The organism is Leifsonia sp. EB41, assembly GCF_041262565.1.
GTDB lineage: Bacteria > Actinomycetota > Actinomycetes > Actinomycetales > Microbacteriaceae > Leifsonia.
In genome coordinates, this window is the sequence record NZ_JBGCCJ010000001.1 from 3,081,804 (window position 1) to 3,137,342 (window position 55,539).

Below are 55,539 nucleotides of genomic sequence, written 5' to 3' on the forward strand. Positions count from 1 at the left end.
ACCGCATAGACACCGAGCTCCATGCCTTCCAGCCTACGGAAGATTTCAGGTGTCTGAGAACACTCTCAGGCGCCCGGGCCGGATCGGCGGGTTCGGCGGGTCAGCGGGCGCGGAGGCCGTCGATCGCCATCGCGACGACGCGGTCGCGCTGCTCGTCGTCGTCGAACGCGACGCCGGCGATGCCGGACACCATGCGGATGACGTCGCCGATGGTGGCGTCCGGCCGCAGCTCGCCGGCCTCCTGAGCGCGGCGGACGAGCGGCTCGCCCGCAGCATAGAGGGAGGTGCGGCAGCTCAGCAGGACGGGGGAGTCCTTGTTGAGGCCCTCCAGCAGGGCCTTCTTGGTGCCGACGTAGAGCAGGAAGCGGCGCAGCCAGGCCTGCACGGCCTCCCACGGCTCGAGAGATTCGGCGTCGTCGGCGGCGCGGACGACGGCCTCCACCTCTTCGACGTAGACGGCCTCGACCAGGGCGTCGCGGGTGGGGAAGTTGCGGTACAGCGTGCCGATGCCGACGCCGGCGCGGCGGGCGATGTCCTCCAGGGAAGCCCCGGCGCCGTCCTGCGCGAACGCCTCGCGGGCGGCGGCCAGCAGGGCGTCGAAGTTGCGCCGGGCGTCCGCACGCTGCGGGCGCGCGATGAGGGGGCGAACAGTGTCGGTGTCGGCCGTATCTGTGCCGGTCACGGCATTGGTCCTTCCAGGGTTACGAAACTGAGGGTTGCGAAGCGGAGGCACCCTCCGGTATCGTTGTCGATGTAACCGGAGGCACCCTCCGAACGGAGCCTCCCTCCAATTGTAACTCCTCTTCCGCAGAGATTCACCCGGTCGATCACACGTCGGCCTCCCTTCGAGAAACGGAAAGACCGTACTTATGTCTCGATCCCGTCCCTCCGCCACCTTCGCCGTCCTGGCGCTCAGCGTGGCCTCCTTCGCGACGCTCCAGTCGCTCGTCGTCCCGGTCCTCCCGGTCATCCAGCAGGATCTCCACACCACAACAGCCGGCGTCACCTGGACCATGACCGCCTGGCTGATCGCCGCCGCCGTCGCCACACCCCTGCTCGGGCGCGTCGGCGACCTGGTCGGCAAGCGCCGCATCTTCGTGCTCGCGCTGCTCGCCGTGGCGCTCGGCAGCGTGATCGCCGCCGTCGCGCCCTCCATCGGCGTCCTCATCGCGGGCCGCGTCGTTCAGGGTCTCGGCGGGGCGATGTTCCCGCTCGCGTTCGGCATCATCCGCGACGAGTTCCCGCCGCACCGCCTCCCGTCCGCCATCGGCGCGATCGCCTCGATCATCGCGATCGGCAGCGGCCTCGGCACCGTGCTGGCGGGTCCGCTCGCCGCGGCCCTGAGCTGGCGCGGACTGTTCCTCGTGCCGGTCGCCCTCACCGTGACCGCCGCGGTGCTCGCCCTCGTGATCGTCCCCGAGTCGCCCACCCGCGCGACCGGAGGCGTCAACCCGTGGTCGGCCGGCCTGCTCTCCGGATGGCTGATCGCGCTCCTGCTCCCGCTCAGCACGGGCGCGCAGTGGGGCTGGTCGTCGCCGGTCGTGATCGGCCTGTTCGCGCTCGCCGCCGTGCTGCTCGCCGCCTGGGTGATCGTGGAGCTGCGCTCGCGGCACCCGCTGGTCGACATGCGGCTCATGCGCGAGCCGGGCGTCTGGTCGATGAACGCCGCCGCGGTCTTCATCGGAGCCGCGATGTTCGCGGTGTTCGCCTTCTTCCCGCGCTTCGTGCAGACGCCGGCCTCCACCGGCTACGGCCTGGGCGCGACGGTCGCGGAGTCCGGGCTGCTGATGCTGCCCATGCTCGTGACGATGGCCGTGACCGGCTTCCTCAGCGGACCGTTGGAGCGCTGGCTGGGCTTCCGCACCCAGATCGTGATCGCGGCGACCGTAATGGCCGCGGCGAGTCTGTCGCTGGCCTTCCTGCACGGCTCGCTGGTCGCGGTCGCCACCGCGTCCGGGGTGTTCGGCGTCGGCCTGGGACTGATCTACGCCGCGATCACGAGCGTGGTCGTGCAGAGCGTGCCGGCCACGCAGACCGGCGTGGCGAGCGGGATGAACGCCAACCTCCGCACGGTCGGCTCCGCGATCGGCGCCGCGGTGATGACCGCGCTCGTCACCGGGACCCTCGGCGCCGGCGGCCTCCCGGCCGAGACCGGCTACACCGAAGGGTTCGCGACGGCGGGCGTGCTGGCGTTCGGCGCGGCCGTGGTGACAGTGGCGGCGGCGGTCGTGATGCGGTCGCGGGCGACGCGGGGCGCGGTCGGGGAGGCGGAGGAGCTGCCCGCGGCCGAACTGGTTGCGGCCGGGCCCGCGCGGCTCGACGCGGCCCGCGCTGCGGAGCCGCTGGGCGCAGCCGCGGCCTCCGAGGCGGCAGAGATGGCGCGCCTGATCGAAAAGGTGGAGGCCGACCTCCCCGCCGAGGCCACGGTGTCGGCGGCGTAGGCCGCGTCGGTAACGGAGGAAATCCACCCACCGCGACATCGAAAACGCAGTCAACGGAGGAGACCGGTCGCGACCCGCGGCCGGTCTCCTCCGTTAGCTGCACCGGCCGGGCGCCTCTGATGCGGCCAACGGAGGAGAATCCGCGGCATCCGGCCCCGGTCTCCTCCGTTAGCTGCTTTCGGGCGGCGTGCCGCCGCCGATCTCCTCCGTTACCGGCGCTGTCGGCGGCGCGCGGTAGCGTCGCGGCGTGACCGAGTCGTGCCCGTGCGGGGCGCCCGCGCATCCCGGGGCGCCGCTCCCGCTGTGTCTCGTGCACCTCCTGGAGGCGCACGAATGGGTGGAGGGCCAGTTCGGCCAGACCGACCTGCTGCCATCGCCGTGCGCGTTCTGCGGCTCGCGGCTCGGCGTGCGGTACCCGTCGGGCTGGCTGTGCGCGGTCTGCGAGTGGCGGGTCGGCGAGATGGCGCCGGAGGGCGCGGCCGCCTCGCGAGTGGACGTCGTCTACTACCTGCGTTACCGAGACCGCATCAAGATCGGCACGACGGCGAACCCGGCGCAACGGTTCGCGAGCCTCCCGCACGACGAGGTGCTCGCCTTCGAGCGCGGCGACCGCACCCTGGAGCACCGGCGGCACATCGAATTCGCTGCGCTGCGCATCCCCGGGACCGAGTGGTTCGAGACGGATACCGGCCTCCTGAGTCACGTCGCGGCGCTGCAGGACGGAGACCCGTGGCTGCTGCTCGCGCGCTGGCGCAGCGAGGCCGCCGCTCGACGCTAACGGAGGAGATCGGAGGCGGGACGCCTCAGTGCGCGGTCCCCGCCAGCACCTCCCGCTGCCGCGCCCGGCCGGGCTGGTCGTAGTACTTCGCCCACCAGCCGTCCGTCGGGTCGAGGCCGACCGCGGCCTCCACCCCGCTCTGCGGCCCTGGCGTCGGATCGTGCGGCGCCAGGGAGAGCGTGTACCGGAACCGGTAATGGTCGAACAGCCGCATGAACTCGGTGAAGTACAGCTCGGCGACCGTTGCGTCCCCGCGGATGACGAGCATGTTCTCGTCGTTGCCCGTGGTGGAGGCCACGCTGAAGTTCGCTGACCCCGTCACCACGACCGGGTCGTCGCCGAGCGGGTCGATCAGCAGGTACTTGCTGTGCACGTACTCCACGTTGTTGGAGAACGGGTTCTCGAGCTCCGGAGCGAATCCCGCCAGCGCGCCCGCGGGCAGGAACGCGCCGGCGACGATCGTCGTGCCGGGGTCGGTGACCACCGCGCTCGCCTTCGCGGCGGCCTTCGGGTCCTCGAAGAGCAGGTAGCGGAGGGCGTCGTGGGCGCCGGGCAGTGCGTCGCCGAACCGGGAGTCGAGCGTGAACGGGAACGTCCCGCACGCGATCGTCCCCGCCCCGTCGAACAGGGCCGCATAGCGGTCGAGGGCGGTGCTGCGGGTGTGCGGGCTGAACACCACGGACACTCCGGGGGGCCACGGGTCGGGCAGGGCGTCGTTGGCGTCCACCCAGTCGTTCAAAGTGCTGTACGGCGGATCGTCCAGCAGCTGCGACCAGTAGGCGAGGTAGGCGGCGGCGATCGCCGGATCGTCGATGGAGTGCCCGACGTTGGACTGCCCGAACACGCCGTTGGTCGTGATGTTGGTCGAGCCGGTCCAGACCGCCACAGGCGCGCCGTCGTGCGACGCGACGACGAACTTGTTGTGCGGGATCTTCGCGTTGGCGCGCCAGAGCTTCACGAGGCCGTCGATGCCCGCCGCGGTGACGGCGTCGTGGTTCTTGGGGTTGCCGTCGTCGACGATCAGGTTCACGGAGGCGCCTGCGCGGTCCGCGACGCCGAACGCCTGCAGGACTGCGGGCAACTGGAACTCGTAGAAGCTTCCGTGCAGCTCCCAGCCCGCGTCCTGCGCCCGGCCGATGAACGCGAGGATGGCCTCCTGGAGCCCGCGCGACAGCCACGTCCACGCGGCGTCGCCCGGGACGTCGGCGGGGAGGCGGTTCTGGAACCGCTCCGCGTACGCCTGCGACGAGATGACCCCGCGGTTGAACCAGACCCCCTGCTGCGCGGGCTGCCCGGTGGAGACGGCCAGCGTGACGGAGTCCGCGGAGGTCAGCGGCTGCCCGGCGGTGCCCGTCATGCTGTGCACGATGTACGTGTAGTCGTGGCCCTCCTTCGCCGTGTAGTCGCCCCAGAGGAAGGTCTGCAGCGGGTTGACGTCGGTCGTCCACGTCCCGGCCGGTGCGCCGGTGAAGCGGAGCCGGTTCGGGAGCCAGCGGTGCTCGCCCTCGGTGTGGTCGAGCCGTTCGATGCCGAAGCCGTGGACGCCCGGCATCGCCGCCTGGTCGTGGTCGATCCCGATCAGGACGACGTCGTTGCCGGCGATCGCCTGGGCCGAGAGTGGGCCGCTGGTTCCGCTCGTCCTCATCGCGTCCTCCGTTCGTGAGGCGTGGATGTCAGGTGGAGCCTACGAGCCATGCCGATACCGGTGCCACCCCCTGTCGCGCCAGCTTCCGTGACGGGGTGTTTCACCCGCGAAACACAGAGTCACGCCGGCTCGACCGTGCGTGCGATTCGCCCGCATCCTGTGCTGCATCCCGTCCCGCACCCCGATGCATCCGAGGAGTCCTCATGCGTTCCCGTTCCCTCCGCACCCTCGCCGGCGCCGCCGCCGCGCTCACCGGAGTGCTGGCGCTCGCTGCGTGCGCCGGCGCCTCCGACGCCGCGACCAGCGGCCAGAAGGTCGACGGCGGCACCATCGTCTACGCCCACCAACAGGAGCCCGCCTGCGTCTTCGGCGGCTGGATCGAGCAGGCCTACCTCTCGTACCAGGTGCTCGACAACCTCACCTCGCTCGACGAGAACCACAAGGTCGTGCCGTGGCTCGCCACCGCGTGGAAGCAGTCCGACGACGGCCTCACCTGGACCTTCACCCTGAAGAAAGGGGTGAAGTTCACGGATGGCACTCCGCTCACCGCCGCGGCCGTCGCCTACAACTTCGCCTACTGGGTGAACGGCGGCAACAGCACAGCCAAGGTCTGGCTGGACGGCTACTACAAGGACGCCAAGGCCGTCGACGACCAGACGCTGCAGATCGATCTGTCGCACCCGTACCCGCGACTCGCCGACAACCTCACGCAGGGGTACTTCGGCATCCAGTCGCAGCACGCGCTCCAGACCCGCACGAAGGAGCAGAACTGCGAGGCCCCGATCGGCTCCGGCGCGTTCACGGTCGAGAAGTGGAACCGCGGCCAGGACATCATCCTGAAGAAGAACACGGCCTACACGTCCCCGCCGGCGAACGCGAAGCACACCGGGCCGGCCTACGTCGACACGATCGACTGGAAGTTCGTCGCGGACCCGACCACCCGCGTCGCCGCGCTGCAGGGCGGCCAGGTCGATGCGATCTACGACGTGCCGTCCGTGCAGTGGAGCGTGCTGAAGGCCGGCGGCTACCAGCTCGACAAGTTCGTGACGCCCGGCCGGCCGCAGCAGATCTCGTTCAACACCGCGAAGGGCCCGTTCACCGACGAGCAGGTGCGCCAGGCGTTCGCCTACAGCCTCGACCGTCCGCAGATCGTGGACACGATCGGCCGCGGCGTCATCCCGTCGGAGGGCAACGGCGGCGTCAGCCAGGCGACCCCCGGCTACAGCCGGAAGGCCGCGGACTGGTACACGCAGGACGTGAAGAAGGCGAACGCGCTTCTCGACGCCGCCGGCTGGGACCAGAAGAACTCCGACGGCGTGCGGGTGAAGAACGGTCAGCCGCTGACCGTGCGACTGCCGTACGGCGCGGGCTCGATCATCAACGCCGACGGCGCCGCCATCCTGCAGGGGGTGAAGGAGCAGGCGAGCAAGGTCGGCTTCGACGTCAAGCTCATCCCCGTGCCGCAGAGCGAGTTCTTCTCCGGCAAGTACTCCGGGCCGGACGCCTACGACCTCCAGGCCGGCTACTGGACGAGCGTCACGGCGGGCATCCTCTACATCAACTGGAGGCCGTCCACCGCCGCCGACCCGAACTACAGCAACAGCAGCTTCACGAATGACCCGGTGCTTGCGCAGTACATCCTCGACGGCAACTCGGCGGCGACCGTCGAGCAGCAGAACGCCGACTACCAGAAGGCGCAGGACTACATCGCCCAGCACGCGCTGTCGATCGGCGTCTACGACCGGCTGAGCACGCTCGCCGTCTCGCCCCGGCTCCACGGCGTCTGGCAGGAGCACGCACAGGGAGGACCGACGTTCTATGACGCGTATCTCACCAAGTGAGCCGGTGCTCGCAGAGACGGAGGTCGCGCCCGGCGGCGCGGCGGTCATCACGACCGTCCGCCCCCGGCGCGGCCGGGCCGTCGCCGTCACCCTCCTGAAGAAGACCGGCGCGGCGGTCGTGGTCCTCTGGGGCGCGGCGACCGTGGCGTTCTTCGCCCAGCTCGCCCTCCCCGGCGACCGGGCGACGACCATCCTCAACATCCGCGCCGGTCAGGTGCAGCTGCGCACCCCGGCCGAGCTGGAACAGATCCGCGCGCATTACGGCCTCACCCGCCCGGTCATCCTCCAGTACCTCGACTACCTGCGCGGGCTGGTCGCGGGTGACTTCGGGACGTCGTACCAGCAGTATCGCCAGGTCACCGCGATCATCGGCGAGCAGCTCGGCAATACGGTCACCCTCTCGCTGGCGGCGATCGCCCTGGCCTGGGTCATCATGGTCGTCTGGGTCACCCTCACCGCCGGACGGGGCCCACGGATCGGCGCGCTCGGCTCGACGGCGGACGTCGTCACCGCGGGCCTCCCGGCCTACTGGCTGGGCATCATCCTGCTCTTGGTGTTCGGCCTCGGGCTGCGCTGGTTCCCGATCATCAGCGGCTCGGCGCCGAACGGGATCGTGTTGCCGGCGCTGACGCTCGCCATCCCGCTGGCCGGGTTCATGGCGCAGAGCGTGAGGACCGAGTTCGAGCGCTCGCTCGACCAGCCCTTCGTGCTCTCAGCGCGGATGCGCGGGATGGGGGAGTGGGGGATCCGGCTGCGGCACGTCCTCCGTCACGCCGTCATCCCTGCGGTCACCCTCTCGGGCTGGGCGCTCGGCGCGACGCTCTCCGGCGCGGTGATCGTGGAGTCGATCTTCTCGCGGCCGGGCATCGGCTCGGTGCTGGTCACTGCGGTCGACTCCCAGGACCTGCCGGTCGTCACCGGCATCGTCACCCTTGTCGCCGTGGTCTACGTGGTGGCGAACCTCATCGTGGACGTCGTCTACACGGTGATCGACCCCCGATTGGAGCTGTCATGACCTCCGTCGCCTCACCCTCGAAACAACGTTTCGCGCAGTCGGCCGCGACGCGCCTCACCCGCGCCCCGTGGGGCCTCTACCTCGCGGTCTCCTTCGCCGTGCTGCTCCTCGTCGCGGTCATCGCCCCGCAGCTCCTCACCACTCACCTGCCCACCGCCGTCGACTACGCCGCCGCCCTCCAGCCGCCGAGCTGGGCTCACCCGTTCGGCACGGATGAGTCAGGGCGTGGCCTCTACACGCGGATCGTGTGGGGCGCACGCGACTCCCTCACCATCGGGGTGGGCGCCGCGGCCGTGAGCATCGGACTGGCGCTGATCCTCGGCACGCTCGCGGCGCTCGGCGTCAGGCCGGTCGCCGTCGTGATCGACCGGTTCGTGGAGATCCTGTTCGCCTTCCCCGCCCTCCTGCTCGCGCTGCTTCTCATCGCGATCGCCGGCCCGAGTGCGGCGACGCAGGTCTTCGCGGTCGGCGTCGGCACGGCACCGGGTTACGCGCGGATGATCCGCGGGCAGATCCTCGGCGCGCGGAACTCGGCGTACGTGCAGGCCGCGACAGCGCTCGGGCACTCGCGCCGGCGGATCGTGCGCGCGCACATCCTCCCGAACGCGCTGCGTCCGCTGGTCGCGGTGTTCGCGCTGTCGATCGGCCAGTCGATCGTGTGGGCGTCGAGCCTGTCGTTCCTCGGGCTGGGCGTCGCGCCGCCCGCATCCGAGTGGGGCGCGCTGCTCGACGCGGGCCGCGCCTACCTCACCACGGCCTGGTGGCTCGTCGTCATCCCGGGCCTCGTCATCGTCGCGGTCGCGCTGGCCGCGACCACCATCGGCCGGCACATCCAGGCGCGCCTGGAGAAAGGGGAGCGATCGTGAGCATCGCAGAGCAGAGCACCTCCGAGCAGAGGGCCACCGCCGCCGACCCCTCCACCGACACCGACCGCTCCTCCGACCTCGGCCGCCTCGACTGGCCCGCCGCGCGCCTCCGCGTGCGCAACCTCCGCACCGGGTTCACCGTGAACGGTGTCCACCGCCCCATCGTCGCAGGCGTCTCCTTCGACCTCCTCCCCGGCCAATGCGTCGCGATCGTCGGCGAGTCCGGGTCCGGCAAGTCCGTCACTGCGCGCAGCCTGGTCGGCCTCGCCGGGCGCAACGCCGTGGTGGAGGCCGACCAGCTCGAGCTTCACCACGAGGACACCCGCGCTTTCACCCCGCGGCAGTGGCGTCGCGTCCGCGGCCGGGACATCGGTTTCGTCCTGCAGGACGCCCTCGTCTCCCTCGACCCGCTGCGTCCGGTCGGCGCGGAGATCGCCGAGGCCCTGCGCCTGCACGGCTGGGGGAACCGCGCGGCCCGGAACGCCCGCGTGAAGGAGCTGCTGGAGCGCGTCGGCGTCCCGAATCCGGCCGTCCGGGCGCGTCAGCGTCCCGACCAGCTCTCCGGTGGCCTCCGGCAGCGCGCGCTCATCGCCTCCGCGATCGCGCTCGACCCGGACATCGTGATCGCCGACGAGCCGACCACCGCTCTGGACGTCACCGTGCAGGCGCAGGTCCTCGCGCAGCTGGAGGCCATGAAGGAGCGCGGCGCCTCCCTCATCCTGATCAGCCACGACCTGTCCGTCGTCGCCCGCCTGGCCGACCACATCCTCGTCATGCGCGGCGGCGAGGTGCTGGAGCAAGGGCCGGCCGAGCGGGTGCTCGCCGCGCCGGAGCACGCGTACACCCGTGCCCTTATCGCAGCGGTCCCCGGCGAGGCCACCCGGGGACGCGCGCTCACCCCTGGCTCACCCGCACCGTCACCCCGGCCGCCCCTCGGTGAACCGGTGCTCGAGGCGCACGAACTGGTCAAGCGCTTCCACACCTCCGACGGCACCGTCACCCGCGCGGTCGACGGCGTCTCCTTCACCCTCCGCTCCGGCGAGACGCTCGGCATCGTGGGGGAGTCCGGTTCGGGCAAGAGCACGACCGCCAAGCTCGCGCTCGGTCTCGAGCGCCTCGACGGCGGCGACGTGCGCCTCCTCGGCCAGGAGTGGTCGGCGCTGCCCGAGTCGCGCCGCCGCGCCCTCCGCCGCCGCATCTCGGTCGTCTACCAGGACCCGCTGAGCTCGTTCGACCCGCGCTGGACCGTCGAGCGCATCCTGCTCGACGCCCTCCGCCCGGAGAGCTTCCCCGACCGCGCCGCCCGCGACGCCCGCGTGCGCGAGCTGCTCGGCCAGGTCGGGCTCGGCGTCGAGGTGCTGCCGCGCTTCCCGCTCCGTCTCTCCGGAGGCCAGCGCCAGCGCGTCGCCATCGCGCGCGCCCTCGCCCCACGCCCCGACGCGATCGTGCTCGACGAGGCCGTGTCGGCGCTCGACGTCACCATCCAGGCGCAGATACTCGACCTCCTCGTCGCCCTGCAGCGGGAGTCCGGCGTCGCCTACCTCTTCATCTCGCACGACCTCGGCGTCATCAGCCACCTGAGCGACCGCGTGCTCGTGATGAAGGACGGCCGCGTCGTTGAGGAGGGCACGGCCGAGGACGTCTTCGAACGACCCCAGCAGACGTACACTCGTGACCTGATCGCCGCGATCCCGGAGTTCGCTCCGGCCGGCGACCCCCGCAGCCCGGAAGGCGACGCATGACCACCGAACCCAAGCAGCTCTTCGTCAACCTGTTCGAGATGGCGTGCGTGAGCCACATCACGCACGGCCTCTGGCCGCTGCCCGGCAACAACCGCGAGCGCTTCGCCGACCTCGACTACTGGCTGGAGCTCGCGCAGCTGCTGGAGCACGGCGGCTTCGACGGCATCTTCCTGGCCGACGTGATCGGCGCGTACGACGTCTTCCGCGGCGGTCCGGAGACGGCGCTGCGGGAGGGTCTGCAGAGCCCGAACCTCGACCCGCTGCTGCTCGTGCCGGCGATGGCGGCCGTGACCGACCGGCTCGGCTTCGGGGTGACGTTCTCGACCACGTACGAGCCGCCGTTCGCCTTCGCCCGCCGGATGTCGACCCTCGACCACCTCACCAAGGGCCGGATCGGGTGGAACATCGTGACCTCCTACCTCCCGAACGCCGCCCGCAACTTCGGGCTGGACGACGAGGTGCCGCACGACGAGCGCTACCGCCGCGCCGAGGAGTACCTGGACGTGCTCTACAAGCTGTGGGAGGGCTCCTGGGACGACGACGCCGTCATCGCCGACCGCGCGGCCGGCGTTTTCACCGACCCGTCGAAGGTGCGCTACATCGACCACGTCGGCGAGCGGCACCGGGTGGCGGGCCCGCACATCGTGCACCCGTCGCCGCAGCGCACGCCTGTGCTGTTCCAGGCGACCGGGTCGCCGGCGGGGATCGAGTTCGCCGGCCGGCACGCGGAGGTCGTCTTCACCGGAGGCCGCACAAGCGAGGAGTTCCGCCGAAACGCCGACGGGATGCGCGACGCCGCCGAGCGCCACGACCGGCAGCGAGACGACGTGAAGTTCATCGCGATGGCGGGCGTGATCGTCGGCCGCACGACCGAGGAGGCCGAGGACAAGTGGAGGCTGTACCAGCAGCACTCCAGCCTCGACGGCATCCTCGCCCACAGCAGCCTCCCGGTGGACCTGACGGCGTTCCCGCGCGACATCACCGTGCGGGAGGCGCTGGCCCGGGCGGAGTTCCCGGCCGAGCGGGTGCCGTTCCTCCCGTTGGATCGCACCGTGGGCCAGGCCCTGGACTTCATCAAGAACGGCCGCGACGACCCGTTCCTGGTGGTCGGCGACCCGAAGACGGTGGCCGACGAGATCGAGCGCTGGCTGGACGAGGACGGCCTCGACGGCATCAACCTCCGCCAGTACCACTCCTTCGAGACGGCCCGCGACTTCGCCGAGCTGGTGATCCCTGAGCTGCGCCGCCGCGGGCGGCTGCCGCAGGAGGGGGAGCGGTCGGGGACGCTGAGGGAGCGACTGTTCGGCGACGGCCGCAACCGGCTGCCGGAGCGGCACCCGGCGACGCGGTACAGGGGCGGCGCGAACCTGCACGAGGAGGCTGCGGCCGCGGCCGCGGCGCGCTGACCCGCGCGGGCTCGCCGAAGGGCACATAAGCGCCCCTAAACGTCGCTTTTAGGGGCGTTTACGTGCCCCTCGGCGCGGCCTCGCATCAGCCTTCGTCGCACCGCCCCGCGAGCCTCCTCGCCCGCGCGCTCGAAACCCCACGAACGCGAGATACACACCCAGGAACGCCTCCCACACGATCTCCGGGAGGGTCGCCACCGCCGACACCGGCGACCCCTGGCCCCACAGCCCGAACAGCACGCCGATCCCGGACAGCGCGACGAGCGAGCCGCCGACCATCCCGACCACCGCCATCGGCCGCGGCACCAGTCCGGAGCGGAGCAGCAGCCAGCCGAGGAGGATGCCGTTGCCGATCCCGGCGACGAAGCCCGGGCCGAGCAGGAACGTCCAGTTCCGGAGCGCGACCAGCGTCTGCGCGGACGCGGTGAGCGCGCCGGGGTCGCTGAGCGTCGCCGCGTGCTGGCGGAGGGTCACGACGGTGAGCAGGCACAGCATCCCGACCGCGATGAACACGCACTCCATCACCCGGGCGACGACGTAGCCGAGCGCGAGCCCCTCGGCGCGGCGGCGGAGGACCGGGAAGAGCGCGAGCGCGGTGCCCAGGTTGGCGGCGATGAGCACCGCCTCGCAGAGGATGCCGGACAGCACGCGCACATCGGCGCCCGCGCCGAGCACGTAGTGCGGGTCGTCCAGGACCGGCGCGTAGAGCAGGACCCCGGCGATCGCGGAGACGAATGTGACGAGGAAGAGCACGCCCGCGGTGAGCGAGCGTCGGCGGTCGGCGGCGGAATCTGATGCGACAGTCGCGGTCGTCGTGGTTGTCATGATGGCCTCGGATCGGGTGGAAGATGACCTAGAATTATGGGTGTACGGTGTACACCACGAACGATAGGTGTACGGCGTACACCTTGTCAATACCCATCGACCGAGGAGCCGCCGATGCCGCAGTCCCCGCGCCCGCGCCTCACCCGTGACGTCCTGCTCGCCAGCGCCCTCGCCCGCGCCGACGCCGCCGGCCTCGACGCCCTGTCGATGCGCGCCCTCGCCGCCGAGCTCGGCGTCGTCCCGATGGCCCTTTACAAGCACGTCGCCAACAAGGACGAGCTGATCGACGGGATGGTCGACCTGGTCTGGGCGGAGGTCGAGCCGCCGGCGATCGGCGGGGCCGCCACTGATGACGGGAGTGCGGGAGCCCCCGCCGTCCCGTGGCACGAGGCCATGCGCGCGCGAGCGACCTCCCTGCGGGCAGCGCTGCGCCGCCATCCCTGGGCCATCGGCCTGATGGAGTCGCGCATGCGTCCCGGCCTGGCCAACCTCGCCGCGCACAACGCCATGATGGGCTGTCTCCGCGAGGCGGGGTTCTCCTTCCGCGCGACCGTGCACGCCACCTCGGTGCTCGACGCCTACGTCTACGGCTTCGCCCTGCAGGAGAAGACCCTCCCGTTCGACACCCCGGAGGAGTCGGGGGAGGCCGCGGCCGCGAAGAGCGAGACCGTTCCGCCGGAAGTGGCCCTCCGCTTCCCGTACCTCCTGGAGGTCGTGGCCGAGCTGGCCCGGGACGGCTACGACTACGACGAGGAGTTCGCCACCGGCCTCGACCTCATCCTTCAGGGCATCGAACGTCTCCAGCCCTGACGGCCCTCCTCAGTCGAGGTGGTCGAGGTAGCGGAGGATGATCCCCTCGCGCAGCGCCCACGGGCAGACCTCGAGCACCGGCACGTCGAACGCGCGCATCGCCTCCCGCAGCACGACGCCGCCCGCGACGATCTGAAAGGTCCGGTCCGCCGTGATCCCCGGCAGCGCGGTGCGGGCGTCGGCCGTGAGCTGCGCCAGGCGGGGCACCCAGTCCGCGAGCTCCGAGCGGCGCAGGAGGCTGCGCTCGGTCCCGCCCGGGCCGCTCGCGGTCGAACCGGCCAGGCGGGCGAGCGAGCGGATGGTCTTGGAGGTGCCGATCACGTGCGCGGGCCCGCTGTCGGTGAAGCGTCCGACCGCGTCGGCGAGCGTGGTCCTGGCATGGTCGCGGAGGGCGGTGACCTGGTCGGCGGTCGGCGGGTCCTGGTGCAGGAACCCGATCGTGCTGCGGCCGGCGCCCAGCGGAAGCGAGACCGCGGTGTCGGGGTACTCGTCGACGCCCGCCGCGATCTCGAGCGAGCCGCCGCCGATGTCCATCAGGAGGATGGAGCCGGCCGACCAGCCGGACCAGCGCCGCACGGCGAGGAACGTCAGCCGTGCCTCGTCCTCGCCGGAGAGCACCTGGAGGTCGACGCCCGTCTCGTCCAGAATGCGAGCCAGGATCGCGGGGCCGTTGGCGGCCTCCCGGATCGCCGAGGTCGCGAACGGCAGCAGCTCTTCGATGCCTTCGGCGCGGCCGACCTCGACCGCCGACCGGATCGCCTCCAGGATCGCGGTCTCGCCCTCGGCGCTGATCGCACCGTCCTCGGTGATGTAGCGCATGAGCCGCAGCACGGACTTGTGCGTGGCCGCAGGGAGGGGGCGTGCGCCCGGGTGCGCGTCGACGACGAGAAGGTGGACGGTGTTCGATCCCACATCGAGGACTCCGAGTCGCATAGTCAGACAGTAGTGGTCGGGGAGGCCGCTCGCGACACGCCGTTTTCTCGTGCCACACGCGGCCCGGGAGGGCGACACGCCGTGTCGATGTACCCAGTTCGGAGGTGGGTTTGTCGGTGGTCCCGCGTATTCTCGGGACTGTCGAACACGGTCCCGAAAAAATCGCCCAAACACTACATGTAGTGGAATGACAATCGTGTCATTCGGGTTATATAGTGGGTAAACACCGCGAGACGCGCGAGTGACAAGATTTCTGGGGAGGCCATCATGGACTACGAAAACGACACCGTCGGCGGCTATGCGGTTCCGGTCGACCCGATGGACCTGCTGCAGTGCGACAGCTGCCAGTAGTCCGCTGACGACAGCTTCGAGAACCCCGGCGCCGAGTGCGCCGGGGTTCTCCCGTTTTCCTGGGAGCACATTCCGGGGGAGCCCGGGTCGCCTAGGGCGCTTGCGTAGAATCGTCGGGTGCCAGTGAATCCAGAGCTCGTGGGTCGGAGCTTCCCGCCCACCCCTCCGTATCTCGTCGGCCGTGAGAAGGTGCGCGAGTTCGCCGCCGCCGTGCTCGCGACGGATCCGATCAGCTTCGACGTGGCGGCCGCCCAGGCCGCGGGCCATGCCGACCTCGTCGCGCCGCCCACCTTCGCGGTCGTGGTTCAGCAGCTCACGCTCGACCAGCTCCTCGCCGACCCGGAGGCGGGCATCGACTTCAGCCGCGTCGTCCATGGCGACCAGCGGTTCACGTTCTCACGTCCGGTGATCGCGGGCGACGAGCTGACGGCGACGCTGACCGTCACCGCGGTCAAGTCGCTCGGCGCGCACAGCATGGTCACTGCCGAGTCGGTGATCGTGGACGGTGCCGGCGATCACGTCGTCACCTCCATTTCCACCCTGGTCGTGCGAGGAGACGAGTGATGGCCGCCCCCGATTTCGACGCCCTGACCGTCGGCGACGTCGTCGCCGAGCGCTCGTTCGACCTCAGCCGCGACGCCCTCGTCCGCTACGCGGGCGCCTCCGGCGACTTCAATCCGATCCACTACCGCGACGACGTCGCGACCTCGGTCGGCCTTCCCGGCGTGATCGCGCACGGGATGCTGACGATGGGCCTCGCCGTCCAGCCGGTGGTCGACTGGGCCGGCGATCCGGCGCGTGTCGTGGACTATCAGGTGCGCTTCACCCGCCCGGTGGTCGTGGACCCGGCGGAGGGCGCGAGCGTGCAGGTCACGGCCAAGGTCGGGCAGCTCGACGCAGAGGCCAGGGTCGCGCGCATCGACCTCACGACGACCTTCAACTCCGAGACCGTGCTCGGCAAGGCGCAGGTCCGCGTCTCGCTCGCGTGAACGACGAGATGACCGCGACGACGCCCCTGTCGGAGCTCACGACCATGCGGGTCGGCGGCGTTCCGGAGACCCTGGTCGCCCCCGCGGACACCGACGCGCTTGTCGCGGCCGCCCAGGAGGTCTGGGCGGAGGGCGCGGACTGGCTGCTGCTCGGCGGCGGCTCCAACACCGTCGCGAGCGACGAGGGCTTCGAGGGAACGGTGATCCGCGTGGTGACCCGCGGGGTCGAGCGCCTCGAGGCGCCGGAGGGCCGCGTACGTCTGCGGGTGCAGGCCGGCGAGCCCTGGGACGACGTCGTCGCGCTGACCGTCCGAAACGGCTGGTCCGGCATCGAGGCGCTTTCCGGCATCCCCGGGTCGACCGGCGCGGCTCCGGTGCAGAACATCGGCGCCTACGGCCAGGAGCTCGAGTCGGCGCTGCTCGGCGTCGACTTCCTGGACGCGAGCACCGGGGAGGTCCGTCGCCTGTCTCGTGCGGACCTGGACCTGGGATACCGGACCTCCGCGCTCAAGCGCGGCTTGCTCGGCATCGTGCTCACGGTGGATCTGGAGCTCGCGGACAACTCGGTGCCCGGCGGCGTCGGGGCGCCCCTCAGCGCCCCAGTCGCCTACGCACAGCTCGCCGACTCGCTCGGCGTGCCGCTCGGGTCGCGCGTGCCCGTCGCCGAGCTCCGCCGGGCCGTACTCGCGCTGCGCGCCTCGAAGGGGATGGTGCTCGACCCGGCCGACCCGGACTCGGTCAGCGCGGGAAGCTTCTTCACCAACCCCATCGTCTCGGAGTCGTTCGCGCGGGGCCTGCCGGCGAACGCGCCCCGCTGGCCTGTGACGCCTCCGGAGCCGGACATCGTGATCGGCCTCCCGGCAGGCGGCGTCCACCCGATGGACATCCCGCCGCTCGCCGACGGCCCGTACGACGTCAAGCTCTCGGCAGCCTGGCTGATCGAGAACGCGGGAATCCGCCGTGGGTTCTCCCTGCCGGGCTCCGGCGCCGGCATCTCGTCCAAGCACACGCTGGCGATCATCAATCGCGGCCACGCGAGCGCAGCGGACATCGGACAGCTCGCCTCCTTCATCCAGAGCAGGGTCCAGGCGGAGTTCGGGGTGTTGCTGCACCCGGAGCCGATCCTCGTCGGGATGACGCTCTGACCGCACCCCCGGTCACGCCCGTAGCGCCGCCGCGAACGGCAGCACCGCTCCCGCACCTGCCCTGCGCAGCTCGCGCCCGGCCACGGTGACCGTCCAGCGGCTGTCGATGAGGTCGTCGACGAGCAGCACCGGCGCACCGGCGGGGACGTCGAGCCCTGACGCGTCGAACCGGTCCCAGACTCCCGCGAGCCGGTACGTGCTGTTGCCGCCGGGACCTCCCGACGGGCCGCCGCCGCGGAGCGCGAGAGCGCCGAGGTAGGGGAGCCGACCGATCTGCGCCAGACCGCGCGCGAGGCTGTCGGTGAAGCGCGGCCGGCCGCGCGACGGCAGGGCGACCACTGCAGTGGGGCGGCTCGCCCAGCCCCAGTCGGCGAGCACCTGCACGCACGCTTTCAGGATCTCGGGAGGGCACTCGCCGTCCGGCGCTTCGGCGTCGAGGAGCTGCCGCAGGCGTCCGCCCCAGCCGAGGTCGGTGAGCCGTGCGAGCACCCGTCCCGGCTCGACCTGCTCGCCGGGGGCGATCTTGCCCCGCACGGGCACGCCGAGGCTGTCGGCGCCGGTCGGCCACAGCTTGCGCGGTTCGACGGGGACGCCGACCCGGTCGAGCTCCGCTGTGATGGTCTCCCGCGCGTCCGCGGCGACTCCCGCCGGATACCACTCGCCGGCGCAGCGGTCGCAGCGGCCGCACGGGCCGGCGTCGGGATCGTCGAGCTGCCGCTGCAGGAACTCCATGCGGCAGCCGGTGGTGGTCTCGTAGTCGAGCATCGCCTGCTGCTCGGCCTCCCGCGCCGCCGCGATCCGCTCGTAACGGTCGCGGTCGTACTCCCACGGCCGTCCCGTCGACACCCAGCCGCCCGGCACGCGCCGCACCGCGCCGTCGACGTCGAGCACCTTGAGCAGCAGTTCGAGCGTGGACGAGCGCAGGTCGACCCGGCTCTCCAGCACCCGCGTGGACTGCACCTGGTCGCTCAGCGCGCCGAGCAGGGCTGTCGCCTTCTCCTCCGTCGGCATGGCCGCCGTCGCGAAATACCGCCAGATCGCACTGTCTTCCGGGCCCGGCAGCAGCAGGACGTCCGCCGACTCCGTGGCCCGCCCTGCGCGGCCGACCTGCTGGTAGTACGCGACAGGGGAGGACGGCGCTCCGAGGTGCACCACGAATCCCAGGTCCGGCTTGTCGAAGCCCATGCCGAGGGCGCTGGTGGCGATGAGGGCCTTGACCTCGTTGCGTTTCAGCCGCCCCTCCAGCTCTTCCCGTTCGGCCGGATCGGTCTGCCCGGTGTAGGCGGCGACGTCGTGGCCCGCGCGGCGCAGCACACGCGCCGTGTCGTCCGCCGCCGACACGGTGAGCGCGTACACGATCCCGCTGCCAGGGAGGTCCGCGAGATGGCCGGCGAGCCAGGCCAGGCGTGCGGTCGCGTCCTCGAGCGCGAGGACGCCGAGCCGCAGAGACCGGCGCGCCAGCGGCCCGCGGATGGTGCGCACCGTCGCCGCGAGCGCCGAGCCGACGAGCTGTTCCTCGACGTCGGCCACCACCCGTTGATTCGCCGTCGCGGTCGTCGCCAGCACCGGGATGCCCTCCGGCAGCGCGGCGACGAGGTCGCGCAGCCGCCGGTAGTCCGGCCGGAAGTCGTGCCCCCAGTCGGAGATGCAGTGGGCCTCGTCGATGACGAGCAGTCCGCAGCGCTCGACCAGGGCCGGGAGCTGCTGGTCGCGGAAGTCCGGATTGTTCAGGCGCTCCGGCGACACGAGGAGGACGTCCACGGTGTCGTCGCGCAGCCGGGCGGCCACGTCGTCCCATTCGTGCCGGTTGGCCGAGTTGATCGACAGAGCGCGCACGCCCGCCCTGGCCGCGGCCTCCACCTGGTCGCGCATGAGGGCAAGGAGGGGGGAGACGAGGATGGTCGGCCCCGCGCCCCGCTCGCGCGCAGCAGCATCGTCGCCACGAAGTACACCGCCGACTTGCCCCATCCGGTGCGCTGCACGACCAGAGCCCTGCTGCGATCGTCGACGAGAGCCGACACCGCCTCGAACTGCCCGTCGTGGAACGCCGCGTCGGGGCGGCCGACGAGCGCGCGGAGGCGGCTCAGGGCTCGATCGCGGGTGGTCTCGGGGACGGTGTCTGTGGTGCTCATGCTGCCATCGTTCCAGACGGCGCCGACGTCGCGACCGGTGCGGGAGGATTTGTGGAAAGCTCGCTGGATCGGTGAGCTGTGGAGGACTTTTCTCTCAGCGGAAACGGGCATCCACGTCGGGTGATCGAGGAGATGAAAAGGTGGCGTCGACCCGGGAGGCCGGCGCGGAACGCTCCCGATCGGCGCCGAACGCGCACCTACAGTCGTCAGCGTGTCCACACGTACCCGCACCCGCGCACAGGCTCCGCTCCGCCCGTTCGAGCTGCGGCTCCGCCTCCCCAACGGCTCCTCCGCGGTCGTCGTGATGGAGGCGCGCAACGTGGGCGAGGCGCTCGACATGGCCCGCAGGGCGCTCGGCGACGTCCAGGTCATCGAGTCGCGGTGAGTCGTCTTCCGTGACGGCCGAGTCCCCGGGCCGCGGCCCGCTCCGCGTGATGCACGTGGTCGACAGCATGGGGAACGGCGGAGCTCAGCAGGTGGTCGTCGACCTGTCCAACTGGCTGGCCGTCGATGACGACGTCGCCGTCTCGGTGTTCGGTGCGGGAGGCCCGGCCGTCGCCCGGCTGGCGGCGCCCGTCCGCTTCATCGAGCACAGCACCGGCGGCTTCGTCGCGCAGACGATGCGGCTGCTGCGCGCGGCACGCCGGATCCGGCCGGACGTCCTTCACGCCCATCAGCGCCGAGAGGCCCTGCAGTCGCTCATCGTCGGACGGCTCCTCGGCATCCCTGTCGTGGAGCACGCGCACACGCGGCTGCCGAGCGTTCGCCCGCGGGCCCTGTCGTTCCGCAGCCGCGTCGTCTTCGCGGTCGGTCCCGCCGTCGCCGAGATGGTCATGGTCGACGTCGGCCGCCCTGCCGCGCGCGTGGTGATCGTCGGAAACGTGCCCGCCCAGCGGGGCGGAGCGCCCGACCCGGTCACGAACGAGGTCACCCCGCCGCTGCGTCTGCTCGGGGTCGGCCGGATGGTCGAGCAGAAGGACCCGCTGCGCTTCGTCCGCGTCGTGGCAGAGCTCGCGCGCCTGCGGCCCGTGGAGGCGACGTGGGCCGGCGACGGCGAGCTCCGCGACGCCGCCCGCGCGGCGGCGGTCGAACGGGGCGCGCCGATCGACTTCGCCGGCCAGGTCGACGACGTCCCCGCACGACTGGACGCCGCGCACTTCCTGCTGATGACCTCCCGCTGGGAGGGCACGCCCCTCGCGGTGCTGGAGGCCTTCGACCGCCGCCGCCCTGTCGTCGCGACGGCGTCGGCGGCGAACGGTCTCCTCGCGGACGGACGGGGCTACGAGGTCCCCGACGACGCCACGGACGCCGAGTTCGCGGCCGTTATCGCCCGGGCGGCGGACGACGCCCCAGCCCGCGCACGCGTGGTCGAGGAGGCCAAGCGCTGGGCCGACACCGAGGCGTCCCCCGAGCGTGTCTTCGGCCCGGTGCTGGAGGCGTATCGGCGGCTCACCGGGCAGGCCGTCCGCTCGTGAGCCCCCTGCTGCTCTTCGGCGGAGCGGTCGCGATCCTGGCGGTCGTCCTCCTCATGATCGCGGTGCCTCCGCGGCTGATCCGCGGGGTCGCGGTGTCGTTCACGGTGGTGGCGGCGTCGTTCGGGCTCGCGACCTTCGCACCCGACTCCGTGCGTCCGCCCGCCGCGATGGCCGCCATCGGTGTCCTGGTGCTCGCCCTGGTCCGCTCGCGTGCCGTCACCTCAGGGGGCGTCCGGTTCTGGGCGGTGACCGCCTGGTGGGGATTCATCTCGCTGAGCGTGCTGCTCACCGGAAGCTACGGCACGAATCGCATCGTGCTGTACTTCGGTCTGGCGACGCTCGCGGCGTACGTCGCCTCCTCGCTCGACCGGGCGGAGCTCAGGCTGGTGTACGCCACGATCGCCGGTCTGGCCGCAGTCCAGGTCGGCCTGGCGTTCGTGGAGATCCTGGTCCTGCCGGAGCCGATCTGGGGATACAGGGGGAAGATCCGGTACAACCCGTTCACCAACGATGTCTATGCCCGTGCCCAGGGCACGTTCGGGCACCCCATCGTCTTCGCCGTCTTCATCGGGATCGCGTTGATCGTCGCGTGGTCGAATCCGGCGCGCTGGTCTCAGAAGTGGAGACTGGTCAACCTGACGGTCGCGACCGTCGGCCTCGCACTCTCGGGAACGCGCAGCGCCGTCGCCGCCGTCGCTGTCGGGCTGCTCGTGCACGTGGCTCTGAACAGCTCCTTGACGTCCTGGTTGCGTTCCCTGATCGGCGTCGGGGCGGTCGTCATCGTGCTGCTGAACATCGACATCGGAATCGGGACGATCGTCGCCAACCTGCTCGACTCGGGTTCGTGGACGCACCGCCTCGGGGCGCTCGAGTCCGTCCGGGCGCTCCTGGACCGTCCGCCGATGGAGGCGTGGTTCGGGAACGGGTTCGGAAGCGAGGCGATCCTCTACGATCGCGGCCTCATGCAGCAGACCTACCTCCGAGCGGTCGACAACATGCTCGTCTATGCGCTGGGAACCACGGGGATCGTGGGCCTTATCGCCCTCCTCGCATTCTGGGTCGTCGCCTTCTGCTTCGCCGACCGGACCATCAAGGCGGTCCTGGCGATGCTGTTCGCGATGTTCTTCTCGTTCGACCTGTTCACGTGGATGAACGCGGGAGTCATCACCAGCCTGATGATCGCCCTCCCACGCGCGGACAGACCCGCCCAGGACGTCGTCCAGCAGGTGGAGGGCGCGCCGGCGCTGCGAGCGGTCTAGCGCCCGGCGCGGAGCTCCGTGCGGGCCGAGCGGCGCGTAGGCGCGTCGTCTTCGCCTCTCGGCGCGTCATCGCTCGACGGCGTCTCCGTTGCGCCCGCATCGCCGGCGGAGACCGCCGGGCTCTCGTTCGACGTGTAGTAGTCGTTGCGGTAGTACCCGTAGTCGTGGGAGTCGACGCCGTTCGGCGGGATCTTGTTGAGGACGGCGCCCAGCACCTTGCCGTTGACGCGCGTGACAGAGCGGTAGGCCTTCTGGAGCTGCTCGGCCGTGACCTGCTTGGCGCCGACCGTGATCACGACGCCGTCCGCGATGGTGCCGAGGATGGCCGCGTCCGTCACCGAGAGCAGCGGGGGCGCGTCGAGGAGCACCGTGGCGACGCCGGATAGCGCGCCGATCAGCTCGCGCATCGTCCGCGAGCCGAGGAGCTCGCTCGGGTTCGGCGGCACGCGGCCGGCGCCGAGCACCCGTAGGTGGCTGCTCGCTGTCGGGGCCTGGAGGGCGTCGCCGAGGGCGACCCGGCCGCTCAGCACGTCGGTGAGGCCGACCCCACCGCGCAGGTTGAACAGGGTGGACTGCATCGGACGGCGCAGGTCGCAGTCGATGATGACGACGTTCGCGTTGCCGGAGGCGATGGCGTCGGCGAGGTTCGCGGTCAGAGTGGACTTGCCCTCACCGGGGATCGAGCTGGTCACCACGATGACCTTCGGCGGGTTGTCGACGTCGATGTAGCTCAGGTTCGTGCGCAGCTCGCGCAGGGACTCGGAGATCGCGAAGAGCTGCGCCGAGTCGGCCGAGTCTTCGTGCTCGACCACGCGTTTGCGGTCGGAGAGCGCCGGGCTGGCCGGGACGGTGCCGATCACGGGGGCGTCGAGGAGGCGCTCGATCTGGTCGACCGAGCGGATCCGGCGGTCGAAGTGCTGGCGGAGCAGTGCGTAGACCAGGGCGAGCGCGAAGCCGGCGAGCAGCGCGAGCACGAGCGCCGTCTGGATGTTGGGCGACGACGGGAAGTACGGCGGGCGCGCGTTCGCGAGGGGGACGAAGGCGATCGACGGATCGCCGACCGACCCCTCCGGCGTCTCCAGCGCCTTCACCTGGTCCGAGAGCGCCGTCGTCCAGGCGTTGGCGAGCTTCGCCGCGCCGTCCGGGCTGCTCGCGCTCGCGGTGATCTCGATGATGGCCGTGTCCGCGGGAAGGGTCGCGGTGACCTTGCCGAGCAGATCGGAGATGGAGCGGTCCGTGCCGAGGATCTCCTGCGCGCGCTTGGCCACAGCGTCCGACGTCGCCACCCGCACGTACGTCTCGGCGCGGGACTTGGCGAGGCTCTCGCCCGCGAAGGTCATCGAGAGGCTCTCGCCCGCCGCCGCCTGGGTGAGGCCGGTCGACGTGGACTGGTAGACGCGGGGCTGCAGCGCGGTGAATCCCGCGACGAGACCGATCGTCGCCAGCACGATGATCGCCTCGCCGAGCCAGTAGCGCCTGATCATCCGCACGAAGTCGCGCAGGTCTCTGCCCTTCGACTGGTTCTCCGCGGTGTCCGTCGGCGAGGTCATGTCACAGCTCCATTCCGGCGTCGGGGGCCTGTTCGTGGTCGGGTTCGGGGTGCGTGGGCTCGAGCAGCCGGAGGAGCAGCAGCTCGTCGATCAGCGACCGGCAGTCGGCGCGAGCCGACTCCGGGTGGTCGGGATACCTGCCGAGCACGTGCTCGACGATCGCGTCGTCCGTCGCATGCCCGTCGAACGACTGCCAGAGCAGGCCGGAGGTTCCATTGAGGACGAACTGGCGGAAATCGGAGACGTCGGCCACCGCCCAGCGCCCCGCCGTCGTCTCCACCCACACGACGGAGCGGGCATGACGGTGCACCCGGGTGGAGGTTTCACCCTCGACATCACCCATGGCACCGGTGTGCATCACCGCCGCCACTCGAGCACCCCCGCGCGGACGAGGACGTCGATCGTGCCGTGCAGAGCCAGGTCGTCGCCGGGCGCCGCGCCGTGGACCGCCCGCAGCCGGTCGAGGAGCTCCTCTTCGGACCGGGCCGCACCGGCCTCCAGCCACAGCGTCTTCGCGACGCCGGCGAGCACCCGGAACTCGCTTCCGTGCGCGAGGACGAGCAGCTCGGCGGCCTCCAGGGCGTCGTCGGCCCGTGTGCGGATCAGGCCGGGCGCGCTTCCGTCCTCGCGGTCGCAGGCGACGATCGAGAACGCGAGGTCCTCGGCGGACAGTCGCGGCGACGCGGGCGGCCCGGAGCCCGGATCGAGGTCGAGCACGTCGGCGTAGCTGAGCTGCTCGATCCCGCCGACCTGCCGGATCAACTCCGCGAGAGCGCCGAGCGGGCGCGGATGGTGCTCCAGCGCCGAGAGCTGCGGGACGAGCGCCTCCAGGCTCTCGACCACGTCGAGGCGCCGGGACCGCGGCTGCCGCGAACCGCCCGCCTCCCGGTTCAGGACGATCACCCGGTCCACCTCGTGCGGGACGCCGGCGACGGGCAGCCCCAGCTCAGCGGGTGCGAGCTGTGCTTTGACGGGCCCTCCCCGCTCGACCGAGAGCGGCTTCGGGTAGGGGAGGACGCTGCCGTCGGCTCCGACGAGGGCCGACTCGTCCGTCAGATACCCGTGCGGGCCGGCGAGCCGGGTGACGGCGGTGGTCTTTCCCGCCCCCGACGGTCCGACCAGGAGGATCGCGCGACCGTCGGCACGGACGGCCGCGGCCGCGTGGAACAGCAGCCCCTGTCCTCTGTTCAGGTCGATGAGCGTGCGCGTGATCAGGGTGCTGGCGTCGGCCAGACCGGCGGCGGTCGCCTCCGGTGTGTCCGCGGCGGAGTCGAGGACGAGCTCGTCGTCGGTCTCGGCCCGCGGGTCGAGCAGCAGGTGCGCCCACGCGTCCGCGAAGGCTGCGGCGAGGGTGCAGGCTCCCGCACCGGTGACCCGGATCCGGAGTGCCCGACCGAGTGCGCCGACGACGAAGCCGGCCTCGGCGTCGTGCTCGTGCGGTCGGGTCGGGTGGGCGGGCATGGGTCTCCTCGGGTGCGGTCGGGTCGGTCGGAAAGACCCAGTATCGGCGCGGGCCCGGCCGAGGGGTCGCTGCGGGCCTCGCGCTCGGCGCCGCGGCGATCGGGTGATGTTTTACCTGTGTGATCCGACACGCGGCCGATTCTTCGGGTGAAGAAGGACGCGGGATGAGCGCTGTCGCCTCCTTGCCGCGGGAGCGGCGACGTCGGCGGGGTGATCATGTCCGTCTGCGTCTGCGACCGCGGCGTTCCCCGCCGCGGCATCGACTGAGGGGAGGCCTGATGCCCGGGAGCGGGTTCTCCGTCCTGTTCGTGTGCACCGGCAACATCTGCCGGTCGGCGATGGCCGAACGGCTCCTCACCGCCCGGTTGCCGCCCTCCGCCGGTGGAGCGGGGGAGGGCGTGGTCGTCCGGAGCGCGGGAACGCGGGCGGTCGTCGGACGCTCGATCTCGTCGCAGACGCGCCCCCGCGTCCGCGCGTTCGGCGGCGACCCGGACGGTTTCGTGGCCAGCCAGCTCACCGAGGCGACGATCGCCGGCTCCGACCTCGTCCTCGCTCTGACCCAGGAGCACGCGACGCGGGTCACCGCCCTCGACCCCGGCGCCTTCTCCCGGACGTTCACGCTGCTGGAGTTCGCACGCGCGATCGAGGGCTTCGCCGGGGACGGCGACCCCGGCGATCCGCATCGGTGGCGAGCGCTCACCGACCGCGCCGTGGACGCCCGCCGCCACGGCCTCCTCCCGCCGCGCAGAGACGACGACATCGACGACCCGTACGGCCGGCCGGACGAGGCGTTCGACACGATGGCGCGCCGGCTCGTCCCGGCGATCGACATCCTGGCCGGCATGCGAGAGTCCGCGTGACGACGCCCGGGGGCGGCGACGACCCGCAGCCTTCAGTGGCATCCGGGCGCAGGCAGGGGCGGCGTCGCTCCGAGCGCAGACGGCGGCGACGCGTCTGGATCTGGGTCACCGCCGCCGCCCTCGTCATCGTGCTGCCGGTGGCCCTCCTCGGCGGGTACCTGCTCTGGCTGGGGTGGTCGTTCGACGGGACGGTCGAGCGTATCCCGAACGCGTTCCCGGACGGGTCAGGGCGTCCGCCGGCCGTCGCGGGGACGACCAACTTCCTGCTCATCGGATCGGACTCCCGCAGCGGGCTCCACGATCCGCTGTCGGGCTGGGCGACCGGCGAGCGCTCCGACACGCTCATGCTGGTCCACATCCCCGCGGACCGTTCCGGGGTCGTCGTCGTCTCGCTGATGCGCGACCTCTGGGTCCCGATCCCGGGCCACGGCGAGAACAAGATCAACGCCGCCTACAGCTGGGGCGGCGTGCCGCTGACGGTTCAGACGGTCGAAGGACTCCTGGGTGCGCGGATCGACCACGTGGCGGTCGTCGACTTCGGAGGGTTCGGCGATCTCTCCACTGCTCTCGGCGGTGTGAAGGTCTGGTCCGACAAAGCGTTCACGTCCAAGAACATGCCCGGCTACAGCTTCGAGAAGGGCGAGAACCGGCTCGAGGGGTCGGCCGCCCTGGCCTTCGTCCGCGAGCGGTACTCGTTCCCCGACGCCGACTATCAGCGCGTGCGCAACCAGCAGGCGTTCGTCCGAGGGATGCTCCAGGGCTTCATCAGCGCTCAGACCCTGACCGATCCGGGCAGGACGCAATCCGCGATCACGACGCTCGCCCGGTATGTCGCGGTGGACGAGGGGCTGACCGCGTCCGCCGCCGCGTCGCTCGCGCTCAGCTTCCACGGCCTGACGCCCGACGCGATCCACACCCTCACGCTGCCCACCGCGGGGACGGGGACGTCGCCGGGCGGGCAGTCGATTGTGCGCGTCGACGAGACGCGCGTCGAGGTCCTCAGAAAGGCGCTCGCCGCCGACGACGTCATACCGACGCTGAAACGCGGCGCGCTCGGCGATGGAAGGAACTGATGGTCCGCACAGACTCACAACGCCCGCAGACGCTGACCGGCCGGCTGCGCGCCGCCCGCACGCTCGTCCTGGCGGACGCGCTCGTCGTCGGCGGCGTCCTCGCCACGGCACACCTTGCACGCTTCGGGAATCGCAACGACCCGTTCCGCATGGGGCCGCTCGACACCTCGTACGTGATGGTCTCGATCCTGATCGGGGTGATCTGGCTCGTCATCCTCGCGATGCTCAGCGGGTACGAGTCGTGGCCGAAACGCCTCAACGGCCCGTCGTACGTGCCCCCGGTCCGCGCGACCGTCTGGCTCGTCGCCCTCCTCGCGGTCGCCTCCCTCGTGCTCCAGCTCGACCTCTCGCGCGCCTACCTCGCGTTCGCGATGCCGTTCGGCCTCCTCGGCCTGATCGCCGTGCGCTTCGTCTGCCGGTGGTGGATTTACGCGCACCGCGTGCGGGGCCGCTACATCCGGCGTGCGCTCGTCGTCGGCACGCCGGAACGGGTGGCGGAGCTCGCTGCGGTCTTCGCGGAGCGGGCGGCGCGGGTCGCGGTCGACGTCGTCGCGACGACCGGCATCGAGAACGCACGCGGCCCGTATCTGCGCGAGCTCGTCGAGCGGCATCGGATCGACATCATCGTCCTGACCGAGGAGCGCGACGGCGCCAACGTCCGCCAGCTCCTCTGGGACGTCGAGGGCGCGGGCGCCGTGGTCTGGCTCTCCGTCGACGTGCCGGAGCTCGCCGCGCCGCGCGCCGAGTACTTCCCGATCGACCGGCTCCCCATCGTCGAGGTCGCGCCGGCCGACCGCTCGATCACGCGGCGACGGGCGAAACGCGTGTTCGACATCGTGCTGAGCGCCGTCGCGCTGACGCTGCTCCTGCCGATCATCGTCGTCTGCGTCATCGTGATCCGGCTCGACAGCCCGGGGCCGGCCTTCTTCCGGCAGTCGCGGGTCGGCCGCGACGGCAACCCCTTCGGCATCGTGAAGCTCCGGACAATGCGGGTGAACGCGGAGGAGGAGGTCGCGGACCTGCAGCACAGGAACGAAGGCGCGGGACCGCTGTTCAAGATCAAGGACGATCCGCGTGTCACCCGCGTCGGCAGGTTCCTGCGCCGCACATCGATCGACGAGCTGCCGCAGCTCTGGAACGTCCTCAAGGGCGAGATGAGCCTCGTCGGGCCGCGGCCGGGGCTGCCGTCCGAGGTGGCGGAGTACGACAGGGACAGCCACCGCAGGCACATCGTCAAGCCGGGGATGACCGGGCTCTGGCAGGTGAGCGGGCGCTCGGACCTGTCCTGGGAGCAGGGCGTGCGGCTCGACCTCTTCTACGTGGAGAACTGGACGGTGGCGGGAGACCTCCAGATCCTCTTCCAGACGGTCGGCGTGGTGCTGCGCCCGAACGGGGCGTACTGACACCGGCCGCGCGTCGTCATGGGCGCCGCCGGCCGCTCGCGCGCAGCACCGCGAGAGCCTTCGGGAGGGCTCGCACGCCGCGGCCCCAGCGGCGGAGGTAACGGCCGGCGAGCTGGACGGGACCGAGCGTCGTCGCAGTGGTCTCCTTCACGAGCGCGGAGGTCGGCGGGAAGAGCGCGAGGCGGAGCTTGGCGAGGCGCTCGCGGGGTGTCGCCTGCTTCCACAGCAGGGCCCGCCGCTGGGAGGCCTCGGGGAACTCCGTGCGCAGCCGCCACTCGGCGGAGGCCTCGCCCCAGTCGTACTCCGCGTCGAAGGGCTTCAGCCGCTCCAGGAACGGTCGGGCCGTCGCGAGGGCGCCGAGCTCGTCTGCGCGTTCGAGCAGGAGCGTGACGTCCAGATCGGAGCAGCGTCCGACGAGGAAGTCGAGCTCGACGCGGTGCCGCCGGGAGAAGCGCGACCGGATCGCGTGGACGGCGCCGATCATGATCGCGTCGACGAGCCCCGGGATGCAGATCGGCTGGTTGCCGCACCACATGGTCGTGCGCTGCGCCCAGATCGGCCCGAAGACCTCGCCGTCGAACTCCAGGCCCGGATAGCGGAAGTGGACGTCGATGTCGGCGGCCCACTCCGGGTGGAACATGCTCGCGCTGTGGACGGGGAAGGTGTCCGTGTCCGGGTCGTGCGCCCGCCGGCGCCAGCCACGCCGCTCCAGCTCGGCGAGGAGGGTGGCGTAGTCGTCGTGGGTCACGAGCACGTCGACATCGCTGCTGAGGTGGGCGGGGCGGAGCCCGTACTGGTCCGCGGCGATCCCTTTGATGACGAGCAGCCGGACGCCGATCGAGGCGGCCAGCCGGGAGACGGCGGCGGTGAGCAGCAGCGTCGGGTCGGGGACCGCCGGAGGGCCGGACGGGACGCTGGCCGGTTTCACCATGCTTTTCACTCCAGGTCTGCCGATGGGCGATCGTTGGGGGAGGCCGACGTGGCCGGCCGCGTCCCGCGTCGCCCGGGAATCCGCGGCGCCCGGGCGCGAGGGCGGGGCCGCCCGCGGCTCTTCCCCACCCATAGTCACCTGACTCGGTGCGCCGCCGGCGTTCGCGAACCGTGGATATGGGACGCAGCCGCTCCCGTGGGATTCCCGGATTTCCGGTGCGCGAGGTGAGCGCTCAGGTGATCCTGATGTGCCGCTGCCGCAGGATTCCGGGAACGGCCGGGATCGGGGCCTTCCGCATCCGGCTTACTTGAGGTCTGCGGTCGCCGCTTCCGGTACGGGTACCCGGAGCCGCGCCGCCAGTGGGTGGCTGAACGTCCTGCGTCCCAGTGCGTGACGACGTCCACCCCGGGTGCCGGCCCGCTTATTCGGGTTGAGCGGCCGGCACCTCTTCTTCGTCGGTCAGACCCGACGGCGTCGGTTGCGCTGGGCGGCGCTGATCGCGCCGAGCAGCGCCGAGACGACGATGACGATCCCGAGGGCGGCGATCCACACGGCGACGGCGCCGCCGGGGGAGAGCGTCGCGAGCCACACGGTGATGCCGGCGAGGCGCACGGGCGAGGAGACGACCACCAGGACGGTGGCGGCGAGCAGGATGATCAGGATGCCCCAGACGATCCCGCCCCAGCGCACGGGCGGCGGGCCGGAGGGCGTCGGGCGCACAGGGAACACGTAGGGCGCTTCGGAGAGCCAGGGCTCGGCGGGGGCGGCGGGCGGCGCTGCGGCCGCCGACGTGGGCGCGGTCGCCGGGTCGGCGGCCGCGGAGGAGGCCTGCCGCTCCGCCGCCGGGATTACGAGCGTGTCGGCCGTCTCCGCCGTGTCGGACGCGATTGGGATCACCAGGGTCTCCGCCTCGTCGGACCCGGCGGCGGCCGGTGTCGGCGTCGGTGTCGATGCCTGTGCGGGCTGCTGGGCGGTCACGTCGTCGGTCGGCTGGTCGGCGTTCGTGGGCATCTCGTTCTCGCTCTCGTTCACTTCTGGACTCGCTCGACGTGGACCGCGTCGATCTGCGCGACGCGGACGATGGCCTCCGGGGTCCCTGCCGGTCCGACCACGAGGTCCGTGGAGCATCCGCCGAACGGCCCGGGGTCGCAGCGGTGCACCTGGTCGCCGCCCGAGGGGTCCGTCACCGTCACGGCGGAGACGGTCGCCGTCTCCACGCGGACCGTGGCGTCCACGGGGACGATCACCGTGGTCGGCCCTGGGCCCTTGGCGAGGTTCACCACGGGCGTGCCGGGGGCCGCAACGGCCTTCGTGAGGTCGATCGTCGTGTCGCCGAGGGCCTGGAGGTAGTTCGCGCTCCCGGCCGGGGTCGCAGAGAGGGTGCTCCCCGCTGTGACGCTCGCGTCCAGGCGGACCGCCGGCGAGGTCGGCAGCAGTGCGGCCAGCACGGTGAGCGCCGCGAGCAGGATGCCGAGGAAGATCAGGAAGCCGCTGCGGCGGCGGGCGATCCCCGCGATCAGGATCGTGATCCCGAAGACCAGTGTCGCCGCGGCGAGGGAGGCCGTCAGGGCGTAACCGGGCAGGCCGGTGAGCGGTCCCCAGAGCGCCCCGGCGAGAGCGCCGGCGACGAGCGCCAGCCCCACCGACAGCCAGCCGATGGCAGCGCCGACCCGCGGGTTCGCCGCACGGTAGGCCACGCGCCGGGCCTCGGCGTCTGCGTTCGCGGCGGCCGCCTGCGCCCGGAGCTGGGCCGAGCGCTGCGCCTTCACCGTGCGCATGTCCTCGGAGAGCCGCTGCTTCCACTCGTCGTGCTCGGTCTTCCACTGCGCCTGGCGGGCGCGCCAGTCGGTGACCTCCTGCTCGCCGGCTCCGGAGCCGGGCGCGGGAGGCGCGGTCGGCTCTGCGGCTGTGGCGACGGTGGGCGTCGCGGGGGCGGCGGCGTTGGTCGCGGCGGCTGCTGCGGCGGACGGCGCAGCAGCGGGCGGAGGCGCCTGCTCGGCCGTCGCCGCGCGTCCCGCACTCCCGTTCCACGACTGGCGGTCCGCCCGGCGCCCGGCGAAGACGATCAGCGTGGTGGCGGCCGCCAGGACGATCAGCGTCCAGACGATCCGCCCGACCGCGTCCCCCCAGCCAGGATCGCGACCGAACCACCACACCCCGTCCGACCACGGGAGGAGCGAAAGGACGACGAGCACCCCGATCGCGACCATCGGCGGCTCGAACTCGCCCTCGAAGAGTCGCTGCAGGTGGATGCGGCCGTCCGTGTCCGGCAGCAGCGCCCAGGCGACGGCGTAGAACAGGATGGCGGGCGCGCCGAGCAGCGCGGCCACGACCAGGATGCCGCGGACGATGAGGGGATCGATCCCGATGCGGTACGCGATGCCCGCGCAGACGCCGCCGATCCAGCCGTCCGAGCGTGTGACGCCGAGGCTGCGCATCCAGTCGAAGAAGCGGGTGCCGCGGCCGGAGAGACCGGTCTGCGGGCCGCCGTACGGGGCCTGCGTGCCGCCGGCGGCGGAGCCGGCCGCGGAGCCGTCCGGCGGGGGAGGGGTCGTGCTGTCGTTCACCATGACTCGATCGTGGCGCGCGGCGACGCCGGGTCGCTATCGGGGGACACCCTGACCGCACCCTGATTCCCGCCTCTCGCGCTGTGCGGGAGGGACCGGTTCTGCTTGGATTCCAGGTATGGCCTCCACTCCCGCGACCCGAGGGCGCACCCCGCGCCCTCCGCTCGCGCGCCCGCGCGACTGCCTGGTCGGCGGGGTGAGCGTCGCTCTGGCCGACCACCTCGGCTGGCCGCTGGTCGCCGTGCGCTGGATCTTCGTCGGCACGGCCCTGATCGGCGGCGCGGGCGTGCTGTTCTACCTGTGGCTCTGGGCGCTGACGCCGCTGCGCGCCGCGACCCCGGACGATCCGGACGACCGGGTCACCCGCCGGGTGAATGTGCCGTGGGTGCTCGCCGGGGTCGGCGCCGCCGCTGGGGTCGCCGCCATCGTGATGGTCGCAGCGGACGCGCAGGGCTCCGCGTTCGGCGCCGTGCTCACGTCGGTCCTGCTGCTGGTCGCGGCCGTCGTCTGGGATCAGCTCGTGGACGACCAGAGCCTCGCCCCGTCCCCGCTCGCGCCCGCGACGTTCCGCCTCGCCGCCGGCGGGTTCCTCGTCGCGCTGGCTCTCGTTCTCAGCGGGATGCAGGCAGGGCGCTCCTCGGGGTACCTCTGGCTCGCCATCATCGGCGCCACCTTCGCGGGCGCGGCGGTCCTGGTCGCCCCGTGGGCGCTGCGGCTCTGGCGTGAGCTGATCGCCGAGCGGACCGCGCGCGTCCGTGAGGAGCAGCGCGCCGAGATGGCCGCGCACCTCCACGACTCCGTGCTGCAGACGCTCGCCCTCATCCAGAACCGTGCGGGAGCCTCCAGTGAGGTCGGCCGGATCGCGCGTGCCCAGGAGCGTGAGCTGCGCGACTGGCTCTACGCGGAGGGGGCGGACGGCGTCGCACCGGAGGACTCCGACCTCGCGACGGAGCTTCGCGAGGTGGCGGCGGCGCTGGAGGTCGACCACGCCGTCCACTTCGACGTCGTGAGCGTGGGCGAGCCCGTGCTCCGCGCGCCTGCCGAGCTGGCGGCCGCCGCGCGGGAGGCGATGCTCAACGCGGCCAGACATGCAGGCGGCGACGTCTCCGTGTATGTGGAGTCCGGCGCGGGGACGGCCGACGTGTTCGTCCGCGACCGCGGTCCCGGCTTCGACATCGCCGCGCTGCCGGAGGGCCGACTGGGCGTGCGCGAGTCGATCGTCGGCCGGATGCGCCGGGCGGGAGGCCACGCCACGGTCACGTCGCGGGACACCGGCACCGAGATCCACCTGACCGTCGAACTGCCCGCCGAGCGAGAATGAGACCATGACCGACGACACAGCCTCCGGCGCGATCACGGTCGTGATCGTCGACGACCACTCGATCTTCCGCTCGGGCCTCCGCTCCGACCTGGACGACCGCCTCCGCGTCGTGGCCGAGGCGCAGGACGTCGACGGCGCCGTGGAGGCGATCCTGCGCACGCACCCGGACGTCGTGCTGCTCGACGTGCACCTGCCGGGCGGCGCGGGCGGCGGCGGCGCGGAAGTGCTCCGTCGCACCGCGGCAGAGCACCAGCGCACGCGCTTCCTCGCGCTCAGCGTCTCGGACGCGGCGGAGGATGTCGTGGGCGTCATCCGCGGCGGGGCCCGCGGCTACCTCACCAAAGGCAGCTCCGGGCGTCAGGTCAGCGACGCGGTCGTGGCCGTCGCGGGCGGTGACGCCGTCTTCTCGCCGAAGCTCGCGGGCTTCGTGCTCGACGCGTTCGGCGCGGCGGCGGGGGAGCAGGCCGAGACCACGGACGAGCTCGACCGGCTCTCGGCGCGCGAGCGGGAGGTCATGCGGCTGATCGCGCGGGGCTACGCTTACAAGGAGGTCGCGGCCGAGCTCTTCATCTCGGTCAAGACCGTCGAGACCCACGTCTCGGCTGTGCTGCGCAAACTCCAGCTCTCCTCGCGTCACGAGCTCACCGCGTGGGCGCTGGAGCGCAAGCTCCTCTGAGCGAGGTGCGTGTTGTCAAGCGGCTGCCGCGTTTTTGCGAGGGGCGCGGCGTCCCGTACACTTGGTGGCGGTGGTTGAATCCGCCAAGCTTTTCTGCGCCTATTTTCATGTATGCCAGGAGGGTTTTCGGGTTCACGATCCCTAGGGCGGTAGCTCAATTGGCAGAGCAGCGGTCTCCAAAACCGCAGGTTGCAGGTTCGATTCCTGTCCGCCCTGCAAACCGGCATCCCGGATGCCGGTCCACGAAAGGTGTAACGAGGTGGCCCGAAAGGTAATCGACGAACCGAGCGAGGAAGTCGTCGCCAACGCCAAGAAGGAGCGCGCTGCGAGGCGCAACCCCTTCGCGCGGATCGCCCTGTTCATCCGGCAGGTCATCGGCGAGCTCAAGAAGGTCGTCACGCCGACGCGCAAGGAGCTCCTGAGCTACACCGGCGTCGTGCTCGTCTTCGTGGTGATCATGATGGCGATCGTGTCCCTGCTCGACTGGGTGTTCGGTCTCGGTGTGGTGTGGGTCTTCGGTAATCCGAAGTAATCCGCTCCTCCCGACCGGCCGCACGGCCATACCGACAGAAATGGAATGAATTCAGTGTCTGAGACGAACCGCGACGACGTCGACTGGGCGACCGCTGCCGAGCAGTCCTCCGAAGACGACGAGGCGCAGACGGGCAATGTCCTGGAGCGCGACGAGGAGTCGTCCGACCCCGCCGAGCACGAGGCGCTGCACATCGTCGCCGAGGACGGCACCGAGATCGATCTGGACGCTGTCCTCGACGCGATGGCCGAGGCCGTCGACCCCGAGGCCGACCGCGCCGTCGACGAGGCCCTCGAGGTCGACTCCTCCGAGGAGGCCGAAGCGGCCCAGGAGGCCGTCGAGGACGAGGACGAGGCCGCGAGCGACCCGTACGAGGAGTTCCGCGCCGAGCTGCGCGCCAAGTTCGGCAAGTGGTACGTCATCCACTCCTACGCCGGCTTCGAGCGCCGCGTGAAGTCCAACATCGAGAACCGCATGGTCTCCATGAACATGGAGGACTTCATCTTCGAGGTCCAGGTCCCGATGGAGGACGTGGTCGAGATCAAGAACGGCCAGCGCAAGATGGTCAACCGCGTGCGCATCCCCGGCTACGTGCTGGTGCGCATGGACCTCAACGAGGACAGCTGGTCCGTCGTCCGCCACACCCCCGGCGTCACCGGCTTCGTCGGCAACGCGCACAACCCGACCCCGCTGCGGTTCGAAGAGGCCTTCTCGATGCTCAAGAGCCTCGTGCAGATCGAGCAGGCTCCGGCCAAGGGCGCCGCGAAGGGTCAGAAGACCACCGCGCGGGTCATCCCGGCCGAGGTCGACTTCGAGATCGGCGAGACCATCACCATCAAGGAAGGCTCGTTCGCGGGCCTGCCTGGCTCGATCAGCGAGATCAAGCCGGAGAGCGGCAAGCTCACCGTGCTCGTCTCCCTCTTCGAGCGCGAGACCCCGGTCGAGCTCAGCTTCGACCAGGTCACGAAGCTCTGACGGGAATCATTCAGGGCATCCCCCAGTTTCCACACACAGATTTCACACTCACCGGGTCTCGGAAGGGCCGAGAAACCGGGAGAGCGACGCGGGCGTGACGCCCACGTGCTCGAATACACAAAGAAGGAAGAGACATGGCACCGAAGAAGAAGGTCACCGGTCTGATCAAGCTTCAGATCAAGGCCGGCGCCGCCAACCCGGCCCCGCCGATCGGCCCGGCCCTGGGTCAGCACGGCGTGAACATCATGGAGTTCTGCAAGGCGTACAACGCGGCGACCGAGGCCCAGCGCGGCAACGTCATCCCCGTGGAGATCACCGTCTACGAGGACCGTTCGTTCACGTTCATCCTGAAGACCCCGCCGGCCGCTGAGCTGATCAAGAAGGCCGCGGGCGTCCCCAAGGGCTCCGGCGTGCCGCACACCACCAAGGTCGGCAAGCTGACCCAGGCACAGGTGCGCGAGATCGCCGAGCAGAAGATGGTCGACCTCAACGCCAACGACCTCGACGCGGCGTCGAAGATCATCGCAGGCACCGCCCGTTCGATGGGCATCACGGTCGAGGCGTAAGCCCGACCTCCCCGTCACCCCAGACATCACCGTGGCAGAGCCGGCCAGGCTCGCACCACATTCTCGTTAGGAGAAATCTCATGGCACAGAAGTCCAAGGCCTACCGGGCCGCGGTCGACAAGATCGAAGCCGGCAAGTTCTACACCCCCACCGAGGCCGTCACCCTCGCGAAGGAGACCGGTTCCGCCAAGTTCAACTCGACCGTCGAGGTCGCGCTGAAGCTCGGTGTGGACCCGCGCAAGGCGGACCAGATGGTCCGCGGTACCGTCATTCTTCCTCACGGTACCGGCAAGACCGCGCGCGTCATCGTGTTCGCGACGGGTCCGGCCGCTGAGGCCGCGATCGCCGCGGGCGCCGACGAGGTCGGCGGCAGCGACCTGATCGAGAAGGTCGCCGGCGGTTACACCGACTTCGACTCGGCCGTCTCCACCCCGGAGCTCATGGGCCAGGTCGGCCGTCTCGGCAAGGTGCTCGGCCCGCGCGGCCTGATGCCGAACCCGAAGACCGGCACGGTCACCCCGGATGTCGCGAAGGCCGTCTCCGACATCAAGGGCGGAAAGATCGAGTTCCGCGTCGACAAGCACGCCAACGTCCACTTCGTGGTCGGCAAGGCCGGCTTCACCGCCGAGCAGCTCGACGAGAACATCAAGGCCGCCCTCGACGAGGTCGTCCGTCTCAAGCCGTCCGCTTCGAAGGGCCGCTACATCCAGAAGGGCGCCGTGTCGACCACGTTCGGCCCCGGCATCCCGCTGGACGTCAACGCGATCTGATCGCACACGCGTAGGAACGGGCCGGTCACCTCAGGGTGACCGGCCCGTTCTGCGTGTCCGAAGGGCATTACGCTGGCGGGATGACCGTCCAGATCCGTCCTGCGACCGCCGCGGACGCGGAGGCGCTAGCGGAGGTCGCAGCCGTGACCTTCCCGCTCGCGTGCCCGCCGCACACCACGGACGAGGCCAAGGCCGCCTTCATCGCGGCCGTGCTCTCGGCGGAGCGATTCGGCGAGTACACGGTCGACCCGGCGCGGCGGCTGCTCATGGCCGAGAGCGACGACGGGTCCGTGATCGGCTACACGATGGTGAACCTCGGCGAGCCGGCCGACGCCGACGTGCGGGCCGCGGTCCGGGTGCGCCCGACCGCCGAGCTCAGCAAGTGCTACGTCCTCCCCGGTCACCACGGCGAGGGCGTCGCCGGGCGCCTGATGGAGGCAAGCCTGGCCGCTGCGGCCGCGGCCGGCGCGGCGGGGATCTGGCTCGGCGTGAACGAGGAGAACGCGCGGGCCCAGCGGTTCTACGGCAAGCACGGGTTCGAGCGCGTCGGCTCCAAGCGTTTCCTGGTCGGGGACCGGCTGGAGGACGACTGGGTGATGGAGCGCGAGCTGGTCAGCCCTCCGCGACCTTGATCACGATCGCGCCCTTGGTGTGCTCGTGCTCGAGCGCCCAGTGGGCCTCCGCGATCTCGTCCAGCGGGAAGATCCGGTCGACGTGCACGCGGACGCTCCCCGTCTCCAGGAGGCGCGCGATGACGGCGAGCGTGCTCCCGTCCGGCGCGCCGGTGTAGCCGGTCGTACGCACCCCCGCGGCGCCGGCGGCCTCGGCCAGCCCGGGCTCGACGCCGGCGGGGGCGTCCAGCACGAGGAGGCCGCCCGGCCGGATGAGGGCGAGCGCGCGGGTGGCGCGCTCGGTGTCCGGGGCCGGGTCGATCACGACGTCCACGGTGTCGCCGAGCCGGGTGGGGTCGTAGCCGGTGGCGTCCTCGTCCACCACTTCGGCGGCGCCGAGCGAGCGCAGCCAGGCGTGGTTCGCGCTTGGCGTCGTGGCGATCACGTGGGCGCCGAAGTAGGCGGCGAACTGGATCGCGAAGTGCCCGACGGCGCCGGTTCCCGCGTGCACGAGCACCCGCTGGCCTTCGTGCGCCTTGGCCAGCTCCACCACCATCCCCCACGCCGTCAGCGCCGCGTGCGGGGCCGCTGCTGCCTCGATATGCGAGAGGGTCGCCGGCTTGCGGACGAGGCTCACGCTGGGCACGGAGACGTACTCGGCGTAGCTGCCTCCGAAGCGGGGGACCATCACCATCCCGAAGACCTCGTCGCCCGGGCGCAGCGGATGGGCGGCGAACGGTGACTCCACGACCACGCCGCTGAAGTCGTGGCCGAGCACGGCCGGGAAGCTGTGGATGGCGCCGAACGCGCCGCTGCCCGACCGGGTGGACGCGTCGAGCGGGTTCACGCCCGCCGCGACGACCTTGACCAGGAACTCCGCGTTCACCCGGTCGGGGGTCGGGGCCTCGCCGATCCGGAGGGCGTCCGGGTCGCCCGCCGCGTCGAGGAGCGCGGCGCGCATCGTGTTCGGCATTCGTGATCCCCTCGTCGCGTCGCCGCGAACGGTGCGGCTGCTCCCAGTCAAACGCGCGGAGGGGTCGCGGGTGTTTCGGGCGGGTCACCGCGTGTGAACAGTCTGTTTCCCGGTCCGCTCAGGTTGCTCCGGCCCGGCTCAGGACGTTCGCAGGGATGGTCCGGTTAGAATCCCTCGACCCGAATCATCCCGAGGAGGCCTTGTGCGACGACTGCTGCGTATCGTGCGCCAGCCGTTCGCCCTGCCGATGCTCGGCAGTGGTCGGCAGCGGGCCGTGCCCGTTCTCCTGGCGATCGGGACCGTGTGCGTGCTCAGCGGGCTGACGATCATCTGGGCCGCCAGGCTCACCGTGCCGTACCCGGTCTACGTGAGCGAGCTCGGTGCGGTCGGCGCCTCCACCGCGGTCCCGTTCAAGGTCGCGCTGCTGCTCATCGCCGCCGGCGGTTTCTCGGTGGCGCTGGCGAGCGGGCACGTCCGGTCGTCGGTGCGCGCGCTGAACCGGTGGGCTCCCGCCGTCAGCCTCGGCTTCGCGGCGCTGTGCTTCGTCCTGGCCTCGCAGGTCACCTGCACGGCGTACTGCCCGGTCCCGCTGGTCGACCCGGCGTCCACCGTGCAGGATCTCGTGCACACCGTGTCGGCGGTTATCGGCTTCGCGGCGGCGTGCTTCGCCATGCTCCAAGTCGCGTTCGCCTCCGGCCTGCCGCGGGTCGCGCGCGTGTCTCTGGCGAGCTGCGTCGCGGTCGCGCTCATCACGATCGTGGGCGGACTGCTCGCGCTGGTGCACGTCGCGACGGACATCGGGGCGTGGCTGGAGCTCGTCGGCACCACGGTCGCGATCGCGTGGATGGCGGCCTACGCTCTTGCTCTGGTCCGGGGGCCGGCCGGTGACCGCAGCGCGCCGGCTGACGCAGCGGAGGCCGCGGAGGCCGACCAGTCGGATCAGGAAGCGATCGTCGGCTGAGCCTGTAACGTCCGAGGCTCCGCCTGGGCGGCCGGCCGGGCCGTCGCCTCGCGCAGGAGGTCGATCAGGTCGCCGGCCAGCTTCACGAGCCGGGCGATCTCCCGGTCGTCGCGGTCGACCCACTGGCACTGCGGCTCGTCGTGGATGGGCACGAACCGGTCGTGCTGCTCCCAGACGAACAGCGTCCGCTCGGCGCCGAGGACGTACTGCTGCCACCAGATCTGCCGGAGGTAGTGCCGCGGGATGCTGTTGAACGGCTTGTTCGTGGTCTTGATCTCGGCGAGCTCGATCCGGCCGCCGGTGCGCAGGACCAGGCCGTCGGGCGTCGCGAGGTGCCGCCGGTCGCGTTCGGCGTGGAAGAGCAGGTCGGAGGGCTGGATGCCGTGGGTCGCGGCCACCCAGGCGGCGATCTCCGGCTCCCGGCTGCGGCCGTGCTGGGTGAAGACGTTGCCGGAGAACCCGGAGCCGTTCAGCTTGTCGTAGACGGCCGCGCGGAGCGACTGCGGGGAGGACAGCTTGGCGACGTCGGTCGCGGTGATCCCGCGGCTGCGGGCGCGGAGCCAGCCCACGCGGTCGCTGGACGACGCGACGATTCGCGCCAGATGCCCGGTCGCGCCGGGGACCGCCGGCACCACCGGCCGCGGGGCCGGAGCCGACGAGCTCGGGCCGAGGTCCGCCAGGACGCCCGGCCGGTAGAGGTCGGCGGTGCGGGTGGCGGAACGGTCGAACACCCGTCCATTCTGCCTCGCTCCGGGGACGTACGCTGTCAGCCCACGCCTGCGGCGCCGAGCTGGCGGCGTGCCTCGTCGATGGTGGCGAGCGTCGACACGGCCTCGTCCAGCGAGTGCAGCGGCGACTCGGTGCGGCCCTCGGCGACGTAGCGGGCGAGGGCGGCCGCCTCGTACGACATCCCCTCGCGGTAGGGGCGGCCGTACGGGTCGCGCCATTCGGCGCGGACCCGGCCATCGGACCCGACCACCCGCAGCCCGCTCGGCCCCCAGAACGGGCTGTCCAGCTCGATCCTGGCGTCAGAACCGCAGATGGTCGCGAGCGACGGCGTGCCGGCCCGCAGGCCCGTGCTGAGCAGCGCCTGGCCGCCGCGGGCCGAGCTGAGGATCAGCGCCACCTGCTCGTCCACGCCGGTCGGGGCCAACGTGCCGGTGGCGATGATCCCGGCGGGGGCGCCGAGCGCGAACGACGCCCACGACACGACGTAGACCCCGAGGTCGAGGAGGGCGCCGCCGGCCAGGGCAGGGTCCCAGAGCCGCCCGGCCGGGTCGAAGGGGGCGTTCCCGCCGAAGTCGGCGGTGACCACGCGCACCTCGCCGAGGGCGCCGGCGTCGAGGAGCTGACGCACGATGTCGGTCTGCGGCAGGTAGCGGGTCCACATCGCCTCCATCGCGAAGACGCCGGCCTCCCTGGCCGCCGCGGCGATCCGCCTGGCCTGGTCCGCGGTCGCGGCGAGCGGCTTCTCGACCAGGACGTGCTTGCCCGCCGCGATGGCGAGGAGGGCGTGCTCCAGGTGCTCGCTGTGCGGCGTGGCCACGTAGACGACGTCCACGTCCGGGTCGGCGACCAGGGCCTCGTACGAGTCGTGGGCGCGCTCGACGCCGTGCGCCGCCGCGAACGCTGCGGCCCGCTCGGCCGAGCGGGAGCCGCAGGCGACCATCCGCTGGCTCGTGTGCGCGTGCAGTGCGTCGGTGAAGTCGGCGGCGATCCCGCCGGGGCCGATCACGCCCCAGCGCAGCGCCGGCGCGTCCGCCGGATCGGGGAAGCGAGGAGCGGGCAGTGTGATGTCGACCATGCGACCAGTCTGCCGCGAACGAACTGACAGGACACGCCGCCTCCCACGGTGCGGAGGCGGCGTGTCCTGTCAGGTGGATGGTCGGGCTAGACGGGCTGGGGGTTGGAGACCTCGGGGATGGCGCGTGCGCCGACAGGCGCGGCCCAGCGGACGCCGTTGGCGAGGACGCGGCGCACCTGCGGGTGGAAGTACACCGGGTACTCCTGGTCGCCGGGCGAGAAGTAGAAGATCTTGCCGCGTCCGCGCGTGAACGTCACGCCCGAGCGGAACACCTCGCCGCCGGTGAACGAGCTGATGAACACCAGGTCGTCCGGGGTCGGGATGTCGAAGAACTCCCCGTACATCTCCTGCGCCTCGATCACGATGGGCTGGTCGACGCCCTGGGCGATCGGGTGCGTGGGGTTCACGTTCCAGACCAGCTCGCGCTCGCCGCCCGCCGGGTTGCGCCAGCGCAGCGAGCAGGTGGTGCCGAGCATCCGGATGAAGATCTTCGAGAAGTGCCCGGAGTGCAGCACGATCAGGCCCATCCCGCCGAGGACGTGCTGCCGCACGCGCTCCACGACCTCGTCGGAGACCTGGTCGTGAGCGATGTGTCCCCACCAGAGCAGCACGTCGGTCTCGGCGAGCTGCTGCTCGCTCAGGCCGTGCTCGGGGTCGGCGAGCGTCGCCGTGCGCACGACGACCTCCTCGCCGAGCAGCTCGGTGAGGCCGGCGGCGATCGCGCCGTGGATGCCGTCGGGGTAGATCGCGGCGATGTCGGGCTGGGTGGTCTCGTGGACGCCTTCGTTCCAGACGGTCACACGGAGTGCGGTCATGGTCATGCCTCCTGGCTGGTCTCGGTAGTGGTCGTGTCGTCGAGGCCGGCCGTCGCCGGGCTCAGGCGCACCTCGGCGCCGAGGCGGGCCGACTCGTAGGCCGCGTCGATGACGCGCGCGCGGTCGAGGGCGAGCGAGCCGTCCCAGTGCGACCAGTTCGCCTGATCGGCGACATGCTCCAGGAACGTCTCGACCACGGCGAGGTGGCCGCGGCCGGCGTCGGCGGTCACTGCGACGTCCTCGACCTCCTCGCCCTCGCCGGTGAAGATGGTCAGCTCGCCGGCGGGGGCGTAGTCGACCACGCGGAGGTCCGCGCCGCCCTCGGTGCCGTAGAGGGTGATGCCGAACTCGTCGCCGGCGGGACGGTAGGCGGCCCAGCTCGTCTCGAGCACGATGGACCCGCCGCCCTCCAGGCGCAGCAGCAGGCTGGCGAGGTCTTCCACCTCGTAGGCGGAGCCGACGTGCTGCTTGTCGCTCTTCGCGCCGCCGCGGCCGCGCGTGCCGAGCTCGGAGTGGGTGACGGCGGAGACCGCGGTGACCTGCGGCTCGCCGAACAAGTGCAGCGCGTAGTCGAGCACGTGCACGCCGATGTCGATCAGGGGTCCGCCGCCGGCCATCTCGCGATTGGTGAACCAGCTTCCGAGCGCCGGGATGCCGGCACGGCGCAGCCAGACCGCCCGCGCGTGGTACGGCCGGCCGATCTGGCCGGCGTCGATCGCGGCCTTGAGCGCCTCGATGTCGCCGCGGCGGCGGTGGTTGAAGGCGACCTCCAGCACGCGGCCGGAGCGGTGGGCGGCGTCGACCATCGTCTGCGCCTCGACGGCGGTGCGCGCGATCGGCTTCTCGCTCAGCACGTGGATGCCGGCCTCCAGCGCTCCGACGGCGATCGGCGCGTGCAGGAAGGTGGGGACGGCGACGCTCACGACGTCGAGGTCGCCGTCGGCGACGAGGTCGCGCCAGTCGCTGTAGCGACGGGTGACGCCGTACTTCTCGCCGAGCTCGGCGCGCGGGCCGTCCTCCATGCCGGCGATGGCGACGAGCTCGACGCCGGGGAGCGTCGCGTAGGCGTCCATGTGCTGCTGGCCTGCCCAGCCGAGGCCGACGACGCCGGCGCGGAGCGGGGTGGTCGGAGTGGATGCGGTGGTCACTGCGGTCCTTTCGAGGTTCGTGTGCGTGGTGCGGTGGAGCGTTGTCGTGGTGGTCGGTGGTCGGTGATCTCGCCGGTCGAATCGATTCGACCTTTCCGGCGGGAGGTGGAGGGAGCGGGCGGCTCAGCGGGGGAGGGGAGGGGAGGCGACGCCGAGGGTGTCCTGGATGACCATGATGGCCGCCCCGATGGCGCCGCCGGTCTCGCCGGAGCGGGACTGGGTGATGGTGAGATGCTGGGTCGCGAGCGGGGTCGAGCGCTGGTAGACGACCTCCCGCACCCCGGCGAGGAGCTGCTCGCCGACCTGCGACAGGCTGCCGCCGACGACGACGAGCGAGGGGTTCAGGAGGTTGACGCAGGTCGCGACGACCTCGCCCAGGTCCCGGCCGGCCTGGCGGATGGCCTGCAGCACCTCGGCGTTGCCGGTGCGGGCGAGCGCCACGACGTCGTCGCTGGTCTCGGCGGGGATGCCCGCCGCGGTGAGCGCGCGCGCGATGGCCGGCCCGCTCGCGAGGGCCTCCAGGTCGGCGTCGCGGGCGCCGTGGCTCGGGGTCTCGCTGGTGAACGGAACGCGCACGTGGCCGAGGTCGCCCGCCGAGCCCTGCGCGCCGCGCTGCAGGCGGCCTCCGCTGATGATGCCGGCGCCGATGCCGGTGGCGACCTTGACGAAGAGCAGCTCCGACTGGTCGGGCCAGGCGAGGGCGTGCTCGCCGAGGGCGAGCAGGTTCACGTCGTTGTCGACCAGCACGGGCACATCGAAGACGCGCCGCATGTAGGCCGGGATGTCGAAGCGGTCCCAGCCGGGCATGATCGGCGGGTTGACCGGGAGGCCCGTCGAGTGCTCGACCGGCCCCGGCACGCCGACGCCGACGCCGATCAGGTCGCCGAGCGGGCGTCCGGTCGCGGCGTACAGGCGCTCGGCGGTCTCCAGTGCCCAGTCGAGCACGGCCTCCGGTCCGTCGGAGATCCTGAGCCGGCGGGACTCGCTGCTCGTGATCGTGCCGGCGAGGTCGGCCAGCGCGACGACGCCGTGGGTGGCGCCGAGGTCCACGCCCAGCACGACGCGCGAGTCGGGGTTGAACCGGATGCGCGCGGGCGGCCGGCCGCCCGTCGAGACATCGTCGCCGGCCGGAGCCACCAGCCCGGACTCGGTGAGCGTGTCGATGCGCACCGCGATCGTCGAGCGGGCGAGGCCGGTGAGCTCGGCGAGCTGCGCGCGAGTACGCGGAACGCCGTCGCGCAGGATCGCCAGGAGTTCCGAGGCGTCAGCGGCGACGATGCCGGACTCCCGGACACTGTCGGTCATGCACGTATTGAACCACAGGGCTGGTCGGCGGTCCAAAGGCCGCCGATGAAGCGACGACTTTTGATTGACAATCGGCAGAAGTCTCGCTTGAATGGAGGTCGGCGCCGTTTCGTGCGCCGACATCCCCAGCGAACTCGACGAGGAGAACCATGTCGACGTCAAAACTCTCCGTGCAGCTCTATACGGTCCGTGAGCTTCTGACCGAAGACACGGTCGGGACCCTCCGCCGCATCGCGGACATCGGCTTCACCCAGGTCGAGCCGTTCGGCTTCCTGGACTTCGCGGACGGCCTCCGCCAGGGCTTCGCCGAGACCGGCCTGACCGCGCCCACCACTCACCAGGGCTTCATCGGCCGCGACGACCTGGACACCGTGTTCGCCGCCGCCGCCGACCTCGGCATCCAGACGGTCATCGACCCGCACGTGCCCGCCGAGCGCTGGCAGACGGCCGAGGACGTGGAGGCCACCGCCGCCGCCCTCAACGCCGCCGCCCAGGTCGCCGCGAAGCACGGCGTCCGCGTCGGCTACCACAACCACGCCCACGAGCTCGAGAGCACCATCGAGGGCGTCACCGCGCTGGAGTACTTCGCGAGCAAGCTCGCCCCGGAGGTCGTCCTCGAAGTCGACACCTACTGGGTGATCGTCGGCGGCAAGGACCCGGTCGAACTGCTCACGAAGCTCGGCGACCGCGTCGTCGCCCTCCACATCAAGGACGGCCCCGGCACCACCGAGACCAAGGACCAGGTCGCCGTCGGCCAGGGCTCCGTGCCCGTCGCCGCCATCATCGACGCCGCGCCGAACGCCCTCCGCGTCATCGAGCTCGACGACTCCCGCGGCGACCGCTTCCAGGCCGTCGCCGACAGCTACGCCTACCTCACCTCGGAGGTCTTCGCGTGAGCGGGACCGGCACGGTCGGCGTCGGCCTCATCGGCGCGGGCGTCATCAGCAACCAGTACCTCGAGAACCTCACCGCCTTCCCGGACCTCGACGTGCGCTTCGTCGCGGACATCGACCTGGACCGCGCCAAGGCCCAGGCCGAGAAGTACGGCGTGCCGGGCTCCGGCACCGTGGAGGAGCTGCTGGCGGACGACGCGATCGAGATCGTCGTCAACCTCACCATCCCCAAGGTGCACGTCGAGGTGGCGCTGCAGGCGCTCGCCGCGGGCAAGCACGTCTGGAGCGAGAAGCCGTTCGCGCTCGACCGCGCCACCGGCGTGCAGCTCCTGGAGGCCGCGCACGAGAAGGGCCTGCGCGTCGCCACGGCGCCGGACACCTTCCTCGGCGCCGGCATCCAGTCGTCGCGCCGCCTGCTCGAGAGCGGCGCCATCGGTGCGCCGCTGACCGCGCTGACGCTCATGCAGAGCGCCGGCCCGGAGTCGTGGCACCCGAACCCGGACTTCCTGTTCCAGGAGGGCGCCGGCCCGCTCTTCGACATCGGCCCGTACTACCTCACCGCGTTGGTGCAGCTCTTCGGCCCGGTCAAGCGGGTGTCCGCCGTCGCCTCCAAAGCGAAGGAGTCCCGCGTGATCGGCTCCGGCCCGCGTGCGGGCGAGTCGTTCGAGGTCACCGTGCCGACCCACGTCAGCGCGCTGTACGAGTTCGAGAGCGGCCAGACCGCGCAGTCGATCTTCAGCTTCGACTCCAAGCTCGGCCGCACCCAGTTCGAGGTCGCGGGCCTGGAGGCCACGCTCGTGGTCCCCGACCCGAACACCTTCGAGGGCGACCTCCTCGTGCACGGAGCGGACGGCGTCGAGACACTGCCGGCGACCGGCACCACCAGCAGCCGCGGCATCGGCGTCGTCGAGCTGGCTCGCGCCATCCGCGCCGGCGTCCCGGAGCGCGCCTCGGGCGAGCAGGCCTTCCACGTCCTCGACGTGATGGTCGCGACCATCGAGGCCGGCACGTCCGGAGTCCCGGTGGACGTGCGGAGCACCGTCGAGGTCGCTCCGGCCCTGCCCGAGGACTGGGACCCGCGCGCGGCCACCCTGGACCCGCGCGCTGCGACGCTGGCCTGACCCGGATCGACGGACGAACGGAGCAGTGTGAGCAGCGAGTCGGGTGGACTGAGCCGGCGGGACGAGAGCACAGCCGGATCGCGGCTGCGCGTCGCGATCGTCGGCGGCGGATTCATGGCGGAGGTGCATTCGCGCGCTGCGCGGGCCGCACGCGCCGAGCCGGCGGGCATCGTCTCGTCGTCGCCTGAGCGGTCGGCCGCTGCGGCCGAGCGCCTCGGCATCGGCCGGGCGTACGGCTCGCTGGAGGAGGTGCTCGCGGACGACACGATCGACGTCGTCCACGTGACCACGCCGAACGCGCTGCACGCCGCACAGGCCGCGGCCGTTCTGGCCTCCGGCAAGGACGTCGTCTGCGAGAAGCCGCTGGCGACGACGGTGTCCGACGCGAAGGCGCTGGTCGCCGCCGCGTCCGGCCGGACCGCGACCGTGCCGTTCGTCTACCGCTTCCACCCGTTGGTCCGGGAGGCCAGGGCGCGCTTCGCGTCCGGCGCGGCCGGGCAGGTGCTCACGGTGAACGCCTCCTACCTCCAGGACTGGCTGCTGGCCTCCGGCGACGACAACTGGCGCGTCGACTCGGAGCAGGGCGGCCGCTCCCGCGCGTTCGCCGACATCGGCTCGCACCTGGTCGACCTCGTGGAGTTCGTGAGCGGCGACCGGGTGGCGCGCCTCTCGGCGAAGAAGCGCACGGTGTTCGCCGACCGCGCCTCCCACGCGGGCATCACGACGGAAGACGCCGCAGCGGTGGTCATCGAGACCGAGAGCGGCGCCATCGGCACCCTGCTCGTGTCGCAGGTGGCTCCCGGCCGCAAGAACCGGCTCTGGCTGGAGATCGCGGGCAGCGCCGAGAGCGTGGCCTTCGACCAGGAGCAGCCGGAGACGCTGTGGGTCGGCCGCCGCTCCGGCAGCCTCCTGATCCCGCGCGACGCCGACCAGCTCAGCGCCGACGCCGCCCGCCTCTGCGTCGTGCCCTCCGGCCACCCGCAGGGCTACCAGGACGCGTTCAACGCATTCGTCGCCGACAGCTACGCCGCGGTCGCGGGGGAGACCCCCGACGGCCTGCCGCGCTTCGAGGACGGCCTGCGCGCCGTCCGGATCACCGACGCCGTGATCGACTCCGCCGAGTCGGGCACCTGGATCGAGATGGGAACCAACTGATGACGGACACCGCAGCCACGGAGTCGGGTCGCACGCACCCGGTCACCCTGTTCACCGGCCAGTGGGCCGACCTGACGCTGGAGGAGGTCGCCAAGCACGCCTCCGAGTGGGGCTACGACGGCCTGGAGATCGCCTGCTCGGGCGAGCACCTCGACGTCTGGCGCGCCGCGGAGGACGACGCGTACCTCCAGGGCCGCCTCGACATCCTGGACAAGTACGGCCTGAAGGTCTGGGCCATCTCCAACCACCTGAAGGGCCAGGCCGTCTGCGACGACCCGATCGACTTCCGCCACCAGGCGATCGTCGGCTCGAAGGTGTGGGGCGACGGCGACCCGGAGGGCGTGCGCCAGCGTGCCGCCGAGGAGCTCAAGCTGACCGCGAAGGTCGCCCGCAAGCTCGGCGTGGACACCGTGGTCGGCTTCACCGGCTCCAGCATCTGGCCGTACGTGGCGCAGTTCCCGCCGGTTCCGGCCTCCGTCATCGACGCCGGCTACCAGGACTTCGCCGACCGCTGGAACCCGATCCTCGACGTGTTCGACGGTGAGGGCGTGCGGTTCGCGCACGAGGTCCACCCGTCGGAGATCGCGTACGACTACTGGACCAGCGTCCGCTCGCTGGATGCCATCGACCACCGCGAGGCGTTCGGCTTCAACTGGGACCCGTCGCACATGATGTGGCAGGACATCGACCCGGTCGGCTTCATCGTGGACTTCAAGGACCGCATCTACCACGTGGACTGCAAGGACACCCGCCTGCGCCCGAAGAACGGCCGCGCGGGCGTGCTCGGCTCGCACCTGCCCTGGGGCGACCCGCGTCGCGGCTGGGACTTCGTCTCCACCGGGCACGGCGACGTGCCGTGGGAGGACTCCTTCCGCGCGCTGGAGTCGATCGGCTACACCGGCCCGATCTCGATCGAGTGGGAGGACGCCGGGATGGACCGCCTGCACGGCGCCAAGGAAGCGGTCGGCTACATCCGCTCCCTGCTCTGGAACCTCCCCGCCGCCTCGTTCGACGCCGCCTTCAGCAACCAGGACTGAGGTCGGCGCCGCCCGCTAGGCTCACCCCGTGGACATCATCCGTGGCGAGGACTGGTACGGTCGCGACCTCGACGGCCTCGAGTTCGACGGGGTGGAGTTCATCGACGTCGACCTGACCGAGGTGCGCACGTCCGGCGCCACGTTCACCGCGTGCACGTTCCGGAAGGTGCGCTTCAACGTCAGCGAGCACACCGACAGCGCCTTCGTGAACTGCACGTTCATCGGCTGCAACTTCTTCGACGCGACGTTCCGGCGGTGCAAGGTCACCGGCAGCAGCTTCAGCGGCTGCGAGTTCGCGTTGCTGAAAGTGGACGGCGGCAACTGGTCGTTCGTGGACCTCGGCCGCGCCGAGCTGCGCGGCGCCGACTTCACCGGGGTGCGGCTGCGGGAGGCCGACCTGAGCAGGGCGCGCTGCACCGAGGCCGTGTTCTCGGGCTGCGACCTCTCGGCGGCGGTGCTCACGGGCGCAGACTTCTCTGCGGCGAACCTCGTCGGCAGCGACCTGACCGGCGTCGACCCGACCGACGTCGGCCTCCGCGGCGCGACCATCGACGAGCGCCAGGCGATCCTCCTGGCGGAGGCCGCCGGGATGGTCGTCGTCCCCACGCCCTCCTGAACAACGAGGGGTCGCAATACGCCGTTCTGCGCCCGCCGTGACGGCGAGTCGCGTCCCCTGAACGCGACGGCGCCCGTCCCCGGTGTCGCGGGGACGGGCGCCGAAGCGGTCGCGGCGTGCGCTACGCGACCTCTTTCACCTGGCCGTGCTTGATGTGCAGCCGGCGCTGGGCGCGTTTGGCGACCGCACTGTCGTGCGTGACGACGATGACGGTGAGGCCGCGGTCGCGCCACAGGCCCTCGAGGAGGTCCATGATCTCGTCGCGGGTCTCCTCGTCGAGGTTGCCGGTCGGCTCGTCGGCCAGCAGCACGTCCGGGTTCTTCACCAGGGCGCGGGCGATCGCGACGCGCTGCTGCTGGCCGCCCGAGAGCTCGGACGGGAGGTGGCTGCCCCGGTCGGCGAGGCCCACCGAGGCGAGCGCCTCCGCGGCGCGGCGCTTACGCTCCTCCGCGCTCACCTTGAGCGGTGCGAGCGCGGTCTCCACGTTCTCCTGGGCGTTCAGCGTCGGGATCAGGTTGAACCCCTGGAAGACGAAGCCGATCTCGTTGGCGCGGATGCCGGTGAGCTTGTGGTCGCCGAGCTTCGACAGGCTCGCCGAGCCGAGCTCGACCGAGCCCGAGGTGGGCCGGTCGAGGGCGCCGAGCATCTGCAGCAGCGTCGACTTGCCCCCGCCGGTCGGGCCCTGGATGGCGACGAGCTGGCCGTCCGGGATCTCCAGCGTGACGTCGCTGAGGGCGATCACCTCGCGGGAGGACTGGCGGTACTTCTTGGTGACGTTCGTGAGGGTGTACACGATGACTCCTTCGGGGTCGGGCCGGGCTCAGGCGACCGAGCGCAGGGCTGCGGCGGGACGGAGACGGGAGGCGCGCCAGCCGCCGATCGCACCGGCGATGAGACCGCCGAGGATGGCGAGCGCGACCGCGCCGACGATGATCCACAGGGTCACCGGGGCGTGCAGGGCGATGTCGGCCGTGGTGGTGGAGGCCGCACGGCGGACTCCGGCGAACGCTCCGCCGCCTCCGGTCCCGCCTCCGAAGCCGCCGCCGAAGCCGCCTGCGCCGGTGCCGGTTCCCGCGCCGCCCGTCCCGGCGCCGGTGCCCCGGCCGGCCGCATTGGCGAAGCCGGAGCCGCCGCCCACGCTGCCGGTCAGAGTCGGGGAGACGATGTTGACGACCCAGACGCCGAGGAGTCCGACCGCGACGCCGATGATGCCGCCGATGAGGCCCTGCACGATCGACTCGCCGGCGACCTGACCGGTGATCCCCCGGTTGGACCAGCCGATCGCCTTGAGGGTGCCGAACTCCCGGGTCCGGCGGGTCACACCGGAGATGGTGAAGAGGATGGCGATGAGGAACGCCGCCGCCAGCACGATCACCGAGAGCCAGGTGCCGAGGTTGGCGATGAGCTGTCCCGCGCTGCCGAGCGAGCCGGAGACGGTGGAGGCCAGGTCGGCCTGGGTGCTGACGGTCGCGCCGGGGAGGGCCTTGGTCAGGTCGGCCTTGATCTGGTCGATGTCGCTGGACGACGACGCCGTGATGTAGACGGAGGAGACCTTGGAGGTCTGACCGGAGAGCGTCTGGGCGACGCCGAGCGGGATGTACGCGTTCGCCGCGGTGGTCGAGTCCGCTCCGGTGGCGGAGACGACGCCGATCACCTTGAAGTCGGTGCCGCCGATGGTGACGGTGTCGCCGACCGCCTTGGACGCGGTCTTGGCGTATGCGGCGTCGAGCACGACCACGTCGGCCGCCTTGTCGGCTGCTGTGAACGTGCGTCCGCTGGAGAGGGTGACGGACGAGAGCGGTCCGACCGACTTGCCGGCCGGGTCGAGGCCCATCACCGAGAACGAGTCGACGGTGAACGAGCTGCCGCCCGCGCCGTCGGCGCCGCCGGTGGGCGGGGGAGTGGAGGCCGTGGAGCCGCCGGCGGCCTGGCGCTGCTGGCGGAGCTGCTGGAAGTTGGGGAGCGTGCCGCTGAAGCTGGTGTTGGTCAGCGACAGCACGGCGGCCGCGGACTGCACGTTCTGGACCTTCTTGGCGGTCGTCAGCGTGGCGGCGTCCATCACGGTGTCGCCGCGGGTGGTCGCCAGCCGCGAGGTGTTCACCTGGCGGCCCGAGCCGGTGTCGGTGCCGGAGTTGGCGCCGAAGTCGAAGCGGGGCCCGCCGCCGGCGCCCTGCTGGGCGGTCGCGCTCTGGGCGGTGGCCGGCTCGGTGATGGTGATGTCGGTGCCGACGCCGTACACGGACTGCAGCACGCTCGCCTGCGCGTCCTTGACGCCGGCGGAGACCGCGTTGACGATGATGACGAGTGCGATCGCGAGGGCCATGCCTATCGCGATGATGATCGTCTGCTTGCGGCGATTGAGGAGCTCGCGCCGCAGATAGGTCCCGAACATTGGCATCCATATCTCTGGGTCGGAAAGTGATTCATCCGAAAGCTAGGTTCGGTGGATTGCGGGTCTCTATGGCGAGGCTATGGATCAGCCGTGTGCCGCTTAGGGTGCTCACATGCGGCGCAGTGACGTCGGTGCACCCTTTCTCAGAAGCTCCATAGCTTTCACAAAGACACCATCAATCCCTCTCCTCATAATGGGAAAGGTGACCATCAATACCCGAGCCGCCTCCGGCCCCTCCAGCCAGCCCCGTACCCTCCTGCGCCGCGCGGACGGCAGCTCGATCCGCGTGCTCGTCGTCGACGACGAGGCGACGCTCACCGATCTGCTCGCGATGGCGCTGCACTACGAGGACTGGGAGGTGAAGACCGCGTCCAACGGGCAGCAGGCTCTGCAGCTCTCCCGCGAGTTCAAGCCGGACGTGGTCGTGCTGGACATCATGCTGCCGGACATCGACGGCCTCCAGGTGCTCTCCCGGATGCGCGCGGACGGCAACGAGGCGCCCGTGCTGTTCCTCACCGCCAAGGACTCCCTCGACGACCGGATCGCCGGGCTCACCGCCGGCGGCGACGACTACGTCACCAAGCCGTTCAGCCTGGAGGAGCTCGTCGCCCGGCTCCGCGGCCTGCTGCGCCGGTCACGCGCGGCCGTCGCCGACCAGGACGACCCGGTGCTCATCGTCGGCGACCTCGTGCTGGACGAGGACAGCTACGAGGTGCACCGCGACGGCGACCCCATCCAGCTCACCGCGACGGAGTTCGAGCTGCTGCGGTTCCTGATGCGCAACCCGCGCCGCGTGCTCAGCAAGGCCCAGATCCTGGACCGCGTCTGGTCGTACGACTTCGGCGGCTCCTCCAGCGTGGTCGAGCTCTACATCTCCTACCTGCGCAAGAAGATCGACGCAGGGCGCCCCGCGATGATCCACACCGTGCGCGGCGCCGGCTACATGGTGAAGGCCGCGCAATGACAGCTGCCCGCACTGCGGGCGCCCCGACCCCCGGCCGTGAGCGCGCCCGGCGCTTCGGCTTCCGTCCGTTCCGAACCTGGACGCTCCGCAGCCGGGTCGTGCTCGTCGTGGTCGCCATGCTCGCCGTGCTCGGCGCGGTGATCGGCACGGTCAGCGTGCTCGCGCTGCAGAACTACCTGATGGAGCGGCTCGACCAGCAGCTCATCAGCGCGCTCGAACGCGGCCAGCACACGGCCGACCGCATCAACGCGGGCGGTCCGACGAATCCCCAGGCCCAGGGCGTCGTCACGACGCCGGGACAGCCGACAGGCACGCTCGGCGCGGTCCGCAGTGCGGGCGGCGGCCTGCTGTTCCCGCCGGTCATCCTCTCCGACCAGCCCTCGTCGACCACCGACCAGCCGCTCGGTCCCAAGCAGGTGACCATCAACGGCCTCGCCCTGCTCACCGTGCCCGCAGACTCCCAGCCGCGCACGGTCGACCTCGGCGACGCCCTCGGCTCGTACCGGATCGCCGCGGCGCAGCTCGACAACGGCGACAGCGTCATCATCGGCCTCCCGCTCAGCGAGGTGACTGCGACCACCCAGCAGCTCACGCTCGTCATCGTGCTCGTGACGCTCGCCGGGCTGATCTTCGCCTTCCTGGCCGCCAGCTTCGTCGTGCGGCTCGCCATGAGGCCGCTCGCCCGGGTCACCGAGACGGCCGAGCAGGTGGCGCACATGCCGCTCGACCGCGGCGACGTCGCGCTGTCGGTGCGCGTCCCCGAGGAGGACACCGACCCGCACACGGAGGTCGGCAAGGTCGGCTCGGCGCTCAACCGGATGCTCGGCCACGTGGCCTCCGCGCTGACCGCCCGGCAGGCGAGCGAGCAGAAGGTGCGCCAGTTCGTCGCCGACGCCAGCCACGAGCTGCGCACGCCGCTCGCCTCGATCCGCGGCTACGCCGAGCTCACCCGGCGGTCGCCGCACGAGCTGCCGCAGGACGTCACCCGCTCGCTGGGCCGCATCGAGTCGGAGGCGACCAGGATGACGTCCCTGGTGGAGGACCTCCTGCTCCTGGCCCGTCTCGACGAGGGACGCGAGCTCGACCGCGACCCGGTGGACCTGTCCCTGCTGCTGATCGACGCCCTCAGCGACGCGCACGCCGCCGGCCCCGACCACACCTGGCACATCGATCTGCCGGAGGAGCCGGTGGAGGTGCTGGGCGACGCCCCGCGGCTGCACCAGGTGGTCATGAACCTCCTCGCGAACGCCCGCGTGCACACGCCGGAGGGCACCAAGGTGGTGGCGGCGCTCGCCGTGGACACGTCCACGCGGGAGGCCGTGGTCACCGTGTCGGACGACGGTCCCGGCATCCCGGAGGAGCTCCGGTCGACGCTGTTCGAGCGGTTCGCCCGCGGCGACAGCAGCCGCAACCGGGCGACCGGCTCGACCGGGCTCGGCCTCGCGATCGTCTCCGCGGTGGTGGAGGCGCACGGCGGCACGGTCACAGTGGCCAGCGAACCGGGCAACACGGTGTTCACGGTGCGACTGCCGCTGGTGGGCGAGCAGCCGCCTGCGGGGGAGCAGCCTGTGGAGGAGGCCGCGTTCCCTGCCGAGACGGTCGAGGACCCGGTGCTGGAGCCAGGGGTCGAGCCTGCACCCGAGAACACGCCTGCGTCGGAAGACACGCGAGAGGGAGCGGACCGGGAGTGACCGGAACCGTCCTGCCCACGGTCGCGTACGGCGACCCCGCCGCCCCGCCGCTGGTGTTCCTGCGCGGCCTGCCGTCCGAGCCCGGCCGCGCCCGCGGCCTGGACGTGCTCACCGAGCGTGTCATCGTCAGCGGCCCGGCGCGCACCCATCGCGTGCACGCCGTCGGCCGGCCGGCGCGCCTGTCGCCGGGCGCAACGATGGCGGAGGTCGCCGAGCTCTATGCCACGATGCTGCGCGGCCGGTTCCGCACGCCCGCGGCGATCATGGGGGTGTCGACGGGCGCCAGCATCGCCCTCCAGCTCGCCGTCGACCATCCCGACCTGGTGAGCTCGCTCGTCGTCGCAGCGGGGGCTGCGACGCTCGGCGCGAACGGGAGGGCCGTCCAGCGCCGCTACGCCGACCTCCTCGGCGCCGGCGACCGCGGCGCGACGTCCGAGCTCGCGCTCGCGACGATGGACTCCCCGCTGCTGGCCCCGGCGGTCCGGCTTGTCACCCGCCTGCTGCCCGGCCCGGCCGACCCGGACGGGCTGCGCGCCCTCGTGGAGGCCGAGGAGCGCTTCGACGTCCGCGACCGGCTGTCGCGCGTCACCGCGCCCGCGCTGGTCGTCTCCGGCGGCCGCGACTTCTTCTATCCGCTGCAGCTCGCCGCGGAGACGGCCCGCGGGCTCCCGCGCGCCTCGCACGTGGTCTATCTCAACCGCTCCCACGCCGGTGTCGCGCTGCATCCGCGGTTCGGGCGGGACGTCGGGGACTTCCTGCGCGCCCAGCGCGGAGCACCGGATTTGCGTGCGACGCCTCCCATCCCGTACCCTTGACGAAGCCAAAGACCGCTGGTTGACGTGCTTGCATGTCCGAAGATCCACTCAGGTGGGGCCCGCGCAGGTGTGTGAAGTGATTCCCGCAGTTCGCTGCGACGACGAGCTCCGTGCCCTTGCGCCGGAGCTTTTTTCTTTGCCCGCGGTCGAGGCGCACACCGCTCCCGCGGTGTGCATGAAGACAACCGAGGAGTAGCCATGGCGAACAAGGAAGCCACGGTCGCCGAGCTCGAAGGACTGTTCGAGAGCTCGACCGCCGTTCTGCTGACCGAGTACCGCGGTCTCACTGTTGCTCAGCTCAAGACGCTGCGCAAGTCCATCAGTGAGCACGCGACGTACGCCGTGGTGAAGAACACGCTGACCAAGATCGCGGCCAACAACCAGGGGATCTCGTCGTTCGACGAGGAACTGGTCGGGCCGTCCGCGATCGCGTTCGTGCACGGCGACCCCGTCGCCGTCGCGAAGGCTCTGCGCGACTTCACCAAGGCAAACCCTCTGCTGGTGGTCAAGGGCGGTTACTTCGACGGTAACCCGCTGACCGCAGAAGAGGTAGGCAAGCTCGCCGACCTCGAGTCCCGTGAGGTTCTGCTGGCCAAGCTGGCCGGCGCCTTCAAGGCCTCGCTGTTCGGAGCCGCATATCTGTTCAACGCACCGCTGTCGAAGGCCGTTCGCACGGTCGACGCGCTGCGTGAGAAGCAGGAGTCCGCTGCGTAAGGTCCGCAAGGGCCCCGCAGCGGTGAGTAACCACACACACTAAGGAGAAAATCATGGCAAAGCTGTCGACTGAGGAGCTGCTCGACGCGTTCAAGGAGCTCACGCTCATTGAGCTCAGCGAGTTCGTGAAGAAGTTCGAGGAGACCTTCGAGGTCACCGCCGCCGCCCCCGTCGCCGTTGCTGCGG

The 55,539-nt window shown here is 71.5% G+C and carries 54 protein-coding genes, 1 tRNA gene and 1 pseudogene (2 of these 56 running past the window's edge); 36 read left to right on the forward strand and 20 right to left on the reverse strand.

The genetic code is table 11. The annotated features are described in order from the left end of the window. Both ABH923_RS15300 and ABH923_RS15305 read right to left on the reverse strand, forming a co-directional pair. Positions 1-23 carry the beginning of a cation:proton antiporter gene (locus tag ABH923_RS15300; RefSeq protein WP_370056249.1) on the reverse strand. 1,705 nt of this gene lie to the left of the window's left edge, so the window shows 23 of its 1,728 coding nt (coding positions 1-23); its start codon is at positions 21-23; its stop codon lies off the left edge, out of view. Positions 24-100: 77 nt separating this feature from the next. Further along, positions 101-682, reverse strand: a complete 582-nt coding sequence (locus ABH923_RS15305) for a TetR/AcrR family transcriptional regulator (protein ID WP_370056250.1) — start codon at positions 680-682, stop codon at positions 101-103. Between the two features lie 187 nt (positions 683-869). Here ABH923_RS15305 and ABH923_RS15310 point away from each other — a divergent pair, with 187 nt between their 5' ends. Beyond that, positions 870-2,441: an MFS transporter gene (locus ABH923_RS15310; RefSeq protein ID WP_370056251.1), complete on the forward strand. Its 1,572-nt coding sequence runs from the start codon at positions 870-872 to the stop codon at positions 2,439-2,441. 247 nt (positions 2,442-2,688) lie between these two features. Beyond that, positions 2,689-3,219 (forward strand): GIY-YIG nuclease family protein, encoded by a 531-nt coding sequence (locus ABH923_RS15315; RefSeq protein ID WP_370056252.1) that lies wholly within the window; start codon positions 2,689-2,691, stop codon positions 3,217-3,219. Between the two features lie 25 nt (positions 3,220-3,244). Here the strand turns inward: ABH923_RS15315 and ABH923_RS15320 are convergent, their stop codons facing one another. Next, positions 3,245-4,864, reverse strand: coding sequence for a phospholipase D-like domain-containing protein (locus tag ABH923_RS15320; RefSeq protein ID WP_370056253.1), 1,620 nt, complete (start codon positions 4,862-4,864; stop codon positions 3,245-3,247). A gap of 203 nt (positions 4,865-5,067) precedes the next feature. Here ABH923_RS15320 and ABH923_RS15325 point away from each other — a divergent pair, with 203 nt between their 5' ends. The 5 genes from ABH923_RS15325 to ABH923_RS15345 all read left to right on the forward strand — a co-directional run bounded on the left by ABH923_RS15325 (position 5,068) and on the right by ABH923_RS15345 (position 11,734). Then, complete coding sequence (locus tag ABH923_RS15325) at positions 5,068-6,705, forward strand: ABC transporter substrate-binding protein (RefSeq protein ID WP_370056254.1); 1,638 nt, start codon at positions 5,068-5,070, stop codon at positions 6,703-6,705. Next, positions 6,683-7,720, forward strand: coding sequence for an ABC transporter permease (locus tag ABH923_RS15330; protein ID WP_370056255.1), 1,038 nt, complete (start codon positions 6,683-6,685; stop codon positions 7,718-7,720). The genes ABH923_RS15325 and ABH923_RS15330 overlap by 23 nt, the downstream gene beginning before the upstream one ends. Next, a complete protein-coding gene (locus ABH923_RS15335; RefSeq protein ID WP_370056256.1) occupies positions 7,717-8,586 on the forward strand; it encodes an ABC transporter permease in 870 nt (289 codons plus the stop codon). The genes ABH923_RS15330 and ABH923_RS15335 overlap by 4 nt, the downstream gene beginning before the upstream one ends. 113 nt (positions 8,587-8,699) lie before the next feature. Then, positions 8,700-10,328, forward strand: coding sequence for a dipeptide ABC transporter ATP-binding protein (locus ABH923_RS15340; protein ID WP_370057376.1), 1,629 nt, complete (start codon positions 8,700-8,702; stop codon positions 10,326-10,328). After that, the gene (locus ABH923_RS15345; RefSeq protein WP_370056257.1) at positions 10,325-11,734 is read left to right on the forward strand and encodes an LLM class flavin-dependent oxidoreductase; all 1,410 of its coding nucleotides are present in this window, start codon (positions 10,325-10,327) and stop codon (positions 11,732-11,734) included. The genes ABH923_RS15340 and ABH923_RS15345 overlap by 4 nt, the downstream gene beginning before the upstream one ends. 48 nt (positions 11,735-11,782) lie before the next feature. On the opposite strand, the gene ABH923_RS15350 is transcribed toward ABH923_RS15345, so the two are convergent. Beyond that, positions 11,783-12,559, reverse strand: coding sequence for a DUF4386 domain-containing protein (locus ABH923_RS15350; protein ID WP_370056258.1), 777 nt, complete (start codon positions 12,557-12,559; stop codon positions 11,783-11,785). Positions 12,560-12,673: 114 nt separating this feature from the next. Here ABH923_RS15350 and ABH923_RS15355 point away from each other — a divergent pair, with 114 nt between their 5' ends. Further along, complete coding sequence (locus ABH923_RS15355) at positions 12,674-13,369, forward strand: TetR/AcrR family transcriptional regulator (protein ID WP_370056259.1); 696 nt, start codon at positions 12,674-12,676, stop codon at positions 13,367-13,369. A 9-nt stretch (positions 13,370-13,378) separates the two neighbouring features. Here the strand turns inward: ABH923_RS15355 and ABH923_RS15360 are convergent, their stop codons facing one another. Then, on the reverse strand, positions 13,379-14,302 hold the full coding sequence (locus ABH923_RS15360) for a Ppx/GppA family phosphatase (RefSeq protein ID WP_370056260.1): 924 nt from the start codon (positions 14,300-14,302) through the stop codon (positions 13,379-13,381). A 468-nt stretch (positions 14,303-14,770) separates the two neighbouring features. On the opposite strand from ABH923_RS15360, the gene ABH923_RS15365 reads away from it, so the two are divergent. The 3 genes from ABH923_RS15365 to ABH923_RS15375 are packed head-to-tail and all read left to right on the forward strand — an operon-like array spanning position 14,771 to position 16,787. Continuing rightward, complete coding sequence (locus ABH923_RS15365; RefSeq protein WP_370056261.1) at positions 14,771-15,217, forward strand: MaoC family dehydratase N-terminal domain-containing protein; 447 nt, start codon at positions 14,771-14,773, stop codon at positions 15,215-15,217. Continuing rightward, positions 15,217-15,642, forward strand: coding sequence for a MaoC family dehydratase (locus ABH923_RS15370; RefSeq protein WP_370056262.1), 426 nt, complete (start codon positions 15,217-15,219; stop codon positions 15,640-15,642). The genes ABH923_RS15365 and ABH923_RS15370 overlap by 1 nt, the downstream gene beginning before the upstream one ends. Positions 15,643-15,650: 8 nt before the next feature. Next, the gene (locus ABH923_RS15375) at positions 15,651-16,787 is read left to right on the forward strand and encodes a UDP-N-acetylmuramate dehydrogenase (protein ID WP_370057377.1); all 1,137 of its coding nucleotides are present in this window, start codon (positions 15,651-15,653) and stop codon (positions 16,785-16,787) included. 12 nt (positions 16,788-16,799) lie between these two features. Here the strand turns inward: ABH923_RS15375 and ABH923_RS15380 are convergent. After that, positions 16,800-18,919, reverse strand: a pseudogene (locus ABH923_RS15380) (RecQ family ATP-dependent DNA helicase). 211 nt (positions 18,920-19,130) lie between these two features. On the opposite strand from ABH923_RS15380, the gene ABH923_RS15385 reads away from it, so the two are divergent. Genes ABH923_RS15385 through ABH923_RS15395 form a run of 3 tightly spaced genes read left to right on the forward strand, consistent with a single transcriptional unit; the run spans position 19,131 to position 21,653 of the window. Next, positions 19,131-19,304 (forward strand): hypothetical protein, encoded by a 174-nt coding sequence (locus tag ABH923_RS15385; RefSeq protein ID WP_370056263.1) that lies wholly within the window; start codon positions 19,131-19,133, stop codon positions 19,302-19,304. Positions 19,305-19,314: 10 nt separating this feature from the next. Continuing rightward, on the forward strand, positions 19,315-20,394 hold the full coding sequence (locus ABH923_RS15390) for a glycosyltransferase (protein ID WP_370056264.1): 1,080 nt from the start codon (positions 19,315-19,317) through the stop codon (positions 20,392-20,394). Continuing rightward, positions 20,391-21,653: an O-antigen ligase family protein gene (locus tag ABH923_RS15395; protein WP_370056265.1), complete on the forward strand. Its 1,263-nt coding sequence runs from the start codon at positions 20,391-20,393 to the stop codon at positions 21,651-21,653. Before ABH923_RS15390 ends, ABH923_RS15395 begins: the two co-directional genes overlap by 4 nt. On the opposite strand, the gene ABH923_RS15400 is transcribed toward ABH923_RS15395, so the two are convergent. The 3 genes from ABH923_RS15400 to ABH923_RS15410 are packed head-to-tail and all read right to left on the reverse strand — an operon-like array spanning position 21,650 to position 24,664. Then, the gene (locus ABH923_RS15400) at positions 21,650-23,203 is read right to left on the reverse strand and encodes a polysaccharide biosynthesis tyrosine autokinase (protein WP_370056266.1); all 1,554 of its coding nucleotides are present in this window, start codon (positions 23,201-23,203) and stop codon (positions 21,650-21,652) included. The two genes, ABH923_RS15395 and ABH923_RS15400, sit on opposite strands and share 4 nt — an antisense overlap. Before the next feature lies 1 nt (position 23,204). Further along, on the reverse strand, positions 23,205-23,546 hold the full coding sequence (locus tag ABH923_RS15405) for a PqqD family protein (protein WP_370056267.1): 342 nt from the start codon (positions 23,544-23,546) through the stop codon (positions 23,205-23,207). Positions 23,547-23,560: 14 nt separating this feature from the next. Further along, positions 23,561-24,664, reverse strand: coding sequence for a hypothetical protein (locus ABH923_RS15410; protein WP_370056268.1), 1,104 nt, complete (start codon positions 24,662-24,664; stop codon positions 23,561-23,563). A 278-nt stretch (positions 24,665-24,942) separates the two neighbouring features. On the opposite strand from ABH923_RS15410, the gene ABH923_RS15415 reads away from it, so the two are divergent. The 3 genes from ABH923_RS15415 to ABH923_RS15425 are packed head-to-tail and all read left to right on the forward strand — an operon-like array spanning position 24,943 to position 28,000. After that, positions 24,943-25,524 (forward strand): low molecular weight phosphatase family protein, encoded by a 582-nt coding sequence (locus ABH923_RS15415; RefSeq protein WP_370056269.1) that lies wholly within the window; start codon positions 24,943-24,945, stop codon positions 25,522-25,524. Further along, positions 25,521-26,597 carry an LCP family protein gene (locus ABH923_RS15420; RefSeq protein WP_370056270.1) on the forward strand — a complete coding sequence of 359 codons (1,077 nt, stop codon included), beginning with the start codon at positions 25,521-25,523 and terminating at the stop codon, positions 26,595-26,597. Before ABH923_RS15415 ends, ABH923_RS15420 begins: the two co-directional genes overlap by 4 nt. Beyond that, positions 26,597-28,000, forward strand: a complete 1,404-nt coding sequence (locus tag ABH923_RS15425; protein WP_370056271.1) for a sugar transferase — start codon at positions 26,597-26,599, stop codon at positions 27,998-28,000. Before ABH923_RS15420 ends, ABH923_RS15425 begins: the two co-directional genes overlap by 1 nt. Before the next feature lie 16 nt (positions 28,001-28,016). Here the strand turns inward: ABH923_RS15425 and ABH923_RS15430 are convergent, their stop codons facing one another. The 3 genes from ABH923_RS15430 to ABH923_RS15440 form a co-directional block, all read right to left on the reverse strand. Then, positions 28,017-28,931, reverse strand: coding sequence for a nucleotidyltransferase family protein (locus ABH923_RS15430; protein WP_370056272.1), 915 nt, complete (start codon positions 28,929-28,931; stop codon positions 28,017-28,019). 459 nt (positions 28,932-29,390) lie between these two features. Beyond that, positions 29,391-29,963, reverse strand: a complete 573-nt coding sequence (locus tag ABH923_RS15435; protein ID WP_370056273.1) for a hypothetical protein — start codon at positions 29,961-29,963, stop codon at positions 29,391-29,393. Next, the gene (locus ABH923_RS15440) at positions 29,960-31,501 is read right to left on the reverse strand and encodes a PspC domain-containing protein (RefSeq protein WP_370056274.1); all 1,542 of its coding nucleotides are present in this window, start codon (positions 31,499-31,501) and stop codon (positions 29,960-29,962) included. The genes ABH923_RS15435 and ABH923_RS15440 overlap by 4 nt, the downstream gene beginning before the upstream one ends. A 115-nt stretch (positions 31,502-31,616) precedes the next feature. On the opposite strand from ABH923_RS15440, the gene ABH923_RS15445 reads away from it, so the two are divergent. From ABH923_RS15445 to ABH923_RS15480, 8 genes are all read left to right on the forward strand, one after another. Next, positions 31,617-32,819, forward strand: a complete 1,203-nt coding sequence (locus ABH923_RS15445; RefSeq protein WP_370056275.1) for a PspC domain-containing protein — start codon at positions 31,617-31,619, stop codon at positions 32,817-32,819. A gap of 4 nt (positions 32,820-32,823) precedes the next feature. Further along, the gene (locus ABH923_RS15450; RefSeq protein WP_370056276.1) at positions 32,824-33,495 is read left to right on the forward strand and encodes a LuxR C-terminal-related transcriptional regulator; all 672 of its coding nucleotides are present in this window, start codon (positions 32,824-32,826) and stop codon (positions 33,493-33,495) included. A gap of 143 nt (positions 33,496-33,638) precedes the next feature. Continuing rightward, positions 33,639-33,711: transfer RNA gene (locus ABH923_RS15455), tRNA-Trp, on the forward strand. A 43-nt stretch (positions 33,712-33,754) separates the two neighbouring features. Continuing rightward, positions 33,755-34,027 (forward strand): preprotein translocase subunit SecE, encoded by a 273-nt coding sequence (gene secE / locus ABH923_RS15460; RefSeq protein ID WP_185278484.1) that lies wholly within the window; start codon positions 33,755-33,757, stop codon positions 34,025-34,027. Between the two features lie 54 nt (positions 34,028-34,081). Continuing rightward, positions 34,082-35,002, forward strand: coding sequence for a transcription termination/antitermination protein NusG (gene nusG, locus ABH923_RS15465; protein WP_370056277.1), 921 nt, complete (start codon positions 34,082-34,084; stop codon positions 35,000-35,002). A gap of 134 nt (positions 35,003-35,136) precedes the next feature. Further along, a complete protein-coding gene (gene rplK, locus ABH923_RS15470) occupies positions 35,137-35,568 on the forward strand; it encodes a 50S ribosomal protein L11 (protein ID WP_370056278.1) in 432 nt (143 codons plus the stop codon). A gap of 80 nt (positions 35,569-35,648) precedes the next feature. Next, positions 35,649-36,338: a 50S ribosomal protein L1 gene (gene rplA, locus ABH923_RS15475; RefSeq protein WP_370056279.1), complete on the forward strand. Its 690-nt coding sequence runs from the start codon at positions 35,649-35,651 to the stop codon at positions 36,336-36,338. 80 nt (positions 36,339-36,418) lie between these two features. Further along, positions 36,419-36,970 (forward strand): GNAT family N-acetyltransferase, encoded by a 552-nt coding sequence (locus tag ABH923_RS15480; RefSeq protein WP_370056280.1) that lies wholly within the window; start codon positions 36,419-36,421, stop codon positions 36,968-36,970. Here ABH923_RS15480 and ABH923_RS15485 read toward each other — a convergent pair. Continuing rightward, the gene (locus ABH923_RS15485; protein ID WP_370056281.1) at positions 36,951-37,922 is read right to left on the reverse strand and encodes an NADP-dependent oxidoreductase; all 972 of its coding nucleotides are present in this window, start codon (positions 37,920-37,922) and stop codon (positions 36,951-36,953) included. The two genes, ABH923_RS15480 and ABH923_RS15485, sit on opposite strands and share 20 nt — an antisense overlap. A 202-nt stretch (positions 37,923-38,124) precedes the next feature. On the opposite strand from ABH923_RS15485, the gene ABH923_RS15490 reads away from it, so the two are divergent. Next, entirely contained in the window at positions 38,125-38,883 is a 759-nt protein-coding gene (locus tag ABH923_RS15490) for a DUF998 domain-containing protein (protein ID WP_370056282.1), read from the forward strand. Here ABH923_RS15490 and ABH923_RS15495 read toward each other — a convergent pair. From ABH923_RS15495 to ABH923_RS15515, 5 genes are all read right to left on the reverse strand, one after another. Next, positions 38,862-39,614: a YqaJ viral recombinase family protein gene (locus ABH923_RS15495; protein ID WP_370056283.1), complete on the reverse strand. Its 753-nt coding sequence runs from the start codon at positions 39,612-39,614 to the stop codon at positions 38,862-38,864. The two genes, ABH923_RS15490 and ABH923_RS15495, sit on opposite strands and share 22 nt — an antisense overlap. A gap of 35 nt (positions 39,615-39,649) precedes the next feature. Continuing rightward, entirely contained in the window at positions 39,650-40,687 is a 1,038-nt protein-coding gene (locus ABH923_RS15500; RefSeq protein ID WP_370056284.1) for a Gfo/Idh/MocA family protein, read from the reverse strand. A gap of 86 nt (positions 40,688-40,773) precedes the next feature. After that, positions 40,774-41,508, reverse strand: coding sequence for a ThuA domain-containing protein (locus ABH923_RS15505; protein WP_370056285.1), 735 nt, complete (start codon positions 41,506-41,508; stop codon positions 40,774-40,776). Beyond that, positions 41,505-42,650: a Gfo/Idh/MocA family protein gene (locus ABH923_RS15510; protein ID WP_370056286.1), complete on the reverse strand. Its 1,146-nt coding sequence runs from the start codon at positions 42,648-42,650 to the stop codon at positions 41,505-41,507. Before ABH923_RS15510 ends, ABH923_RS15505 begins: the two co-directional genes overlap by 4 nt. A gap of 123 nt (positions 42,651-42,773) precedes the next feature. Further along, positions 42,774-43,955, reverse strand: coding sequence for an ROK family protein (locus ABH923_RS15515; protein ID WP_370056287.1), 1,182 nt, complete (start codon positions 43,953-43,955; stop codon positions 42,774-42,776). Between the two features lie 149 nt (positions 43,956-44,104). On the opposite strand from ABH923_RS15515, the gene ABH923_RS15520 reads away from it, so the two are divergent. The 5 genes from ABH923_RS15520 to ABH923_RS15540 are packed head-to-tail and all read left to right on the forward strand — an operon-like array spanning position 44,105 to position 48,777. After that, entirely contained in the window at positions 44,105-44,851 is a 747-nt protein-coding gene (locus ABH923_RS15520; protein ID WP_370056288.1) for a sugar phosphate isomerase/epimerase family protein, read from the forward strand. Further along, positions 44,848-45,969: a Gfo/Idh/MocA family protein gene (locus tag ABH923_RS15525; protein ID WP_370056289.1), complete on the forward strand. Its 1,122-nt coding sequence runs from the start codon at positions 44,848-44,850 to the stop codon at positions 45,967-45,969. Before ABH923_RS15520 ends, ABH923_RS15525 begins: the two co-directional genes overlap by 4 nt. Before the next feature lie 27 nt (positions 45,970-45,996). After that, a complete protein-coding gene (locus ABH923_RS15530) occupies positions 45,997-47,124 on the forward strand; it encodes a Gfo/Idh/MocA family protein (RefSeq protein ID WP_370056290.1) in 1,128 nt (375 codons plus the stop codon). Then, positions 47,124-48,161 (forward strand): sugar phosphate isomerase/epimerase family protein, encoded by a 1,038-nt coding sequence (locus ABH923_RS15535; RefSeq protein ID WP_370056291.1) that lies wholly within the window; start codon positions 47,124-47,126, stop codon positions 48,159-48,161. Before ABH923_RS15530 ends, ABH923_RS15535 begins: the two co-directional genes overlap by 1 nt. Positions 48,162-48,189: 28 nt before the next feature. Beyond that, complete coding sequence (locus tag ABH923_RS15540; protein WP_370056292.1) at positions 48,190-48,777, forward strand: pentapeptide repeat-containing protein; 588 nt, start codon at positions 48,190-48,192, stop codon at positions 48,775-48,777. 121 nt (positions 48,778-48,898) lie between these two features. Here the strand turns inward: ABH923_RS15540 and ABH923_RS15545 are convergent, their stop codons facing one another. Then, positions 48,899-49,570, reverse strand: a complete 672-nt coding sequence (locus ABH923_RS15545; protein WP_370056293.1) for an ABC transporter ATP-binding protein — start codon at positions 49,568-49,570, stop codon at positions 48,899-48,901. 27 nt (positions 49,571-49,597) lie between these two features. After that, entirely contained in the window at positions 49,598-51,169 is a 1,572-nt protein-coding gene (locus tag ABH923_RS15550; protein WP_370056294.1) for an ABC transporter permease, read from the reverse strand. 193 nt (positions 51,170-51,362) lie between these two features. Here ABH923_RS15550 and ABH923_RS15555 point away from each other — a divergent pair, with 193 nt between their 5' ends. The 5 genes from ABH923_RS15555 to rplL form a co-directional block, all read left to right on the forward strand. Then, positions 51,363-52,133, forward strand: coding sequence for a response regulator transcription factor (locus tag ABH923_RS15555; RefSeq protein ID WP_370056295.1), 771 nt, complete (start codon positions 51,363-51,365; stop codon positions 52,131-52,133). Further along, on the forward strand, positions 52,130-53,824 hold the full coding sequence (locus ABH923_RS15560) for a sensor histidine kinase (protein ID WP_370056296.1): 1,695 nt from the start codon (positions 52,130-52,132) through the stop codon (positions 53,822-53,824). Before ABH923_RS15555 ends, ABH923_RS15560 begins: the two co-directional genes overlap by 4 nt. Next, entirely contained in the window at positions 53,821-54,639 is an 819-nt protein-coding gene (locus tag ABH923_RS15565; protein WP_370056297.1) for an alpha/beta fold hydrolase, read from the forward strand. The genes ABH923_RS15560 and ABH923_RS15565 overlap by 4 nt, the downstream gene beginning before the upstream one ends. 198 nt (positions 54,640-54,837) lie before the next feature. Then, entirely contained in the window at positions 54,838-55,353 is a 516-nt protein-coding gene (gene rplJ / locus ABH923_RS15570; protein ID WP_369960998.1) for a 50S ribosomal protein L10, read from the forward strand. Positions 55,354-55,406: 53 nt separating this feature from the next. After that, on the forward strand, positions 55,407-55,539 hold the start of the coding sequence (gene rplL, locus ABH923_RS15575; protein WP_370056298.1) for a 50S ribosomal protein L7/L12. 254 nt of this gene lie beyond the right edge of the window; 133 of the gene's 387 nt are visible here — the first part of the coding sequence; its start codon is at positions 55,407-55,409; the stop codon falls past the right edge of the window.

Bases quoted from the DNA above. Each gene is read 5' to 3' on its own strand.
- ABH923_RS15310 (WP_370056251.1), top strand. From the start codon at position 870: ATGTCTCGATCCCGTCCCTCCGCCACCTTCGCCGTCCTGGCGCTCAGC.
- ABH923_RS15320 (WP_370056253.1), bottom strand. From the start codon at position 4,864: ATGAGGACGAGCGGAACCAGCGGCCCACTCTCGGCCCAGGCGATCGCC.
- ABH923_RS15325 (WP_370056254.1), top strand. From the start codon at position 5,068: ATGCGTTCCCGTTCCCTCCGCACCCTCGCCGGCGCCGCCGCCGCGCTC.
- ABH923_RS15330 (WP_370056255.1), top strand. From the start codon at position 6,683: ATGACGCGTATCTCACCAAGTGAGCCGGTGCTCGCAGAGACGGAGGTC.
- ABH923_RS15335 (WP_370056256.1), top strand. From the start codon at position 7,717: ATGACCTCCGTCGCCTCACCCTCGAAACAACGTTTCGCGCAGTCGGCC.
- ABH923_RS15345 (WP_370056257.1), top strand. From the start codon at position 10,325: ATGACCACCGAACCCAAGCAGCTCTTCGTCAACCTGTTCGAGATGGCG.
- ABH923_RS15350 (WP_370056258.1), bottom strand. From the start codon at position 12,559: ATGACAACCACGACGACCGCGACTGTCGCATCAGATTCCGCCGCCGAC.
- ABH923_RS15355 (WP_370056259.1), top strand. From the start codon at position 12,674: ATGCCGCAGTCCCCGCGCCCGCGCCTCACCCGTGACGTCCTGCTCGCC.
- ABH923_RS15360 (WP_370056260.1), bottom strand. From the start codon at position 14,302: ATGCGACTCGGAGTCCTCGATGTGGGATCGAACACCGTCCACCTTCTC.
- ABH923_RS15370 (WP_370056262.1), top strand. From the start codon at position 15,217: ATGGCCGCCCCCGATTTCGACGCCCTGACCGTCGGCGACGTCGTCGCC.
- ABH923_RS15375 (WP_370057377.1), top strand. From the start codon at position 15,651: ATGACCGCGACGACGCCCCTGTCGGAGCTCACGACCATGCGGGTCGGC.
- ABH923_RS15400 (WP_370056266.1), bottom strand. From the start codon at position 23,203: ATGACCTCGCCGACGGACACCGCGGAGAACCAGTCGAAGGGCAGAGAC.
- ABH923_RS15405 (WP_370056267.1), bottom strand. From the start codon at position 23,546: ATGGGTGATGTCGAGGGTGAAACCTCCACCCGGGTGCACCGTCATGCC.
- ABH923_RS15410 (WP_370056268.1), bottom strand. From the start codon at position 24,664: ATGCCCGCCCACCCGACCCGACCGCACGAGCACGACGCCGAGGCCGGC.
- ABH923_RS15415 (WP_370056269.1), top strand. From the start codon at position 24,943: ATGCCCGGGAGCGGGTTCTCCGTCCTGTTCGTGTGCACCGGCAACATC.
- ABH923_RS15425 (WP_370056271.1), top strand. From the start codon at position 26,597: ATGGTCCGCACAGACTCACAACGCCCGCAGACGCTGACCGGCCGGCTG.
- ABH923_RS15430 (WP_370056272.1), bottom strand. From the start codon at position 28,931: ATGGTGAAACCGGCCAGCGTCCCGTCCGGCCCTCCGGCGGTCCCCGAC.
- ABH923_RS15440 (WP_370056274.1), bottom strand. From the start codon at position 31,501: ATGGTGAACGACAGCACGACCCCTCCCCCGCCGGACGGCTCCGCGGCC.
- ABH923_RS15445 (WP_370056275.1), top strand. From the start codon at position 31,617: ATGGCCTCCACTCCCGCGACCCGAGGGCGCACCCCGCGCCCTCCGCTC.
- ABH923_RS15450 (WP_370056276.1), top strand. From the start codon at position 32,824: ATGACCGACGACACAGCCTCCGGCGCGATCACGGTCGTGATCGTCGAC.
- rplK (WP_370056278.1), top strand. From the start codon at position 35,137: ATGGCACCGAAGAAGAAGGTCACCGGTCTGATCAAGCTTCAGATCAAG.
- rplA (WP_370056279.1), top strand. From the start codon at position 35,649: ATGGCACAGAAGTCCAAGGCCTACCGGGCCGCGGTCGACAAGATCGAA.
- ABH923_RS15480 (WP_370056280.1), top strand. From the start codon at position 36,419: ATGACCGTCCAGATCCGTCCTGCGACCGCCGCGGACGCGGAGGCGCTA.
- ABH923_RS15485 (WP_370056281.1), bottom strand. From the start codon at position 37,922: ATGCCGAACACGATGCGCGCCGCGCTCCTCGACGCGGCGGGCGACCCG.
- ABH923_RS15500 (WP_370056284.1), bottom strand. From the start codon at position 40,687: ATGGTCGACATCACACTGCCCGCTCCTCGCTTCCCCGATCCGGCGGAC.
- ABH923_RS15505 (WP_370056285.1), bottom strand. From the start codon at position 41,508: ATGACCATGACCGCACTCCGTGTGACCGTCTGGAACGAAGGCGTCCAC.
- ABH923_RS15515 (WP_370056287.1), bottom strand. From the start codon at position 43,955: ATGACCGACAGTGTCCGGGAGTCCGGCATCGTCGCCGCTGACGCCTCG.
- ABH923_RS15520 (WP_370056288.1), top strand. From the start codon at position 44,105: ATGTCGACGTCAAAACTCTCCGTGCAGCTCTATACGGTCCGTGAGCTT.
- ABH923_RS15535 (WP_370056291.1), top strand. From the start codon at position 47,124: ATGACGGACACCGCAGCCACGGAGTCGGGTCGCACGCACCCGGTCACC.
- ABH923_RS15550 (WP_370056294.1), bottom strand. From the start codon at position 51,169: ATGTTCGGGACCTATCTGCGGCGCGAGCTCCTCAATCGCCGCAAGCAG.
- ABH923_RS15555 (WP_370056295.1), top strand. From the start codon at position 51,363: ATGGGAAAGGTGACCATCAATACCCGAGCCGCCTCCGGCCCCTCCAGC.
- ABH923_RS15560 (WP_370056296.1), top strand. From the start codon at position 52,130: ATGACAGCTGCCCGCACTGCGGGCGCCCCGACCCCCGGCCGTGAGCGC.
- rplJ (WP_369960998.1), top strand. From the start codon at position 54,838: ATGGCGAACAAGGAAGCCACGGTCGCCGAGCTCGAAGGACTGTTCGAG.